Origin of the sequence: Nonomuraea recticatena (assembly GCF_039533245.1) — a bacterium.
GTDB lineage: Bacteria > Actinomycetota > Actinomycetes > Streptosporangiales > Streptosporangiaceae > Nonomuraea > Nonomuraea roseola.
The window spans coordinates 54,607-110,340 of sequence record NZ_BAAATE010000034.1; the positions used below are offsets into that span (position 1 = coordinate 54,607).

Here is a 55,734-nt window from a genome sequence, read left to right on the forward strand (position 1 = left end):
CCCGCCGACAAGCCCCGCCCCGCCCCCCAGGCCGCGCCCACCAGCGCGCGCCCGGCCACCAGGACCGGTATCCGCATCACCGAAAGGAGCACCACCATGAGCGGCAACCCGCTGGTCGTCGTGTCCGCCGAACTCATCCCCGCCGCCGCAAGCTGGGCGACCGAAGACATGATGGTCGTCGCCCACGGCCTGGACAGCCTCGGACAGTGGCCGTACTACAACGCCACCGCGCTCGGCACCCTCACCGGCCGCCTGGTCGAGGAGTACCCCATCGACGGCGTCGTGATCGAGGCGCTCCGCGAGCTCTACACCGAACAGTCGAAGCTGATCACCCGCGCCAACGAGATCGGCCCCCTGTTCCGCCGCGTCCACCGGGTCGACATCGATCGCCGCGAGAAGCCCCGCCGCGGCGAGCGCAAATGGAACCTCTGACCTCGCCCTACCAGCACGTACACAGCACAACCTGAAGGAGAGCAACATCGTGGCCGACACCCGCCAGCGCGCCCGCCGCACCGAGGCCGCGCCGAGCGACGTCGTCATCTTCGGCCCAACCGTCCGGACGACGCTGGCCGTGGCCGCCACCGCCGCGGCCGGCGACATGTTCGGTCTGCCCGCCTACTGGGCATCCGGCGCTGCCCTCGTCGGCGGCATCGGGACCGCCCTCGCTGACGTGCGCGAGGGCGCCAGCCCGGCCGCGCTGGTCTACCGCTTCAGTTGCTGGTGCGGGAGCGGAGCCTGGCTCACCTACGCCCTGCTCGACACTCCGTGGAAGCTCAACACGTGGGCTGCGCTCGGCGTCGGCGCGCTCACGGCGGCCGTCCTGTCCCGCATCCCCGCCCGCGACGGGGAGCGCATCCGCGCCGCCACCACCAGCAGCGCCCTGGTCCTCGGCTCCAACGCCCGCCTCGCCCAGGAGTGGGAGGCGCGCATCATGCGCGTCGTCCACATGCGGGTCCGCATCGAGGAGGTGCAGCGTTGGAGCAACGGCGCAGGCTACAGCCTCCTCGTCGACCTGCCCTCCGGTGGCGCGACCCGCGACCGGCTCGCCAGCGCCGAGAGCAACCTCGCCTCGGACGCGAAGCTGCGCAACGGCTGCGGCGTCGAGGTCACCAAGGGCCCCAACCGCGGGTCGGCGTGGATGCACGTCTCCACGATCAACCTGCTCGGCGAGATCCTCGACTACCCGGCCGAGTACGCGCCCCGCTCGATCCTGGAGCCCGTCTACCTGGGCGGCTACCGCAACGGCGCCCCGGCCAGCGTGCCGCTGCGCGAGTTGGCCGGCCTCATCACCGGCCAGCGCGGTTCTGGCAAGACGTCGCTGCTGCACGCCCTCACCGCTGGGGTCGGCCTGTGCACCGACACCGTGGTCCTGCACATCGACCTCAACGGCGGCGGCATGTCCCAGCCGTGGCTGGACGCCTGGTTAGAGGGCGAAGTTGACCGGCCGCCGCTCGGCTGGGCCGCCTCCAACATGGACGAGGCGCTGCTGCTGTCGGAGACGATGCTCGCGATCGTCAAGGACCGCAAGAGGTCCACCCGGCGCATCAAGAAGCAGGCCAACGCCTCCCTGCTGCCGGTCTCCGCCGCCCTGCCCTACTACCTGATCATGGTGGACGAGTCCGCCGAGGCGATGAGCCCGACCAGCAACGACCCCCGCGTCGCCAAGCTGCGCGCGAACCTGGAGGAGATCCAGCGCATCGGCCGCAACGAGGCCGTCAACGTGATCTTCTCCGGCCTGCGCGCCACCGCCGACGTCGTCTCCCCGAACGTCAAGAAGCAGTCCGGGTTCCGCGTCGGCATGTTCGTCCAGGACGAGGAGGAGCTGTCCTACCTGTTCGGCTGGAATAAGGGCATCAGCCTCGACGACCTCGACGGCGCCGGATGCGGATTCGTCCAGTTCGACAAGGACCGGCCCCGCCCGTTCAAGGCCGCCTTCCTCCAGCCGCTCCAGATCGGCGAGATCAGCACGACCATCTCTGCCCGCCGTACCGACTTCGACCCGCGGGCCATCGCCGTCGCCCGAGCGCTCACCGGCGACGCGTTCGACACCCGATTCGACCGGATGCGCGCCGACTTCGCCGACCCCGAGGACGACGACGACCTCGACCTGCTGCCGCTGCCTGCCCCGTCCGCGCCGGGGCAGCTGCCGCAGAGCCCGCTCGCCCAGGCCGGTGGATTCCCGCTGGCGTGGGAGAACCCGAACTCCATCGCCGCGCAGGCCACCGCCCCCAAGCAGGTCGCGCTGTCGGCGGGTGGCGGCGAGGTGCCCGAGGTCATCGCGGCGGCGCTGGCGGTCCTGGACGGCCTCGGCGACGACCGTATCCACTCGGCGGACCTGGCCATCGCCTTGGGCACCACGATGGACAAGCTCGCCGCCGCGCTGCGGCCCTTCGGGGTGACGACCCTGCCGAACAAGTTCGTCCGCAACGGCAAGGACCGGCGCGGCTACGACCGCGCCGACCTGACGGCGGCTGCGGAGCGTCACCGCAACCGGGGCGGCCAGGAGGCCGTCTTGGTCGGCGCCGCCTCCCCCACGACTCCCCCGAGCGACTCCCCCACCCCTCCCCTGGGGGAGTCCCCTACCCCTCCCACCTCCCCCGGGGGACCCTAAAACCAGCCATGACCTGCACATACGCGCCGTCGTGGGGGAGTTGGGGGAGCCGTCCGCAGCCCCTCCATCCCGCCCGGATCACCCCGCAGCCCCCCATCTGGCCGTACTCCCCCGGGGGAGTACGGCCCGGCCCTTCACCGAGATGGCCCGCCACCTCCTGAAAGTGACTGAAAGTGATAACTCCCGTGTTGGAAGAGACCCCCAAGCGCAAGCTGCACGAGGGCCACATCGCGGCCGTGCTGTTGGCCGTGGCCGCGGGCGGCTACCTGCTCTACAACAGCGTGTTGGCCTCCTACGAGGCGCTGATGCAGCTCGCCACCCGCATCGGGGTGCCCGAGCCGTGGCGTGTCGCGCTGACCGGCGAGATATCGCTGCTGGTCATCGTGGTGTGGGACATCGTCTTCACGTGGTGCCGGTGGGAGGCGCCCGTGCTGCGGTGGATCGCCCGCACGCTGACGGTCCTGTCCGTGGTGATCAACGCCGCCGCTGGCTGGCCTGACGTGCGCGCCATGCTGATCTTCCTGCCCGCGCCGCTGGTCATCTTGGGCATCGTCGAGTCGATCCGGCACGTGCTCCTGCGCAAGCACCGCACCCGTGAGCCGATTCCGTTCGCTCGCCGCTGGCATCACCGCGAGGAGTCGAAGGAGCTGCGCCGGTTCATGGTCAAGTGGGAGATCAACTCCTACCGTCAGGCGCTGGACATGCAGCAGCAGATCATGGCCGCCCGCAAGCGGCTGGAGGTCGCGCTCGGCGCTGACTGGCGCTGGAACGCTGACGCTGACTTGGTGTGGATGCTCGACGACGCCGCCCCGGCGACGCTGGACCTGGCGCTGACTCGGGTGGAGGAGATCTACGCCGAGCACCAGCGGGCGCGCGCTGAGTCCGCCGCTGACGCTGAGGCCGACGACATCATCGGCGCGCTCACTCGCGCTGACTCAACGTCCGACGCTGGCGCTGGCGCTGACCCGGCACCCGCCGCTGGCGCTGACAACGCCGCCGCGCCGAACCCGGCGCCGGGCTCCAGCCCCGATCCTGGCGCTGACACCAAGGAGCCGCCAGCGCCGACCCCGCCGCCGAGCAACCCCGACCCAGCACCGAAGCCCAACCGCAAGCCCAAACCGACGAACAGCGACAGCGCAGGCAAGGGCGGCAAGAAGGCCCTCGGCCGCGCACTGTGGGACGAGCGGATCGCCGCAGGAGGGCCACCCCCGGAGACCGCCGAACTCGTCGAGCACACCGGCGCCGGCGAGTCCACCGCCCGCGGTTGGCGCGCTGAGTGGATCGCCGAGCTGGAGGAGTCAGCGGTCGCCGCCGCCCGACCCAGCGCCAACCGTGCCAGCGCTGACACCGCCGCCAGCGCCGCTGAGTCGACGACTCCGACCGCCAGCGCCAGCGCTGAGAAGAAGCCGGGTGCGCTGACTCAGCGCCAGCCTGCCGCCGCTGAGATCACCGCTAAGGCCAGCGCCAGCGCTGACACCGTCCTGTCATTCAGCGCTGACCCCAGCGCTGGCATCGACGACTTCAGCGCCGAACTCGGCGCTGAATCCAGCGCTGAATCGAGCGCGCTGGACGACATGTTCGCCAGCGCCTCAGCGCGCTGACCGATCCAGTCTCAGACGGAACCCCAGCCACGCGAGAGGGGCGGCAACCGATACAGGTTGCCGCCCCTCTTCTTTGCCTGTGCTGGTGGTCAGGGGCCAGCGATCGAGACCGCCTGCCCGCCGAGCGCCGACTGCGCGAGGGGCGGCCAGTGATGCGAGGGGGGTGTCATGGGACAGGTTTATACCCATTCGATCCGGTCCGAGGCGGAGATGCCTGAACCGGCCAAACCCGCAGCCCGGCTCGTTCCAAAGCGTGCGCGTCCGGCCCGCCGAACACCTCAAGCGTCCGCCATCGCGCCGGTTCAGCGGGCGGCCACCGCCTTGACCGGCACCCCGGCCCGCTCCAACGCCTTCCGCACCCGCGAAAACGAGCAACCAAGCTCAGCCGCCACCGCCTTACCCGACCGGGTCCTGGCCAGCATCCGCACCAGCACCTGCGTCTTCGGCAGCCGCTTGATGCCCGCCGCCTTCAACGCATTGCGCACCCTCGACTGCGTGCAGCCCAACCGGACGGCCAGCACCCGCACCGACCCCGCCTCGTCGAACATCTCGGCCAACTCATCCGCGTCCGGCAGAGGCTTGCGGCCATACCCCATCTCGCGGAGCTGCCGCCGCACGTGCCCTTCACAGAAACCGGTCAAGATCGCGATAGACGGCACCGTCCACCCCTGATCAGCCAGCGCCGCCGCCTGCTCCCGGTCGAAGCGGCTCCGGCCCGCCAACGTCGCCCCGCCCAGCCGCAGGGAGCCACCCGCTTCCGACACCATGTTGCGAACCGACTGCGCCGCCACCCCGTACCGGGAACACAGCACGCTCATCCGCTCGCCCGCCGCATACTCCGCCACCACCGCCTCCCTCACCTCCGCAGGAATACGCCGAGGGCTGGAACCCGTAGGCCGCAGCGGGACGCCAGCAGCGACCAGCACGTCATAGATGGCCGTATGCGACCAGCCGAGCCGCCACGCCACCTCCCTCACCGACAACTCGTCCTCGAGGTACAGGCGCTTGGCGGCGTCGACGTCGTCGGCAGGCCGACGCTTGGGGGAGTTGCTCGTCATGCCGGGCACCATGTCGGATTCGGCCCCTAGTGTCCTGCGGCGACGCAACCGCCCGCCGCATGTACGGTCCCGGCCATGGCACGCGTACGCCTGACCAGCGGGTTGACCCAGAAGATCGCCGCCCTCGTGGCCAGCAGGGTCGACGAGGTCGCCGACGAAGTCGCCTCCAACGCGCGCGCCGGCGCGCCGGACGGGAAGGTGTGGCAGACCGACGCGGACGAGCAGGTCCGCCCCTCCCACGCCGAAGCGCACGGCCAGCTCATCCCCGACAACGTGCCGTTCCGGCTGCCCCGCATGCAGTACGTCAACAAGGGCCGCGGCCGCAACGCCAACCCGGCAGGCGGATGGACGAAGCTGCCCGGCTGGGACCTCGGCGATCGGCCGCGCGACGAACAACTGCCCTTCCACCAGGTCGTGAACTGCCGCTGCCGCAAGATCGACCTGCCCGGCGCGGTCGCCGCGACCGTCACCACCAGCCCGGCCAGGCCGTCAGGCCGGACGGTCGCCGCCAGCGTGTCCGTCGCCTTCCCCCGGGTGGCCGAGTCGGAGTACGCCGACCAGGACGGCGGCTGGTTCAACGCGGCCGCCCGACAGGCCGCCGCCGCACACCGGGCGAGGCGACGTTAGCCCTTCCACCCGCCAACATCAGCCCGACCAGGCCCAGCCCGACACCCTTGGAGATCGAATGTCCCAGCTCGTGAAGATCACCCTCACCAACCCTCTCGGCAGCAAAGACTCCGAGGAACTCGGTCTCGAGCGGCGCGTCCACGCGACCGGCGAGACGATCATCTTGAAGGAGCGGGAGGCGATGCGGCTCGTCGGCGTGGGCTACGTCCTCGGCGCCGAGCCGGGCAACCCGGCCACCATCAGGAAGGCGCTCACCCCGGTCAAGTCCAGGCCGGCCGCCGCGCAGGCCTCGAAGGGCGAGTAAGAGGGATGCGCTCGCTGGCTGACGCCGACCCGATCCCGGCCGCTCTCGCCCACCTGCAGGGCAGCACTCGGCTCGCGGCCGAGCTGGGCGGCATGGACAGGGTCGGCGCGGCCCACAAGCCGCCCTATCCCCGCCTCCGGGTACGGCCCGTCCCTGGAGGAGTCGACGACCTGCTCACCGGGGCCACCAAGACTCTCCTGAGGTTGGAGGCGCTCGACAGCGTCGAGGCGCCGGTGGGCGACGGGCAGCTACGCCGCATCCTGTACACCGCCCTGCAGGAGCTCGCCGCCCTCCCGGCGCTCCCTCGGGTGGAGGGCGAGGTGGTGATCACGGAGGTCGCTTCCCGCGTCGGCGGCGGCCCGGTGCCAGAGGCGGACGGGCGCGGCCGCTACATCGCCACCGCCGCCATCGACTGCCACCCCGGATAAGGCCCCTCACGACCTACTCAACTTGCTCAGTTGAGCTGGGAACGGCTAGGCACCGCGGCCTATCGTTCGTACGTGAGGGGTTTAGAGGAAACGAAAAGCGCGGCAGAGCAATTCAGCCGTACAGGCTGGCGGCTCATAGGTGTCGCCGTCGTACTGCTGAGCACCGCAGGAGTCTTCTGGCTCGGGCAACGAATCCCGTGGCTGTCTCTTGTCCTTGGCTTCCTTCTTCTCGGTGCTGTGCTCTTCGTGGTCGACCCAACCACGGACGATGAGCCTCCGCCCCCTCCTCCAGGGGACCGGGATCGGCGCTATATGCACAGGGATCGGAGCTATCGATCTTCAAGGGATCGGCACCGGGACATGTGGCGCGGCCGTTGGAGTGACGGCGACCCGTACGAGCCGATCAAGCAGGTGGGCGTCCCTCTGCGGCACATGTTGCTATTCGCGCTGCTCTGTGTCGCTGCTCTCGCCTGGATGATCCAGAGTTTTAGCGGCAGCAGCGCGCCCCCACACCCCACACCGCCTGTCGTCACGGTCACCGCAACGGTCACCGCCACCACTGCTGCTAAAACCTCCCAGCCCGCAGCAGCCGAACAATCGAGCTCCACCAAGCCAACCGACTGGATTGGGGCATTGGCAGCAGCGCTCGGAGCAGTTGGAGGCGTCGCGGGCGGCATCGGCGCGATCTTGGCCGCCCGAGGCTCGATGCTTTCCGCACGAGCAGCGCTTCTCACGGCGGAGGCTCAGAAGAAGCCTCCAACATCGTAGCTGTCGGACGAGCCGCAGCAAGCATCCCTACAGCAGGCCGAGCTGCTCGCCCATCCCGCCCGCCGTGGCCACATCCAGCGCGGCCGCCATCGCCCGCCGCAGTCGCCGGCACTCCCGGCACTCCCGATGCTCCGGCCGGTCAGCGCGGACGATCAGGTTGTCGCCGACGAGGGGGTGCCCGCGGATGCATTCGTCCTTGCGGGCGTTGACCGCCGTCACCGACCCGGAGCGGAGGTTGTTCTCCTCCTGGGGGACAGCCCGCCAGTGCCCGGGATTGCCGCACCTACGGTGCGGGCAACCGGCCTTCTTCTTGCAGTAGTCGGGGTGGTGGCACAGGTGGTCGACTTCCCACCCGGGCGGGATCGGGCCGTGCACGGTCGGGTAGACGACGAGATGCAGGAGCTTCGTCTTCCCGCCGACCGAGATGATCGGGTAGCCCTTGCTGTTCGTCGGCCCGTTCGTGGGCCAGCACGGGCCGAGTTCGGGCGCGTGCTGGGGAACCGTCCCGGCCATGTCCACCCGCTTGAGCCAGCGCGTGCCGACGACTGGAACGGCGAGAGTCGGTGTGGCGAGCGCGCTCATGCGTTCGATGGTGACCTACCAGGCCGACAGGATCCAAGCGTTCGAGGCTGATTTCCCGCCCGATTTGGGGTGTCGACATTACCGAGACGCGCGCGGACGGATAGCGTTTCGGGCGCCCGCCCCTTCGGTTCGACGGCCAAGGGGCGGGCGAAATGCATCCGTCCGAACGAGAGGCTACCCGTTATGCCTGTCACTACCTATGCCAACCACAAGGGCGGCGTGGGCAAGACCGACGAGGTGGAAGGACACGCAGCGGCGCTCGCCATGCAGGGCCGGCGCGTACTCGTCGTGGATCTCGACCCTCAGGGCAACCTGTCGCGGCGTATGGGCTACCAAGAGCATGAGCTCGAGTCGCGGCCCACGATCGCCGAAGCCATCCGCGACCACTCGCCTAAGGCATTGCGCGCGTCCTTCCTGCCTTGCCAGTGGGAACCGACGTGGGCAGACAACATCACGCTCGTGCCTTCCCGGATCGAGTTGGAGGAGCGCATCAGCGAGGCCGGTGTGCCGCTGTCGTGGCAGCGACTGCACAAGTGCCTGGCGCCGCTCGCGGCCGAGTTTGACGACGTGTTGATCGACACGCCGCCCACCATCGGCCATCTGCTACACCTCGCGCTGGTCGCCAGCGACCACGTGGTGGGTGTCACCACCCCCACCTACGACGCCGTGCGCGGCATCTACCGGCTCAAGAGCTTCATCGAGAATCCCGACCAGCGGCAGGGGCTGGGGTTGCGCTGCCAGATGATCGGCATCGTGATCAACATGAAGCGCTCGCAGGTGATCAACCACGAGCAGCGGACGGAGTCACTCATCGCCAAGTTCGGTGATCTGGTGTGGACGCCGCATCTGCCACTGCGTGCGTCGATCGAGGACGCAAGCGAGCGCGCTGAGCCTCCGCAGAACGCGGGGATTGAGGTGCGGCAGATCTTCGATTCGCGCGTCGGCAACTACCTGAAGGCGGTGGCGGCATGAGCGCGGCGGCACGTAGGCCTCTGCCGGACGTTGAGGACGACATCAACCTCGATCGCGGCGTCGGACCGACCGCGTCTAGAACGGCTTCTGAGCCGCCCCCTGAGACAGGCGGGGCCCAGGAGACGCAGGAGGCGGTTTCTGGCCGCGAGCGTGAGCCTGAGAGCCGCGCAGGCGACGACTGGATGTACGACGAGGAGCCGCCTCGCACACCCGAGCCGCCAAAACGGGACAAAGCGGACACCTCCCGCGCCGGGGGTCGAGGACGGTCGCGGCGTACGGCGGCCGCACCCGCCGCGGTGCAGCTGTCCAAGAGCCAGCGCGACGACTGGCGTTGGCGGCTGCGCTCCCTGTCGGGCAAGCTCCACGCCGACGAGGCGGCCTTGAACGAGACCGCGGACCGGTGGGACCGGCTGGTCGCGGAGGCGCGTAAGGAAGGCGTCCCCGACACCATGATGCTGGTGGCTCTCATGGACGCAGGGGTGGAGGACCCCCAGCGTTACCTGTGACCCACCCGATCATCTAAGGGCCCCCGATGCTCCCCCAGCAGTCGGGGGCCCTTCCATGTCACCACCACGGCGACAACCCCACTCCCCCACCTCTGAAGCGACCGCTTAGGGCAGCGACACGGTCCTCCACCAACCACGATGCCAATGGCGTGTCTCTCCCACGATTCCGGTACGAGATCCGTTACCCTCGCGCGCGGGTACGCGCGTACCCGCGCGCGTACCCGCGCCCGTACACAGCAGAGTCCCTCTTCGGGTCACCAGCCTGTTGGTGACTGGTGTCTACAGTCGCTCACGTGCCAGGTCGAATACGAGACCAGATATGTCAGTGCTGCCGCGCATAATCCGTCGTATGAGCACGCAATCGGCTAACCGGCAGGCCCCGGCCCCTCGCACGGGCTCACCTCTCCGACCTCCTCCGCCCTCTCGTGTGCCTACGCCTGTGGAGCCGTACATGCACCTGGTGGGGGAGCGGCTGATCCTGCTCACCCGCTCCGGATCATGGCGGCATGATCTGCGCGCCGCCTCCAACCCGCACGCCGACGATCGCGGCCGCCTGGTGATCCGGCTCATGCCGGAAGCGGAGTGGTATCTGCTGGCCTCGACGGGCCGCTTCTCAGACGGCACCCTGCACAGCAAGATCGAGACGCACCGCGCCGACCGGGTGTGGGTGGAAACCCTTCAACCCGCTACCGGGGACGCCTCGATCCTGATGTAGTCGATAGCTGGGTCGAAGTCGCTGGCCCGCAGCGCAGCGCGGACCACCGTCCACGCCCGCCCACGGCCGCCCTGCTCGACCACCTGGTCGGCGGCCGCCACCGGCCACCACGAAGGATCACACGCCAGCACCCACATGCCAGGACCCGTCTCCGGGTCGCCGTCGACGTCAGGCCGGGACACGATCCGGCCCGGCCGCACACCCTCCACCGCGCCGAGGACACCCGCGACCGGGGTGCCGTGCCCATCGACGCCCGCCGTACGGCGGCGCAACCCCATCGACACGTTGGCGCCGATCACAGCCATGCCACGCCCGTCTCGATCGGATGCGGGCCCCGGCCGGGCGCCTGATACACGGTGTGGCTCACCCACTCGTCGAGATCGGCAAGGGTCGGGGGAGCCCCCGCAACCCCCGACCCTGCCGTGACCTGACTGGACTCGTAGGTGACGCCCTGGCCCTCGACGTTGACCGCCGACTGGAGCCGAACGCCTTTCTCCTGCGCGATACGACGCACGATCGGGCTCGCGGCCGCCGACCACAGCACGAAGCGGGCCAGCACGCTGCCGTACCGGCGATCCGCGTCAGGATCCAGCCCGGCCCGGTAGACGATCGTGTACGCGCCGGTCAACGCGCCGTTGACTGGATGCGTCTCCGCGGTGGCCGACAGCACCTCAATCAGCGGCCCGTGGTTGAGGAGCCATCCGCCGCGCCCGTCCGGGACGACACCGCGCTGCGTGAACGTCTCCGGGGTGGGGGAGCGGTTCAGGTGGGCGGCAGCTTCAGCGAAGCCGTCCGCGATGGCCTCCTCAATCGCCGCCCGCATGCCGGCGTCCAGCAGCGTCGGCAGCCCGGCCCGTACCGCGACCTTCTCGGGCGTCACCAAATCCACCACGCACCCTCCTCTCCCGTGCTGGGTCGATGTCGGGTCTCTTGGGCTGGTCTCCTCAAATTGGCGAGAGCATCCCGGCCTGCGCGGGGCGGGCGAACATTCAGGTCCCCACCGTTGAACGTCGCCCGTCCCGCCAGCCCTGCCGGGCCCCGCGCCCCTCGTGGAGGGGAGGGAGCGCCAGCCCAAGAGCCCGTTTTCCGCGCGACCTCACCGAGCGCCCTGCGCGAGGTTGGTGTCACCCCCCAGAGACACCAATCCCGCCCTGCTCCCGGTGAGACCGCGCGAGCTTCTAGTCGGCCTGCTCGGCGGCGCGTACCGCCGCCAGGTCCTGCCGGATGTGGTTCGCGTGCCCGCGGTCGATGTGGACGCCCGCGTTCCTGAACAGCTGCTCACCGAGGATGCCGTTGGCGCCCGGCATGTGGAACAGGCGCACGATAGGCCGGGCGACGATCACGTATGAGAACTGGGCGCCCGGGTCGTGGAACAGCTCATCCGGGTCTGCCTTCTCCTTGGGCTGTCCGGCAGGGTTGTCGCCCCACACCAGGTCGACGAACTCACTGCCCGGCGTGGCCAGCATCCGGATCTGCGGCGTCGGCCCAGGATCGGGAGCGGGCGGCTCGGGCCGGGCGGGCGGGTCGAGCGGCGCGGCCTGCGTCGGCGCGGCAACAGGGCCCGCCTCGTCGACGGCCGGAGTCGGCGCGGCGGCGGGCTGCTCGGGCTGGCCGGACTCGACCGGGGCCTGCTCGGCGGGCGGAGCCTGCTCGCCGGCGCTGGACTTTCTACGGGTAGCCGTCACCGCTGCCGTCCTCTCTCAAAGGGGTCCTTCGTCGATGTCGCCGCTGACCTAAGCACAGCGTTGCCCTTACGTCGCTCCGGCCTCCGAGGCGGCTCCTCGACGTCTGCTGTAGCCCTTCAAGTGGGCGCCGTTGATGATCGTCCACACGTACTGCGCCGAGGTGCCTTGATCGTCGGCGATGGCCGCGAGCGTCCACCCCTGCCCGCGCAGCTCCCGCATACGGTCGTGGTCGTACTTGCGGTGCGAGCGGCGCGGCTCCAGGCCCGCCTTGGCCACCACCTTGTGGATCGTGGCCGACGACGTACGGCACTCGGCGATGATCTGACTGTTGGACTTGCCGCGCCGCCAGGCAGCCAAGATCCTGCGCCGCTTGTCCGCGCTGACCCTGCTGGCGCGCGGCGCCCTGCTGTCGCGCATCTGCACGCCCGCCTCGCGCAGAAGGACATGCACGCGGCTGCGTGAGTAGCCGCTCAGATCGGCGATGTCCTGCAGCGTCTTGCCCTGCGCATACAGGGCACACGCCTTCGCCAGGTTGAAAGGACTCCGAGGGTGCGCGGCGGGGGAAGGACGCGACAGGCTGCCGGGCCGGTGCGGTCGGCCTCGGTGCGAGGAGCCCGCGCGGACGCGGGCGCCAGGAGGGTTCGTCGTCATGGCCGCGGACGGTAGCAAGATCAGCGCCTAGCGTCCCTGCGCCTGCGGTACTCGCGCAGCCGTATCCCCCGCAGTGGTCGAACACACTCCGGTCGCCACTTGAACTAGGAGCAGGTACCGAGGTCGGAGGGCATCGCAGCACTTCAGCTGCCGCCGACCATCGCCGCGCACCATACTGAGACATGACCGGACAACGCCGCCCGCAACCCGCCTTACGTTCAAACTGGGCGCCGCGGCCCTCCGCCCGAGCCATCAGGCAAGCCGTGAGCCGACCACGCGCGCCGTCAAGGGTGCGGCTCCGGAACGTCCGCTGGAACGTCCAGTGGTGGGCCGCCATCGGCACCGTTCTAGCCGGGCTCATGTCCGTACCGGCGCTGGTCATCTCCACCAACGCGCTGAGGATTAGCGAACAGCAACGGATAGACGCCCTCACGCAACGCACGGAGGATCAGAAGGAGCGAACAAGAGCAAAAGTGGCGGAAGAAGAGGATAGGAAGGCCGCCTTCGCTATGCGGGTGGTCATGTGGAACAACCTCCCTGGTGACACGGTCCACAGCCTTAACGACCTACAGAACGTCACCATCCGGAACGGCAACGCACAACAGGCCATTGTGGTCATTCGCATGACGTCGGACACAACCTCTGAAGAGGGCCGATTCCTCATCCCAGTGCCACCCTGCTCGCAGGTGGCCTTGCGCGACCCAGCAAAGCCGGAAGGCGAGGACTCCGAGTACTTCGTCGTCAATACGCTCGACAAGGGGAAGCTCTGGCCCCGATTCGGCCACGACTCCGAAGCCCCGCGAGGGACGTTTGAAGACTTCATAGCGGCTGGCAGTTTTGGGCTCATCTCGCCTACGAACAGCATCAACGTGACTCCTTGCACCTGATCGTCAGCCCACGAGACCAGCACTCCACCCACTTGGTTGGTGGCCACCGGGTCCAGGGGCTGTGATCGCTGTTCTCCTCAGGGGGCGGTGGTGGCGTGGCCAGCCGCGACGAGAGCCTCGCCGAGACTCGCGCCGTCCGCTGACGTGATGGTCGCCAGGTAGCGGCCGTACCGCTCCTTGCGGTCCCGGAACGTCCGCACTGTCAGGACTGGCCCGTGCTCGGCCGCCCATGCTCGAGTGAACTCCGCGGCCTGCTCGCCCTTGCCTTCGGCTGCGCCGAGCTCGGGCGCGTACACGCCGACCAGGCGGGCGCGGATCTTGTGGCTGGTGCCGAACCCGAGATCGACCACCAGGTCGAGGGTGTCGCCGTCGACGACCTTGGCGACGGTGGCGGCGTACACGTACAGGTCCGGCCCCGGCGCTGCCTGCGCGCCCTTGGGCTTGATGCAGCGGCAGTTGGTGGGGTGCTTATGGGTGGCAGCGTCCGCCCCCGTCGCGGGGGCGGACGGCTGATCTACCTGCTCGCTCACGCAGCCACGTAAGGAGTGAAGGAGCCGTACACAAATGACTCGGGACGGTCGCAGGCAAGGCCAATCCGCTCAGAAGCCTTGATCGTTACGGTGCCCTCGATGAAGTTGTGACCATGCTCCGTCGAGGCCTGGACGACCACGGTCTCGCGGTCGAACAGCTTCGCGCCGTACCCCCACGCCCCGAGCAGGTACTTGCCCTGCACCATGGCCGGGGTGTCGATGACGTTCAGGCGCCACACCCTCTTCTCGGCGCCGATCGCGACCGACACGGCGACCCTGTAGCCGCCCTGCTTGTCCTCCTCCAGCTCGATGTCCTCGAAGTCGAGCGGGTGCATCACGACACCGGACGGGTCGTAATAGCTGAGGATGGCGCGAGTGAGGGCGCGGCGGACCTGGGCGGTCTTCTTGTCAGAGGCCAGACCGGTGTAGAGCTGGATGCCGGGCGTCTGGGTGATGCCGAGCAGGTTCTCGCCGACGCCGTCGCCGAAGAGGATCTGCTCGTCCTCCTTGAGCTTCACGCCGTCGATCAGGTCGCGCTCCAGGATGCCGCGCAGCCTGGACTCGTCGGCGAGGGTGTTCTTGTGGATCGTCTCGTAGTGGCCGATCTCCGAGATCGGGCGGGTGTACGGAGTGAACTCGATCTGCGAGCGCGGCGCCCTACCCCACGTGTCGGTCGCTGCGCCGGTGGGCGCGCTGATGCCATCGGCGGCACGCCGCTCGGGGATCATGCCCGCGTTGTTGACGAACCCGGTCTGCCGGACACCAGAGATGATGTTGGCTTCGGTCCGCTCGGCCGGGAACAGGTCCCGAACCCGGTTGGGGCGGCGCTGCCGCTCCGAGATGCCCATCTCCTGCGCGGTACCGAACGCGGGCGTGGTGTGCGTACCGCCAGACAGGGTGAACAGGTCCTTGGCCTCGAAGGAGTAGAGGCCCTGGTCGATGGTGACGACGCCGCGCGGCTCGCGGAAGTCGCGCGCCTTCATCTCCTGGTAGGCCTCGGACTCGATGAACGCCTGCGACAGGCTCTTACGCTCCATGCCATGGGCGCGCTGAGCGGCCAGAACCCCGGCAACCGGGGAGGCTTCCGGCTCGGCCAGGTAGGACAGGATGCCCGCGGCCTTCTCCTCGGTGACCAGTAGCGCCTGGAGCTGCTCGGCGCGGTCGACCGACTTCAGATAGTCGGAGTGCATCTCCTTCGACACGACGAAGTGGCCGCGGCCGGTTTCGTCCTTCATGGCGTTCTGGATGCGCTCGATCTTGGCGCCCTCCTCATTGAGGAGGCCCTTCAGTTCCTTGATCCGCGAGTTGGTGACGGTGGCAGTCATCTGCCTCTACCCCCCGGTAATGGCTGACATCGGTGTGCGTTCGTGTGCGATCCGCGCCCGGTCAGCACCGGGACCCCCGTGATCAAGGCGGCAAGCTAGGCGAAACCCGCGCTTACGTCGCAGGCCCGCCGTTAAGGTGATCAAGCTCGGGGGTTGGAACGTCCCAATGTGGAGGATTTAGTGCCGCGTCACCGTCTCGTCGCGCCCACCGTCGCCGCCCTCGTGGTGGCCGCAGGCATCCCAACCGCTCCCGCCACGGCCGCCGCCGTACAGCCCCCAGCCGCCTCGGCGAAACCGGCCGAACTCGCGGCCGCTCCGAAGGTGCTCAAGTTCGGCCAGGCCGCCAAGATCGCGGGGGAGAAGGGCAGCCCGCTGAAGGTGGCGCCGGTCGGGGTCTACTACCACAAGCCCAGCCAGGCTCATTTCGCGCAGCCCCGGGAGAAGTGGTTCGTCGCCATCGCCTTCCGTGTGACGGCCGGCTCGAAGCCGGACCGGGTGCCGCCGCCTATCTCGGGCAGCCAGTGGCGGATCAAGATCGGTAGCCGGGCGTTCACCACCTCTTCCGGCAAGGCGCTGGAGTCCCCGTGGGTGGGCCGCACGGACGGGCAGGAGATCACGATCCAGGCGGGCAGCAGCGAGGTCATCTACTACTCGTTCGACCTGCCGCGCACCGGGGGCACCCTGGAGTGGTCGACGCCGAACGGCGTGACCCGCTGGAAGATCCCCACCGCCACGTACGGCAAGGCCGACGTGCTCAAGCCCATCCGGGACGCGATCGCGGACTACGAAGGCGCCTGAGCCGACCCGGGAGCCTGCCACAAAGTACGGCCCACCTGCTCAACCTCGCCACCCGCGCGGGGCCGAGACGGACACGACCAGCCTCGTCGCGGCGGCCGTACCGCGACAGGCTCCCACCCGGCCGCCCTCAGCGAGGCGCCATCCTCGTCGGAACGCGTGTAGGTGATCATCCGCTCGTAGCCGAGCGCCCGGCCCGCCCTCCACGCCGCGCTGAGCAGGGTCGAGCACGCGTTGCGGGTGCCGTCCGTGGCCACCCTGGTCACCTCCAGCGCCCGGCCCGTGTCGTAGTGCCTGGCCACAGGGCGGCCAACGATGGCCACCCCGACCAGTCGCTCGCCTTGAGCGGCGCCGATGGAGAACTTGTGGCCTCGGGGCGCCCGATGATGGCGATGCTGCTCGTCCACGAACGCGCACGCCTGCGCGAACGTGACCGGCTCCAGGCGAAGCCCGCTCACGCGACCCTCAGCGACTCGAGGATCGCCTTCCCCGCCTCCATCTCTTCGGCGGTGAGCTGCTTGAGCTCGCTCGGCAGCGCGGACGGGGCGGTGGAGTCGGGCATGACGATCGGCTCGGGCGGCAACTCGGGAGCCTGCCGCCTGCCCGGATCGTGCTCGTCCTCCTCCCACACGCCGGCCTCCTTCATGATCTGGTGCAGGATGTCGGCGGCCTGCCGCAGCCGCTTCAGGTTCCGGTCGGACAGGACCCGGCCCGCCTTCGTCTCCCACCCGCTGCGGGCGTGCTTGACCGCCGCCGCGGCGTCCTCCACTGCGTCGGCGGCCGCCGCCAGGTCCGGGCTGCCCGAGCGGTAGACGGTGACGGGGACAGGCTCGTGGATGTCCACCCTGCCGTCGCCTGCGGGCTCGTAGGGCACCTGATACCAGCCTTCTGCGCCGTGCCCGTCGACCACGCGGGCGATCGCCGTGTCCGGGAAGGTGGCCTCGACCGTGACTGACTTGACCTCGCCGGACCCGTGCGCCCACTCGGTGACGGCCTCGCGGACCGCTGCCTTGGTCTCCTCGAACGACATCCCCGACTTGGCCTCCACCACGCCCGTCCCGGAACCGGGGGAGGGAGCGGCCGCGTCGGCGGTGAGCGGGAAGTCCTGGTGGTCGTCCTCCACGGCGAGCGTCAGCGCGCCGAACTCGACCGGCGTGACCTCGACGGGGGAGGGGAGCGGCTCACCCGGCTTCAGGTAGGTGAGCGTCATGTGCGGGGTGAAACCGTGATTGGCGGCGTACCAGATGCCCGCCTCGTCCAGCGCCTGCGTGACTCGCTGGCGCAGCTCGGCCAGGCCGGGCACGTCGACCGGCACCCACGCCGGGATTCCGTCCTCGTTCTCGGGAAAAGCACCGATGCCGCCGATGATGCCGGCCAGCGGCGCCGACTGGGCGGCGACCTGCTCGACCACGACGGCCGCCTCGGCAAGCTCGGCCTCATCCAGGCCCTCGCCGAGGTAGGCGAGCGTCACATGAAGCTCCTCGGACGGCAGCCCACCCTCGACGGCGACCTGGTCGGCGACGTCGGCCGGAATGGTGAGCGACACCATCGACCGCAGCTCTCCCACCGGGATCACCTCCACCCCGTCGACCAGGTCGTCGAAGGCGGGGTCGGCCTTCACCTCGCCGACGTGGGGCAGGCCTGACTTCACTGACAAGGTCATCGTCTGCGACGCGGCGCCGAACAGGACCGGCGAGAACTCGAACCAGTCGAGGTCATAGATCCTGCGCACCCCAGCCTTGGTGTCCTTGCGAGCGCCGCCCGGGGGCACCGAGTAACCGATCGACCATTCGCACTCGTTCGACTTGGAGTAGAAGCGGACCTTCTTGTACGCCTCGCGGCCGTCCTTGGTGTCCAGGTCATACAGGGCCCGCACGAAGACGGCGCCCGCCTCGCGCGGCCACGGCTTGCCGTCCTTGGTGAGCGTGGGCAGGCGCGGATCGCCGGGCAGCCACTCCTCATACACCTCAGCCCTGGCCGCCCACTTCTGCACGTCGTGGGCGAAGACGCCCTTCGGGCGTCGCTCACGGATCGTGCGGGCGAACGCGCCCGGCATGATGATGTCGCCGACGTTGTCCCTCACGCCCGTGATCGCGACCAGGCAGGCCACGGTCCCCTTGGGCGCGTCCGCCATGTCGGCGGTCGACGATAGCGCCACCGACTTGTGTTCGAGCTGTGTCGTCATCTGGCGTCCCCCCGCGTGATGTGATCGCGGGGAGGATGGCAGATCGGAATGCTTAGGTCGTTCCCGACAAACCCGGCTGCTACGGCTCAGGCGTAGGTGAAGGCGTTGGCCTTCGAGAAGGGGCCCGCGTCCGTGGTCACCTGGACCGCGACCGCCCCGGCAGCCTTGGCGGGCGTCCTGCACGTGATGGTCTTCTCATCGACGACCACGACGTTCGTGGCGGCCGTGCCGCCGAACGCCACCGTGCTGCCCGGCGTGAAGTTCGTCCCCCTGATGGTGACCGTCTCGCCGCCCGCGGCCGCCCCGGAGGCAGGGAAGACCGACCCGACCGCAGCGTCGGGGAAACAGGCGTCGAGCAGCGACTTGCGGACCAGGGCGTCCTTGGGGAAGCGCAGGTTGCGCTTGCCCTCGGGGAAGCTGGTGCCGTCCAGGCGGGTGCCCTCGTACAGGTTCTCGGTGATGCGGACGATCGGGTCAGTGACGGGCAACGTGGCCGTCTTGGCGGTGGCGGCCGTCTTGGTGAGCTGGCTGCCGTTGGCGGCATACAAGGTCATCTCTGCTCCCTGGTCGGTGGAGGGGACAGGTGGCGTGTCGGCCGGGACGAGTTCCGCGTGCGGCTGCCACCGAAGCAGCAGCACAAGCAGAAGCGTCGCGCCGATCACGACGCCGGCGAGGAAGCCGACACGCCACAAGATCCCCGAGTCCATGAGCCGGGAGGTTGCCCGAGCCGCCCGCTTACGTCATCTGGGACTGCTGAGAGCCTCGCTACGACCGGCAACTTGCAGAATCTACATAGGGCTATGTAGATTCTTCTACATGGAGATAGAAGTGAGGGTGACGCCGAAGAAGGCGCAGCTTCTCAAGATCTTCCTGGAAGCTCCGGACCAGCCACGGTACGGCTTCGAGCTCATGCAGCTCACGGGCCAGCCGAGCGGCACGGCCTACCCGATCCTCGCCGAGCTCGAAAGAGGCGGCTGGATCACTAGCAGCCAGGAAGACATCGACCCCTCCAAGGCAGGACGCCCACGCCGTCGCGTGTATGTCTTGACCTGTGAGGGCTATCTAGCGGCGCGCCAAGCTCTTGAAGATCTCAGCGAGACGTTCCGCCCCCCTGCCCCCGCGCAGCCACGAGGCCGCCGTTGAGTGCCCAAGTCAGTTCCTTCGTTCTTGGCGGCCTGTTCTACATCCTGGGCGCGCTGGTTCTGGTCGCGACCACGCTCGTGGGCGTGATCTGCACCACCTGTAGCGACCTCATCAAGCAGGAGGCAGCCACCCGTCTGGAACGGCTTCCTCTGTGGCTACTACGGCGTGCGGCCCGCGGCCTCCCTGAGGAATGTCGGGAAGAGATCCTCGCCACCGAGTGGGTGCCCGAACTGCTGCACATCAGCAGGGAATCCGAAGGGCTCCCGCTCACGAGGCTGGTACGAAGCGTTAAGTTCGCCACCAACCTCCTCGGAGGCCCCGCCGCCACCGTCGGCAAGCTGCTCAAGCCGATTCGGGCGAGCGAGCTCCCACGGCCGCGCGACAGCGACCAGGCTGACAAGCTCGACCTCATTCCCGTTCCCTGGGTGCGGCGACTGATCGCACGAGTCCTCCGTCGCAGTTCCCCTGCGGGCACAACGGAACGGGAAGGCGAGCGGATCCCCGCCCCGTGGATGCCCTTCGAGTTGCCTGGTGGTCTTCGGCACAAGTGCAGCATCAGGCTAAGCCCGCGTTACGAAGGGGACACCGCCATGTATGAGCTCAGGTTCCACCCGGTCGCTCTGGAATCGCAGTCCATAACCGGGGACAAGTCGGATCTCCGCTTCGACTTCGTGTTCCACGACTCGATCTTCCAGGTCAAGTACGCGCACGGGGAAGACCCTCCAGCACCGCAGGCAGACTCGTAGCGCCACACCGAAGGGCCGGCCAACCTACACTGGCCGGCCCTTCGGCTATAGGGGTTCCTTCACCGTCACGACCTGCGTCCATGCGCGCAGCGCGGCCAGGACGCTCACCGGGTCATGCACGTCCAGGGTGGTGGTCGGCTGGTGCGGGATGACGATGTCGGCGCCTTGCCGCCCCGAGAGGAGGTCCACCACCGTGCGTGTGCCGGACACGATGCCGGTGGTGGCGGCCGCCTCCGGTCGCGCGCGGCCGACCGTGACCGCGTACGCCACCCCGTCGACGTAGCCGTGAACCTCAAACACGCTGGCCGCCTTCCTCGTTGTCGCCGTAGTCGACGCTGCCCGGCTCGGCCGGGACGACAGACCTGTAACCGGCGATGAACGCCCGCGACAGAGGCCCGCCCGCCGCCCGCCACGGATTACGCTCGATCGGCCCGCCCTCGGCCGCCACCGACCGCCCGGCCAGGCGTGCGGCACGTAGCCGCACCGCCGACACCTGCTCCTGCTGCTCCATCGGTCTCCTATCGGGTGAAGCGACGGCTCTCACGAGATCGCCGCGCTGCTCGAACATCACGGTCACGTCCGAGCACGTCGGCCACGTACTCGGTGTAGTTCCGCCACCCGTTGGCGCGGAACCAGTTGTACAACTCGTCGGAGGCGTAGGCGTTGACCCGCCGCCAGTCGCCCGAGAACAAGCTCTTGGGGTCGACGCCGGCCGCTCGGCCGCGCTTGTTGACCATGTAGCCGTTCGTCGCCGCCTCCGCCTGCCCGTACTGGTGCTCCACCCACTCGTCGTACTGGCGGCGCACCCGCCGCTCTACCGACTCGCCGGGCAGACGCTCGTCGACGGAGGCGCGGCGCCGTTCGGCTTCCATCTGCTCGACGGTGAGGCCGTGCACGTGCGCCCACGCCTCCTCCTGGTCCATCTCGCCCGAGGCGACCAGCGCGTCGATCTGGGCGTTAAGGCGCCGCTCCGCTTCGTCCTCGGCGTGCCTACGGTCCAGCACCTCCGAGATGCGGGCGGCGCTGAAGTTGTCGCTCAGCGAGCCGAGCAAGTCGGCCAGATCCTCGGCTGACAACTCCTCCAAGTCGACGCCGTCGAGCGGATCGTCCTCGATGCGGCGGCCGCGAAGCTGCGCCATGATCCGCTCGTACGCGGGCGAGTTCCACTCGACTTGGCCGAGCAGCGCCTGCAACTGGTCGACGGACAGCTCGTCCAGGTCGACTCCGTCGAGCGGGTCCTTCGCGGGCCCGTCGTGGCTGGTGCCCAGTAGGGAGAGCACGCCGAGCAGCCACGAGCGCATGTCGTCGTCGAGATAGTCCGCCCCGGCCATCAGCGACTCCATGCCGGTGGTGAACACCTCGCCGCCGCCGTGCGCGTAGACGCGGCCGGTGTACGGGTGAGGGAACCCGCCGTCGTAGCCGACCTCGCCGGGCCCGACGCCTACCTCGAAGGGTTCGCCGCGCTCGCGGTGGCCGACGTCGCCGCTCGCGGTGCGTTCCCACAGGAACGCCCGCTCTGCCTCGCGCAGGCCGGGCAGCCGGTGCTGGAAAGCGTGCCCGAGCTCGTGCACGCCCTGACGGAACTGCTCCTGCGGCGTCGAGTCCGGCATGACGATCGTGTGCGCCTTGGGGCTGTAGCCGGCACGGCCGGGCCCGCCCATGATGTTCGGCTGGGCGATGGCCAGCCCCACGGGCCCCTCGTCGCCGAGCATCGCCACCCAGTCGGCCGGGTAGACGTCTTCCACCTTGCGCATCGCCTGGACGGGCTTGTGGCTCTCCTTGCGGGCCTGCCCGGTCTTGGTCTGGTAGGTCAGGCGGGCGCCGCCGAACGAGCGGACCTCGCGCAGAACCTCCAACACCGCCTCGCGTCGCAGCTCGGCGACGCGCAGCTTGGCCGCCTCGACCGCCCTGCGGGCCTTCCTCGCCTCCTTCTCCGCCTTGTCGAACGCCTTCTGGTGGGCGGGCGACGGCTCCGACAGGTTGTTGGCGAAGGCATGCTGGCTGGCCTCATGCTCGGCCTTGGCCAGGGCGCGCTCCGCGTCCCACATCGCCTTCTCGGCCGCCTCCGCCTCGGCCACAGCGCCCTGGTAGGCGGGCGTGGCCAGACGGCCGGTGAGGGCCTGGTCGACCTCGGCGCCCGCAGCCTTGATGACGGCCAGGTGCCTCATGGCGTGCTCGCCAGGCCCGTCGTCGGCGGCCACATCCGGGACGGTGGCGGTGATCTGCTCGGTTCCCGGGTCGTAGCCGTCCTCCAGGTCGGCCAGATTCAGCGGCCGGTACACGGTGCGGGTCACCTGCCGGTGTCCCAGGTCGGAGAGGTTGGCCGGGAGCGCCTGCCGGTAGGAGGTCAGTCGCTCGGCCAGGCCGCCCTCCACCGCAGGCAGGGCGGCCGGGCTGGGGGCGCCGCCCTCGAACAGCGCGGTCACGTCCAGGCGGCGGGCGAGCGCCATGTCGATCGTGGTGGGCGGGTCGGCCTGGAACTGCTCCAGCATCCGCGCCAGCGCCTGATCGTGCGTCTCGCCCGGCAGCGGATCCACCTGGAGGATCGACTCCACCAGGTTCGTCGCGGCTCGCTCCCGGATCTGGGAGACGAGCGGGGCGAGCCGGTCGGCCAGCACCGCGGCGTGCTGCTCGTCGCTGGCCAGTGCTCGGGCGGCCTGCAGGGCGGGAGCGCGGTCATCGAGCCGCTTCCACGCCTGCTCGACCAGGTCGGGGGAGCGCAGCCACGCACGATCCCCAGCCTCGGGCGGGTGGACGCGCCGCATGCCGACCTCGTCGGCGATCGCCGCGGCGGCGTCCCGGTACAGGTCCATCTCTGCTTCGCCGAGCGCCTGCCGTACGGCGCGCAGCCGCGCGGTCTGGACGCGGCGGGCCTGCTGGCGGGCGATGCGCAGCTCGGCGTTGTCGCCGCCCTTGGCCAGCCTCGTCACCTGCAGGCTGGTGTCGTCGTCGAGCATGGCGACCACGGCCTGCACGTCGGAGTAGGTGCGCACCACCGCGGTGACGCCAACCTGCTGCCCGTCCTCCCCGAGCAGCGGCACGATCTCCTCGACGGTGCCGGTGGCGCCGCCGTGCGTCGCATCCACGCTGATCCGATCGCCGACCCGCACGTCGCGTGCCGGGATGACGCCGTCGCCCGTGTCGTCGAGCAGCGCGTCCCACGGCTGGTCGGCCGACGATTCACCGCGTGCGACCCGCAGTACGGAGGGGAAGCCGCGCGAGGTGACGACGAGCTCGCCGCCGTCGCCGCCCTCGGCGAGCACCTCCCATTCCTCCACCGGGTCGAACTCGCCGCTCGTCTTCCACAAGGCGACGATCTTCCGGTCGACGTCGTTGACGCGGATGGTGTCGCCCGGCTCCAGCCGGTCAGGCCTGATGTGCTCCTCACGCCGCGCGGCCGCGGGCGCAACCTCGACGTCGTCGGGCAGGTCCGGCATCAGGTGCACATCCACGCCCGCAGCCAGGATGCGCTGCTCACGCCGCCCGTCCGCGTGCTCGACCGTCACGCTGACGAACGGCATCCGCGAGACCGGCTTCGCCTCGATGATCCGGACCGGCCGCACCTGGCCGCCCGCCTCGTCGGGGATGGCCACCACGTCGCCCGCGACGAGGTTTTCCGGGTAGGCCTTCTCGACCCGGTCGCGGTGCGGCTCGTGCGGCGGCGCCGGATACCCGGCCAGGCGCGCGTAGGAGGCGTCCACCCAGGAGGCAGCCCGCTCCAACGCCCGCTGCTGCACCGCAGGCAGACCCTCGGCGGCGAGCTGCCGCAGACGCTGGCCGAGAGCGCGCATCTGCTCGGCCGTGACGGGCTGACTGGCCCGCAGCCGCGCTGCCGCCTCCCGCGCCTGCGGGCTGGCGTCCTGGTCCGCGTCGATGGCCAGGGCCAGGACCCGCTTGCGGATGTCGGACCGCAGCCGTACTCGGGTGGCGGGGGTGCCGTCCGGCAGGCTGACGATGGTCGAGCGCGGCTTGCGCTCGCCGGGCGGCTTCGGCGCCCGCTTCCGCTTCTTGCGCAGCCCCCGACCGCGGGTGACCGTCTCGCCGGCGTCGGCCTCGACGAGTGACGGCTGCCCGTCCGGGTCGAGCACGTCGAAGACGATGCGGTCGCCGTCGCGTTCGACACCGACGACCTTCGAGGCGTTGCCGTCGTCGTCGATCAGCCATTCGCCGACCGCGACGTCTCCCGCCGTGGTCTGCCCGATCTCGGGCTGCTTGCGCGCCCTGGTGCGCTTGGTGACCTGCTCGCCGTCTGGGCGGGCGCGGATGGTGCGCCGGTCCTCGCTGTCGCGTTCGGTGGTGAAGGTGAGGTCACCGGCGCGGGTGACCTCTTCGACGGTGGCGGTCTGGCCGTCCGGGGTGTCGATGCGGTCGCCCGGCTCGATGTCGCCGACAGCCGCCTGTTCGGGGATGCCGTCGACGGCGGCGCGCTCGGCTTCCTCGCGGGCGCGCTCCCAGTCGGCGGCGCGGCGGCGGGCGGCCCGCGGGTCGCCTCCGGCCATGACCAGCCGGTCAGCGAGCGTCTCCCGCAGCGTCTTGAGCTGAGCCGCACGAATCCAGTCCAGATCCCCGTCTTGGGCGGCGGCGAGCGCGGCGTCCGCGCGCATCCACGCGTCCTCCAGATCGCTCACGGGCGCCTGGCCGTTCTCGGCGGCGTCGGCGATCTCGTCGAAGCTGGTAACCGCCTCGACGAGGGCGGGCCCGCCCGCCTCCTCCAGCATGGTGCGGCGCCGCTCCTGCGCCTCCGACTGGTTGGCGGCGCGTGCCTCCTCCCTGGAGGTGCGCAGCTGCTCGGCCTGCCCCTCGGATGCGGCGGCGTCGTCGGTGCCGAGCCGGTCGACCTGGTCGGGCAGGCGGATCATGTTCGTGTCGGGCAGGTAGCGGGCGGGTTGGTCGCCGACCGTTTCGACGACGTCCTGCAGGCGGACCGGCTGGCCGGGCTGGTATCCGGCCGGGATGGTCGCCTCCCAGGCGCGGGCCTCGCTCTGCGTCAGGTAGGTGCCGTTGCGGCCCTGCACCCGCCGTACCGCGTCGCTGGAGCGGACGAACCGGATCCGGTCTCCCGGCTGCAGCTCGGACGGGCTGACCGTGGCCGTGGGGCGGCCCGTCTCGGTGTCGGCTGGCTCGTCCAGGTCGACGAGGTCGGCCGTGGCAGGCGCGGCCGTACCGGCGTCGTCCCCGCCCGGCTCGCTGTCGCCGTCCGCCGCTGCCGCTTCGGGCGCGGCCGCGTCCTCCTGCGACCCGCGCACGTCGACGACCGCGAACCCGTCGCCGTCGTCGTGCACGGTCGGGGTCGGGTCGTCCAGGTCGACGACAAGGTCAGCGTCGGGCTCGGTGGCCGGGTCGGTGGCGCTGGCGGGCCGGAGCGTCTCCAGCTTCTCCTTCAGGAGGGCGAGGGTGTCCGCCGCCTCCTTGTAGGAGTCGTCGTTGGTGTTCTTGATCTCGTCCAGGTGCGACTGCGTTTTGATGATCTCGCCGAGCAGGCGGGAACGTTCGCGCACCTCGGCAAGCTGGGCGGCCTTCCCGAACGGCTTGCCGATCGCGCCCTGCATCTTGCCGGCCTGCTCGCGCAGGTGGGCGATGCGCTTCTCCGCGGCCTCGATCTGCGGCTCCAGACCGGCGAGGCGGTTCTCCAGGGCGCGCAGCATGCCGTTCCCGGACCCGTCCGTGAGCTGATGCCCCCGGTAGGAGGAGACGCCACCGGCGAAGTCGAAGCCGACGTCGATCACGCGGAATAGCTGGTCGCCGTAGTAGCGGCGCGTCTTGATGGCGTAGATGGGATGCCCGCCGAGCTCGCCGATCAGGATGGGCCGGTCCTCGGCGGCGGGCCCGTCGCGGACGTCGCGGACGGCGGCCAGGAGCGGCTCGTACACGTCGGCGCGCTTGTCGGTCTCCAGGTCGCCGACCTTGATGGCGAAGTTGTCGCCGCGTGTGTCCACCCGGGCGGCGATGGCTTCCTGCCACTCGCCGATGTCGGAGGTCAGCTCGCTGATCATCTGCTCGGCGCGGGTGATCTGCTGGGTCAGGTTGCCTTGGGTGCGCTGGTGGGCGCGGTCGAGCCGGTCGAGCCGGTTCAGCTCGGTGTCGGCCTTGGCCTTGTCCAGCAGGTACGGGTTGCCGGTGGCGAGCGCCTTCACCTCGGCGAAGGAGAGGGCGGCATCGCCGATGTCCTCGATCTCTCGGACGTCGAGGGTGCCGCGCTTCATCTGGGCGATGAACTTCTGCTTCCGCTCGACCGTCTGCCAGCTATATCCGTCAAATGTCCCTTCCGTGACATAGCGGATAATGCGGACGTCCTTGTCGTGCAGGTTCAGGTTGAAGTTGCCCTGCCGCTCCACGCGGCCCTCGCGCTGAGCGAGGTCGGCCGGACGCCACGGACAGTCCATGTGGTGCAGGGCGACAGCCCTCGACTGAACGTTGGTGCCGGTGCCCATCTTCTCGGTGGAGCCGAGCAGCACGGCGATTTTGCCGGTGCGGGCGTCCTCGAACAGCTTCGCCTTCTGCGCGTCCGTGTTCGCCTCGTGGATGAAGCGGATCTTGTCGGCAGGGACGCCACGGGCGACGAGCTGAGCCTTCATCTCGTCGTAGGCCGCCCACGTGGAAGCGTCGCCGTCCCCGGCCGGTGCGTCGACCGGCTCGTCAGGAACGCCGAGCTTCGGGTCGGGGACCGTGACGAGGGAGTCGCCGCGGGCGATGACGATCTGGTCGACGGCGCCGATGGCGGCGTCGAGGTCGATGACGAACGCCTGCCGCTCGTCATCCCATTCGACCTTGGTGATACGGGTCGGGGTGCCGCTGCGGTTCAGCCACTGGCCGGCCTTGAGCTTCTCAGCCTTGACCTTGGTCCCCTTGGGCTTGCCGGGCTTCTTCTTCGGGGTGCCCTGGTCCATGAACACGATCTGGAGGGCGCCCGGCGTGGGGTGGAGCTCGTCGGAGTCCTTGCGGATCGGGTACTGCCAGTCCTTGGAGTGCTCGTAGATCTCGGCGATCTTGGCGGCGGCGATATCGAGCTTGCCGCCGACCTGCGGCATGCTCGGGTCGATCAGCCGCATGTCGAGGGCGGCCCGCTTGCCGTCGCCGCTGATCTTGAGCATGTTGTCCTCGACGATGCGGTCCTCGTCGGGGTCCGGCTCACCCTCGTACTCGTCTTCGGGGATGCCGTTGATCCACTTGCGCGGGTTGCCGATGCGGACGGCCTCGGCGCGCTGGCCCAGGTCCTGGATGTAGTCGAGCTGCTCGATCGAGGCGGGGATGACGACGGTCTCCCCGCGGTTGCCGTTGGCGTCCTTCCGCACAGGCGGGGTGGGCAGGCCCAGGTCCTCGGCCGTCTTCACGTCCGCTGCGACCCGGTACATGCGCAGCAGCTCGGGCACGTTGCGGAACTTCGCGAAGCGCGCTTTCTGCCTGAATCCGTTGCCGTCCGGGTTCAGCTCGATGTCGGTGACAACGTCGCCGAACGTGGCCGCCCACGTGTCGAAGTCGTCGATGCCGACCTCTTCGAGCAGGTCGGGCCGCAGGTAGCGCTGCATGACGTTCGCTTCGGTCACCGAGTTGGCGATGTCGGTGCCGGTGGCGAAGGTGACGATGCGGCCAGATTCGGACTTGCCCCGCAGGTAGTGCAGCTTCATGTGCAGGTCGCTCGCGCGGCCGGACCCGTCGATGCCGGCGCCCTCGATCCGCGAGGGGGTGCGCAGGTTCTTGTACATGTGGGCTTCGTCCACCATCAGGTAGTCGATGCCGGTGTGCTCGAAGTAGACGTTGCCCTCGTCCTTCTTCGAGTCGAGCTTCGCCTTGATCTTCTCCTCGGCCTGCACGAGCTGGCGTTCCAGCCGCTTCAGCAGCCGCGAGTCCTCACCGAACTCCTTCGCCCGCTCGATCGCGGCGCGGAGCTTCTCCAGCTCGCTTTCGCGGTACTCCTTCTGCACGTCGGGGTGCATGTCGATCTTCTCGAACGCCTTCTGCGTCAAGATGACGGCGTCCCAGTCGCCGGTGGCGGCGCGGGCGACGAACTCGCGCCGCTTGGCCCCGGTCAGGTCGGAGCTGCTTGCGGCGAGGATCTTCGCGTTCGGGTACAGCTCCAGGAACTCGCGCGAGAATTGCTCGAGCATGTGGTTCGGCACCACGATGGCGGGCTTCTTGGCCATGCCGGTGCGGCGCAGCTCCATCGCGCCCATGACCATTTCGGCCGTTTTACCGGCGCCGACCTCGTGCGCGAGCAGCACGGCGGGCTCGTTGATGATGCGGGCGACGGCGGCCTTCTGGTGCGGGCGCGGGTCCCAGCCCTCGGCCAGGCCGGGCAGTGAGGGGTTGGCGCCGTCGTAGGAGCGCAGGACGATCGAGTTGAAGCGGTCGTTGTAGATCCGGGCGAGGCGTTCGGCGCGGTCGGGGTCCTCCCACACCCACTCCGAGAACCGCTCGGCCATCTCCTGCGCCTTCTGCTGCGCCTCGATGGTTCCGGCAGGGTCGGCGACGGATCCGCCGCCCGGCGTCGACTGGGTGACCTTGATCGTGGACTGGCGGAGCAGCGCCTCGGCGATCTCGATGGCCGACCACTGCTTGCGGTCGGTGCCGAACGTGTTGCGGGCCTCGTAGCCGTCCTTGTAGCCGTTGACCTCCCACAGGGAGCCGCCCGCGTGGTTCACCTTCACGGTCGGGTCGTTGAGGATGTCGCGCAGGAATTCCTGCACGGTCTCGGCGGAGATCCAGGCGGCGCCCATGCGGGCGTCGATCTCGCCGGGGGTGAGGTCGCGCGGCAGCACCTCCTCCAGCGCGGCCACGTTCAGCGCGAAACGCGGGTCGTGTTCGGCGGCCGCGCGCGCTTCGACGAGTTTGCGGCGCACGTTGCCCGACAGGTACTCGGCGGCCGGGACGAACGCGGCCTGCCCGGCCAGGAGGTACGGCTCGCCGCTCTGGGTGTAGGACGGCGGCTGATCGAAGACGCGGCTGCCCAGCCGCTGGCGGGCCTCCTCCTCGTCGACGCGCAGGAGCTTGGCGACCTCGTCCATGCGCAGCGACCCGAACCGGTCGACGACGACGGCGATGGCCTCGCCCGGATCGTCGGTCTCGGTGATGGCCTTCTTCGCGGCCACGACGCGGTGGTCGAAGATGTCGGCCTTGCGGGTGGTGTCGGTGTCGGCGTCGTAGTCGTCGAGGGCGAACACGATCGCCCCGGCGGGGTCGGACCTGAGCAGGCCGATCGCGGTCGACGCCTTCTCCGACTCCAGCGGCTTGCGGCCCGCGGCGTCGGCGGCTTCCTTGACTTCCTTCGGCGTGAAACGCCTGTTGGCCCGCTTGGAGGTAGCGCCCCACCTGGCGGTGTAGGCGTCGTAGCGGCGGTTCAGCTCCGCGCGCAGCTCGTCCATGCGCGGTGTGTCCGCCTCGGACGCGTTCTCCTCGGTCAGGAGGGCGCGGGCGACGTCACGCAGCCCGAGGAGCGCGGACAGCTGCTCAACCTGCGTGGGGTGGACGTCGACCTGCTCGGCGCTGCCGGACCGCACTTGGGTGAAGGTGCCGTCCTCGTTCTGCTGCAGCGCCCCATCGTGTCGGGAGTCACGGTCAGCGAGCTGGAGCGGCACCACCGGGGTTCCGGCCTCGCGCTGCTCGAACGTGGCACCCTGCTCCCGCGCGTCGGCGACGACACGGGCCAGAGCCTCCCGCATGGCCGGAGCGGCATCGCGGTCCCCGCGCACGATCAGGTCATGGTCGGTGAACTGGCCTCGGCCGGTCGTCTGCTCGCCGGCGATCTGCTCCGGGTGCTGCTGGAAGTAGGCGTTGACCGGGTGCTGTGAGCCGTTGACGTCCATCTTCGGGGCGTTGATCCACGACGTGTCACCCGCGGGCTCGTCCTCGCCTCGCTTACGGAAGATCAGCAGGTCTGTCACGACGTCGGTGCCTGCCGCCTTGCGGTGGGCGCCGGACGGCAGCCGCACCGCGCCGACCAGGTCGCCCATCTTGGCCATCTCGCGCCGCGCGCTGGAGTCCTCGGAGTCCATCGTGTAGCGGGAGGTGATGACCGCCACCAGGCCGCCAGGCCGGGTCAGGCCAAGGCTCTTGAGGATGAAGTGGTTGTGGATCGAGTGCTTCTTATCAGGGTTGTACTCGCGGTCGACGAGCCAGTAGTCGCCGAACGGCACGTTGCCGACCACGGCGTCGAAGGTGTTCGCCGGGGCGCGGGTGTCGGCGAACGACTCGTTGCGGATGGTGGCGTCCGGGTACAGCGCCTGGGAGATGCCCGCGGTCGTCGAGTCGAGCTCGATGCCGGTCATGTGCGCCCCCTCGGGCGCCATGCCGATGAAAGTGCCGGCCCCGCTGCCGGGTTCGAGGACGTTGCCGCCGTCGAAGCCGAGCTGACGGACGGCGTCCCAGATGCCTTCCACGAGGGAGGCGTCGGTGTAGTGGGCGTTCAGCGTGTTGCGGGACGCTTCGCGCCATTCGCTCTCGTCGAGCAGCGAGCGGAGCTCGGCCCGCTCGGGCGTGAACGACTCCCACCGCTTCAGACGCCGCTCGAACGTCACCGTGTCCGGCGACCCGTCCGGGTTCTTGAACTGGGCCTGCGTCGGGCGGGACTCGAAGACGATCGGCAGGCTGCCCCACCCGGACCAGCGGGCCAGGACGCGCTTCTCGTCGTCGGTCGCCAGCCGGTCGACCGACTCCAAGCGGCGCAACACCTTGACCGCCTCGATGTTGGCGCGGACCTTCGCCTTCTCCCCCGCGGGGGCGAGGTCCTCCTGCGAGGCGGGCCGGAACCGGCCCTCAGCCTCGGCTACATCTGCATCGGGGGAAGCTCCGCGTCCTCGAGACCCGGCTCGGCCGGCAGAAAGATCTCTTCCTGCATCACGATCTCCCGCGCCCGCGTCTCCGCGTTCCGCAGTCGGCCGATCCGCTGCTCGAACGTCTCCCCGGCTGGCGGCTTCTCGGCCAGCTCCTGGGCCAGGTCGTCGATCCGGTCCTCCACCCGGGCGGCGAGTTCCAGGAAGAACTCGTCCGGGTTCTCCAGCTCGGCCAGCGCTGTCGGCAGGTACGTCTCCCAGTGCCTGCGCGCGATCGCCGCGTAGTCCATCGTCGCCTTCTCCTTCGGCCGGGCTGTCGTCGGTCGGCGCTGGCCCGGTCTTGGGGGCGCCCATTGTAGAACTCACCGTAACACGATCATCACGGTTCGTGTCAATTTGTGTGGATGTGTCGCTCCGGCGGCGGCGGGCCTCATCGCCCAGCATCGTCAGGATCTGCTGACCGAAGCCGCTCCCCATCGGCGAGTTCCGCGCCCGCCACCCCAGCTCATCCAACTCAGCTTCACTGAGTTTGGTCATGTCGAGCGTGCGCGGGTCAGGCAGGTCGTTGTGCGACATCGTCCACTCGTGCCGGGCGACCCCAACCGCACGGTTCGTCTTCGTGATCTCGCCCTGCGCGATGTCCCGCCTCGGCATGTGGCGGGGCAACCCCTGGTAGGCGGCGTTCAGCTCCCGCTGGTAGTCCGAAGCGGCCTGGTCGACGGCGTGCCGGTCATCCCCGCCGAGAGCCTCGATCAGGCGCCCACGCGCCTTCGCGAGACGCTGCTCGACATCGCTGGGCAGCAGCCCCGGCCGGACGGACAGGTCCCGGTCCAGCCGCCGCGTCTCGTCCGGCTCGGCCGGCGCGCTGCCGTCGTCTTCGGACAGCGGCTCCCAGCCGCGGAGCACGGTCAAGCGCGCGTTCCACGATCGGGCCTCCGACCCGCGCCGCCCGTCCTGGTCGATGTAGGAGATACGGCCCCGGGCCCTGGGGCCCTTCCCGACCTTCTCCGGGACGCCGGTAATGATGACCTCGCGGCCGCGGCGCCCGCCCGCGTTCGGCAGGTACACCCGGTCGCCTCGGTCCAGGTCCTTGAGCAGCGGCGTGACCTCGTTCGTGTCCGGCAGTCCGCGGAGTTGCGTGCGCGCCCACGCGGCCAGGTCCTCGTCGCTGCCCTTGCGCCTCCAATGCGACTGGACGACCAGCCGGTTGCGCTCTATGCGGTCGCGGGTCGCCTGCGGCATGTCCGGCCACGCCTCGAGTGCCTGGTTGGTCAGCCGCATCGCGCGGCCGTAGTCGCGCGCCTCGAACGCCTCCTTGGCCTGCTTGGACAACGCCTTGACGCGCTCCTCGCCCATGGCGGGCGTGTCGCTGTCCGCCTCCGGCGCCGCCGCCCCTTCGACAGGCCCGGCGGGCTCAGGCTCGGGCGCCTGTGGTTCCTGGTTGCGCTCGTGCGCGGTGAACATGTCCTCGGTGCCCTGCGCCTCGCGCCCGACGTCGGAGAACAGTCCCGCCTGCGGCGCGCTGCGCGGCGCGCTCCCGCGCTCGGCCTGCGGCTGCTCCTGAGCACGGCCCGTCTTGTGGACCGCGTGATCCTCGTCCAGATCCCACGCCTGAGCGCCAGCCTCCAACGGCCCGCCGCCGCCCGCGCTCTGCCACTGCGCGCCGCGAGGGCGCAGCGCCACCCTCGACCCGCCGAACATGTCGGTCTCGACACCGTCGACGACACCCCGGACCGTCACCGTGTCGCCGGGCTTGGGCGGATTCTTCGCTAGAGGGCTGGCGAACCGCCCAGCGTTAGCGGCGGTTACGGGCACGTCGAACGTGATCCGATCGCCCGGCTTCAGATCTCCAGGGACGACGGTCTGCGGTGCAGTTGGGGCAACGGCCTGCGGTGCGCCCTGAGCCTTCGGGCCGGGAGACGTGGCCGCCATCTCGCGGCGGGCCGCCTCCTCACGCTGACGCTCCTCATCTGTGTCCAGCCGGATGTAGTGCTTGGGCTGATCGCCCACCATCAGCGCCGCCGCCCGGTCCTCGTCAAGCAACGCCTTCTGGTTGTCTTCCGGCACCATCACCACGTCGGGCTGCCGGTTCAGGGTCCGCAACGCCTCATCGACCTGCTCGCGGGGCAAATCTGCCAGCTGCTCGCGCAGCCTAGTCAGCGACACCCATCCGCCCGGCTCCCGCTGCAGCTTCCGTACGGCGGCGCGGACACGCTGCTCGGCGCCACCCCCCGCCGCGGCGTCTCGGCCACCCCGGTCTGCTTCGGCGTCGTCGTCGGCGGTCACCTTCGCCACCAGCGCCCGCGCCAGCTCGACCGCGTTCGGGTCATCGCGGCGGATGGCGTCGACCAGAGCCGCGAGCTCCTGCTCGGGCAGCAGACGGGCAACCCCGTCATCGTCCATACCGACGTCCACCGAGTCGACGAGGTCGTCGACGCCGCCGAGCCGTACCGTCCACCCGCCGCCCTCGGCCGGGCTCACCTTCTGGACGATGCCGGTCTGCTGCCGCACCTCCCCGTCCGGGCGGGTCCCGTACACCAGCACAGGCTGGCCAGGCTTCAACTCGCTGACCGGGATGCGCTCGTCCAGCGTCGACGGCGTGAACTCGGCGGCGTCGCTGCTGGGTTGCTCGACCGCCATTGCCTTCGGCGCGGCCTGAGCCTTGCCGGTGGGGGCAGTGCCGTCCGGCCGCTTCTCCACCGTGAGGTAGTTGCGGTGGATCGCCTGCACTGAGCCGTCTTGCAGGCGTACCTCGATCCGGCCGCCGCCGACGTTCTTCACGACGGTGCCGCGGCCTCCGCCCCACACCCGTACCGAAGCGCCGGTCTCGATGAAGCGGCCCTTACGGTCGCGCGGGTGCTGGTCGGCGTCGAACTTGGCCGCTCCGAGGCCTCGGCGCGCCTTGACATCCCAAACGTCGAACTCGGACAAGTCGGCCCCCGTCTGCCCCCGTGTGATGTGTGCGGGGTGCAGGGTGCCGACTTGCGGGCTTAACGTCGCCTCGGCCTACGCCGGAGGCAAACCTCGCAAGGTTTCCCGTGCGCGAAGGGCGCAGTCACTCAACCGGACCATGAACATGGTTCGGTCGCGGTGCACACCCTTCACGCGCTCGAGCAATTTCATGACCGCATGAGCGTCCGACCGGGATATCGTCGGCCTCTTGGCGAAGGCCTGAATGTATGACTCAGCCTCCTCGAACCAACTGTTGTAGCCCTCGCCGTACCAATCTCCTCTTCGGATGACGGCATCGACTGCCTCGGAGAGGAGGCCAAGCCTTTGATCCAGGGGCCATTCCAGGTCCAGTTGGAGAAAGCGCGGCCGAACTACATCTCTCAGGCGGTGCACCTCTCTCCCAACACGGCCTGCGAGCTCCCGGAACTGGGCTGGCGGTTGATCAAGTCTCCACTGGTTGATCGCCGTCCGTAGAATCTGCGCGACCTCACGGCCGTCGTCGTCGCCTTTGCCCATCTCCCGGACCTTCTCGTACGCCTCGACGAGGACGGACGTGGTCGTGATCGGGCGGTCACCAGTCGGCGAATGGCGCGAATGCTCTCCGGGCCACAGCGTGGCCGCGGCCTTCTCAAGCTGGTGCGTCGACTCCAGGAGGAGGTCTGTAGCGGCTCTACGCCCTGCCCGGTCTGCCATGCGGTGCGATGCTTCTTGGAGTACCAGCACGGCGAAGGGGACGGCGAAGAAGAAGGCCGTTGCGCTGGTGAGCAGGTTCGTGAGAAATGGCATGGACGACCACCAGGCCCTAAGCACGTCACCGACCACGCCGAACACGACGAACAGCAGGCCGACGCACCACATGATGACCGCGCCCCGCCGCACCGAGGCGTCGGCGGAACGCCATGACTGCCCGAGGAAACGAAGCAGCCTCGCGGCGTCGGCGAGGAGGCCAGTCTTGCCCTTGCTATCGGTCATGACGCTCCTGACGGAGACGGCCCACCTCTATCAGCGGTCATTGGTGCATATCGGTGCAAGGACAGGAGTTCGTTACTTCGCCATGGAGACGACCCACTTCAACCGGCACCGGCAGTAGGCGACCTCCTCGGCCGGGGCGTCGAAATCGCCTGGCCACCGCAGCAGCGCCCCGCCCACCTCGAACCGTTCGCCAGCGCGCCGCACCTGCCCGTCAGCCTCCAGATGGGAGGTGCGGACCTGCCCGTCCTGCCGGGACTGCCACGTCGCCGACACCATCCCTCCCGGCCCTGCCAGGTCGACGGCGACGACGTACTCGACCGCGTGATGCAGCCCTGTCGCCGTTTGTACGGCGGCGCGGCCCGCCCACTTCTCCAGGTTGGGCAGTTCGGCCCGCACCCGCGCCACCAGCGCGTCGATGTCGTCCCCGACCCTGTCGCCGTCCCCGACGAGTTCGCCCAGGCGGCGGGCAGCGCCCGCGATCAATTCCGCCAGCCAGTCACTTACCTCCGTGACGACCGCGTCCACGGCCACCCCGCCCGCCACGCCGGCCGCACCGAGCCCGCCGCCGAGTGGGCCGTCGACGAACGCCGCGGCGGAGGCGGCCGCCGCCGCGGCCAGGACGGGCGTCAGTGCGGCGGTGGCTTCCTCCCGCCACTGGCGTGTGTCCGCCACCTTCTCGATGTCGAGCGGCGCGTCTCCCACCCTGGTGTCTGTCTTGTACTCGGGCGCGAAATGCCTGGTCCCCTTGCGCAGCTTCGGGGATGCGACGCGGGCGGCGGTCCTCTGCACCAGCCGCCGCACGAGCTGCTCCAGGACGGCGCGCACGTCCTCCTCCGCCTGGTCCCGCGCGTCGAGGGCGTGGGAGGCGTCGAGGAGGGACTTCACCTCGGCGTCGTCGAGGAGACCCTGCATCATGGCGAACGCTTCGCCGGTGGCCGCGTCCCCGCCCTCCGCGCTCTGGGGCTCCTCCGCCTGCTCGCCTTGGCCGGGCAGCGGCTCGGCGCCGGGCGCAGGCTGGCCCTCCCCCTCGCCGGGCGGAGGAGCCTGGCCGGGGGAGGCGAGGCCGAGCGCGGCCGCGTCCTCGGGCCTGGTCGGGATCGGCGTCTTACCCATCGCGATGTAGAGGGCGCGGGTGTGTGGCAGGTCGAACGGTTCATGTTCGGCGATCTGCCGGTACTCGTCCAGCGTGAGGAGGCCTTCCTTCACCTCTTCGCGCGCTTCGCGGCGGCGTGCCTCCGCCGAGCGGCGCAGCACCTCGACGCTGCTCGTGTCGAACTCGCCGCGCACCCGATCGGGGGAGTCCTCGTTGAACCCGGTCGTCAGGATGCGCAGGTGAGGCGGCATCGTGATCGTCCAGAACGTGAACAACTCCTGCTCGGCGTTGTCCCACGTGCGGCCGCTGGAGTTGCCGAGCACGGTCTCGCCGACCCCGTAGGCGGCGAGCACCTCCTCCTTCGCCCGCGCGGCCATGTCGCCGTACGCCATGTCTCGCGGCGTGGCCGCCAGGTCGACGTAGGAGAGTTTCCCGCCGCCGATCACGGTCAGCTTGCCGGCCTCGGCCGGGCCGCGTCCGAACCGCTCCTCCAACCGGCGCGCGTCGGTGTCGTTCGTACGCCCCTCCACGCTCAGTACGCCGCCAGGGCGGCCGTCGTTGAGCATGAAGGAGCTGTTGTAGATCTTGGCGAGGAAGTCCTGATCGACCGCCAAACCGGCCGCCTGCAGCGGCGTGATGCCCATGTACGGGTCGGTCGGGTGCGGCTTCCTGAACCATCGAACCCGCTCGGGCGGGATGGGGATGCGGATGCCGTCCGGCGTGATCGTCTCGAAGTGAGACAGCAGGTCGCCGTTCTTGCCGGGCACCGGCCTGGTACGGCCGGGCGGCAGCAGGTCCAGCCGGATCGGCCGCCCTCGGCGATCCTGGGTGATCTCCACGAACGCGCCCCGCGGCGACAGCAGCACCTGCGCCGACAGGCGGTACCTGAGCTGACGGCCGGTCTCCAGCTTGTTCGCCCGGCCATCGTTGAGCAGGTCAAGGAGAGGGTCGTCCTCGATGAGCTCGCCGCTGTCCTGGTCGCGCAGCACGAAGTCGAGGTTGGACTGATTCTCGGCGGTCGCATCGACCGCCTTGAACACCCACACAGTCCGCTCGAACGCCTCAGCGACCGCGCGGTCGACAGACCAGGCTCGGCGCGCGGCCGCCGACAGATTCGCAGCCCAGTCCGAGACAGCCACCGTGCCGAGCCCGCTCACCGAGGAGGACAGCAGCTGCTTCAACTCGAGTTCCGGGCCCCCGTGGAGCGTCTTGTTCTCGCGGGGCAGGAGGCCAGGCAGGAAGGTTCGTCGCGCCACGGCGGCCTCAGCTTGTCCGGCCGGAAGCCAGGATGCCGCCCGCGGCTATCAGGTAGCCGCCCGTCAGGGCCAGACCCACGATCGGCTCCCACGCGAACGCGGCGACGACGGTGAACAGGGCGCCGATGAGGAGCAGCGTGACGCCGGCAATGTCGCGCTGTATCCGCTGTCGGCGTGCCGCCAGGTCGGGCTCTGGCTCGGCTACGCGCTCGTCCTGGTCGAAATACACGTGGGCCCCTCCGTGCTGGTGCCCGCCGCCGAGGGTGTGGGGCGGGCTCCGGGGCACGGTAGGGGCCCGAATCGTTTACGTCGCCTCAGGCGGGCTAGCGCAGCCCGTCCAGGCGGCTGGCCTGCATCAGCGCGACCGGCTCAAGGCTCTTGCGCTTCTTGCGCTGTTCACGCAGTTCCCTGGCGGCTTTCTCCCGCGCCTGCCGCAGGGCAACCTCCCTGGCGGTGGTTCCCGGCTCAGGATGAGAGCGGGCGGCGCGTTCGGTGGGGACGCCGCCCACCAGATGCCTGGTGTCACCGGCATCTGCCGCGCACGGCTCCCACACGACCACGTCGAACGGCAGCCAGCACTTGACGCACTTACGGTCGAGGGCTTCGTACACGAGGCCGTTCTCCTCGTAGTCCTCGAAGTGCGTCAGGTCATCGGGGAAGGTGACGAACGGCTTCTCCGTCAACCTCCACATGAGTTCAGGATCAACTGGCGACATCCAGAACGCGATACCCCAGACGTGGCCAGGCGGGTATGACATACGGCTATCTCTCCCAGCAAAGGCGCGCACTCCGCCTTCTCACCGGTGGCGCCACCCCGCGGCGAGAGCTGTCCCCGGGGCGGACCGGGCATAGGACAGGGCTCTCGGGGCAGGGGCGGCGGGCCAGGTGTCAGGCGTCACGCAAGACGGTTTCGGGAAGCTTTCGGGCCCCATTAGGGCCGCCACAAAAGTAACGATCATTGTCAGCGCGGGTAAAGGGGCGTCGGACACTGGGAGTGACACCAGCGGCGGAACATTGGACCGTAACAATCCCGCATCCGTGGCAACCAAAACCGCTCGGCGAACGTCCCCGCGCCCACATGAGTCATGTGCCGTGTCAGGTGATGATCCGCCAACCCTCCTCCACCGCAGGCTCGTACAACGCCATCAGCAGCGCCTCCCCACGGTCAGGTGAGCCGACACCGCGCTTCTTCATGTCCTTCTTCGACTCCACCACGCTGTGCCCGGTCGAGTTCGTGAACAGCTTCGGCCCCGACAACTGCGCGGACGCCAAGTCATCCACCCGCAGCCGCAGCCCCGTCACCCCGTGCTCATCCGGCCGCAGCATCGTCCGCCCGGCCAGCCACATCTCATCCCGCTTCCGCCACGGCCGCAGCGTCGCCTCATCCGGCTCCCGACCAGTCGACTCCGACACCATCACGCCGATGATCTCCGCCTGGTGCCGGCCTTCCTTGCCCCACTCCTGCAGCAGCGCCACCAGGCCCCAGCCGATACCGTTCTGGTCGATCTTCACCCGGACCGGGTTGGATGTCCCCAACCGGCGCCGCAACGCCTCCGCACGGTCGATGTGCTGCAGCAGGATCCCGGCAAGCTGGATGTAGTCGGCGTTCTCCGGTCCCGAGCTGGCGTGCTCGACCGTGGCCAGATCGCCGACGAGACGCGTGATGACGAACTCGTCGCCACCGTCGACCGCGACGTCGACGCCGAGCCTCACCCACGCGCCACGCCGGACCAGCCACTCGTCGTGCTCCTCGGGCAGGCCGAGCTGGTTGAGAGGTACGGCGTCAGCATCGCGCGGCTCCTCCATGTCGACGGCGGCCTGCACCCAGTCGTAGGGGATGACCACGTTGGTGAGCCCCTGCGGGAACTTCGCCTCGATCTTCGCCCGCACGTAGTTGGACTTGACGCCGTGCACGCGGATGGTCCGCTCGATCCACTTCAGGTCGACCATGTGCTTGGCCGGCGAGTGCCCGCCACCGGGGCAGGACTGGCACTCGCCGAACCACTCCCCAGTCAAGTTCGGGGTGTCGTACGCGGAGATGGGGATCGTCTCCACGTCCTGGTCGCGGCACAGCTTCTCGAACCATGTGTTCGGCTCGTCCGTGGGCGGGTTACCGATCGCGATCATTCTCGCGCCGTCACCCACCATGAGACCGGCCAGGTTGTCGCCGATGGTGTGCGCGATGCCGCCCGCCTCCTCCACGACCAGGAGAAGCTGGTTGGCGTGGATGCCCTGCACGGCGGCCTCGTTGTACGGCGCGGCCGCGATGCCGTACGCGACCACCGTGTCGAGGCCGTTGGCGTCGGGCAGCTTGTACTGCGCCATGTCGATGGTGCCGGGCAGTCCTGCCCGGGAGTGCGCGGAGCGGACTTCCCGCCACAGCTGCCGGACGACTTGCCGCCACAGCGGGGCCAGGCTCACCGTGACGGAAGTGCCGACCGGGTGGACGAGGCTGCTCCACAGCACGAGCTGCCCGCACGAGAACGTCTTCGAGGACCCGAAGCAGGACGGGACGGCGACCTGCTTGTGCATGGTCAACGCCGTCATGAACCGGCGCGGCACGCTCCACACCGCGCTCCCCAGCACCTGCTCGCAGAACCCCACCGGGTCGTCCACCCACAACGCGAACGAGGTGCCAGCCACCCGGTAGGCGGCCGCGTACACCTGGCGGGCTTCGGCGTCGGTCAGCTCCTCGAGCAGGAGTCTCCGCTCGTCGGGCGGCAACTCCATCAGCTCGGTGAACATGGTGGCGGCGAGCCGGGAGCGTGGGTCGCCGGGAGAAGCGACCGCGCTTGGGGTCACCAACGCCACGGCGACCCGCCCGAGGCGCGTGCTGCTCCGGCCGCTGACAACTCGGCGACACCTACATCCGAAGCGGGCATCTGGCGGCGGGCGAGGCCATACGAGCCGGAGCGGACGATCACGGCCAGACACGATGAAGCCTCATCCGCCTTACGTCCAACGAGGACGGCAGCGACTTGAGGAATGACCTTCGCGCAGAAACGTTCGCCGCTGTAGCCTCGAAAGCGGAGGGGAGTATCCCCTAAGAGCGGTCTCCGTCACTAAAGGTGCCTGCATCGCGCGATGATGCGAGTCACCCGGGGCCGTAGCCCGCAGCACGTTCTCGCGGGCGGGAGAGACCTCCAACACATCAGGCATGCCCTGGGTGTGTTGGAGAGTCAGATCCCCAGGGTTCTAACCCCAGCTCACCCTAGGCACGGGTTTGTTGGGAGAACCACGGTGACGATCACCGACCTGCTGGACGCCCTGAGTGACCTCTCCTCCGTACTCGCCTTCCTGATCGCCATCCCCACCGCGTGGGAGATCTTCCGACGCAACCGGCGGCAGCGGCGCAACGACGACCAGGTCGAGGGGTCGCGCCAGACGCCCCGCGATCAGGCCGGACATGACGAAGCACAACCCAGAGCTGACGACTCGCCGGAGTGACTACTGCCTACTGACGTGGGGCGTAACCGTACTGGGCGCCCCACTCATCTGCAGAGGCAGGCTCGTAGAAGATGCGCCGGCCGAAGTTCGCCGACTCAGGGTCCGTCCCCTTGGCCTTGGCGGTGCGCAGCCGCTCCTTGACCGCCTCGTACGGCACACCCCACCGCTCGGCCAGGTCCTTGGCCGCCAGCCAGTGGAAGCGGTTCTCCACCCACCAGGCCGGGAACGCCTCCTCGTCGACGAGCTGCACCCGGTTGGCCGCGAGGGACATGCGCGGCACCTCGATCCCGTTCTCTCGCGCGTACTCGATCCGGTCCAGCACGCGCTTCGTGCTCACCCCGAGCCGTTCGGCCATGACCGCCAGGGGGACCATGCCCGCGGACTCCGACGCGGTGCCGGCGTCGGGCTCAGTGAAGCCCCACTCCTTGGCGTGCTTGAGGTCCTTGCCGACCATCACCTTGCCCAGCTCGGTCAGTTCGCCGACTTCGACGTTGTTCAGCTTGTTGCCGTCGATGGTGGTCTGGGAGAGCTTGAGGACGCCGCGGACGCGGTTCTCTCGGGCCTGCTGCTCCTCGACGCCGATGGCTGCGATCTCGGAGACGGCTTCGGCGATGACCTTCTCGGCCTGCTCGGGCGACCACTTGGGCAGGGTGCTGGGGATGGACGCCTCGGGCAGGATCTCCTGCCACTGGGCGCGGCCGAGGGCGGCGAGTCTCATCGTCGGCAGCACCTTGCGGTCGTGCCGCATCACAAGGACGAGGGCGCCGAGGTTGCGCTTCTGTACGGCCTTCTCGTGTCTCTTGCGGGCGGCCTTCACTGTCTGGTGAGCGGCCTTGGTCCGGGCGACGGTTTCCTGGATCTCTCTGCTCAAGGTGACGTTCACGGCGGGTCCTTAATGGGTTCCTGGGGCTTGTATCCTCCCGCGCCAAATGATCGGGCGGTGCACGCACACCCGTGCGCACACCGCTGATTGTAGGGGATGTTTATTCGCTTGTGAACTCCCGAGCGGTCAGCCGCGCGGCCGCGCCTCGACTGGTCTCCTGGTGAGCCTGAAGCTTGGCCGCGGTCGAACGGGCGCGGGAGGCGGGACGTCGGTGAGGTCCTCGATGTACATGACGAGTCTGCCTTGGGGGTGGATGTCGCCGAGGCGCATGTCGGGGCCGTCGAGGTGCTCGGCGTTGTCGTCCGGAAGTACGCCGGCGTCCACGATGCCGTCGACCACCGCCTTCCACGAGGGATACAGGTTGGCGGGATCGCGTCGGCGCCGGTCGGGCGGCTCGTACACCGCGATGATCGACGCTCGCTTCATGCTCGGGATCTTCGCCGCTCGGGCCAGCCAGCATGCGGTCTGGCGCAGGTTCTTCTTCAAGGGGGCTTCCTTGCGCCAGTGCATCCGGTCGTTGGAGTTGAGCAGGGGCGTGCCCGCGGGCATCTCCAGCGTCCATGTGCGGCGCGCCGCCGCACTCGGTTCGGTCTCTGTCACAGGCGTCCTTCCTGGTCGGGTGGAGGGCTCGCGGGCGGCGGGATGTGGTTCCCGTCGCCGCCCGCGAGCCGGTCAGAAGCCCGCGAAGGAAGTTTCCATATGGGAAGCTCCTACGCGGGGATCAGTTCGAGGCCGAGTTGGCCGTCGATGATGGGGATGGGGTGGGTGCCGGGCTGGTGGAGGTGGGCGCAGCGGCAGCCGCAGCCGCCCGCGCAGTGCCGGCCGTCGCGTCCGCAGCGGCCGCACATGCCGGTGGCGGCGAACCAGTCGGCGTCGTCGCCGAACTCGACGTGGTCCGGGCATGGGGCGGCGTCGGCCGGGGCTCGGCAGATGTTGCACACCAGGCCGGTGGCGGGCCGCTCGTCGTCGGGGATGGGCTGGTACTTCACCACTGGGCGGCCGGGTCCGGCTGGCCGTCGCCGTCGAGGTCGGCGGGCTGGCTCTCGATGCCGGTCATGGTGCAGCCGTAGGTGTCGGCGTAGCCGATCGGCCACACGTCGATGGGGTACCAGCCGGGGAAGCCGTCGTAGTGGCGGTAGGCGCCCCGGTAGGTGGGCCGCTTCTGGGTGGGGTAGCTGCGGGCAGGGTCGCGCCGGTAGGGGACGGCTGACTGCGGGACGGCCGTCGCCTGGGTGGTGGGTCTGCTCTGGGGGAGTGCGGGCTTGGCCGGTGCGACGGGCGGCCGGGCGGGGGCGACGTTCGGCCTGGCCGGGGGGATGGGCGGCCGCGTCTGAACGGCGGCAGGCTGGACGACGCTGCTGGGCGCCTTCCCCGACAGCGCGTTGCCGCTGCCGGTGGGCAGCTTCGGCGGCGGGCCCGCGGCCAGGGTGGCGGCGCAGGCGGGCGCGTCGCTGCTCGCGCACGCGGCGAGGAGCGCGGCGGTCATCGTGAGGACGAGAGCGATCCGGGCCGGTGAGGGGGCGTGCATGAAGGGTCTCCTTGGTTGGCGAGGTCAGGCAGCGGCGCGCTTGCGGCTCTTGCTGGTCAGGTAGAGGTTGCGGCGGTAGCGCTGTTCGGCTTCGCGGCACTGCGGGCACAGTTGCTCGCCGTGGTCGCGGTGCCGCTTGGCCGTGGCCGGGGTGGCGGGGACGTGCCGGGTCTGGCACTGCGGGCCGATGGGGCGGCCGCGCTCGTCCCAGGTGATCCACTCCAGGAGCTCCGAGGCGGGGCGGTCGACGGGGACCAGGGCGGCGAGGATGTACGGCAGGGCGTCACGCTCGGCTTGAGGCAGGGACTGGACGAAGGCCTGGCAGGAGGCGGAGTCCTCGTCTCTGACCAGCAGGGCCAGGTTGAGCGCGGCTTGGAGGGTGCGCTCGCCGAGGCGCTGCCGCTGCCGTCTGCTGAGGGGGGTCGAGGCGGCGGGTTCCACGGTGGGGGCGTCCTTGGGTGGGTCAGGGGTGGGGGAGGGCGGTATGGCGCGCCGGTAGCGCTCCACCGTCCGTTTGGAGACGCCGAGCTGCTCGGCGAGGTCTCGGGCGAGGACGCCCGGCCGGTTCAGCTCTAAGAAGCGGGCATAGCGGTCGCCCGCCTCGGCGCGTTTCGGCGCCGAGGGTCTGGAGGGTCGGGCGTGGCCCACGTCGTGGCTGGGCGGACTACCTGTCGCGTCGCGGGCCACAGATGCTCTACCGGCCTACCGGGGCGGGCACGGTCAGCCGGAAGACGGCGTCACCGCACGCGCACACCAGGTCGGGGTGGCGGGAGTCCTGCGTCCATCCGCCGTGCTCGCCGTGCCCGAGCTGGTCGAGCAGTTCCCACACGATGTGCGGGGCGAGTTCGACCACGGTGGCGGGGCGGGCGATGGCGCGGGCCGCTTCGGCGATCTCGGCGGCCTGGTCGGGGGTGACGCTCAGGCGGATGGGCCCGATGTCGTCGGTCACCTTCTGCAGGGTCGAGTTGAAGGTGTGGAGCCGCTTGACGCGCGCGGCGGTCTCGTCCTCGTCGGCGACGTCGTAGTTGGTGGTGAGGTCGTAGGCGACGGCGATGCTGGCGAGGGCGAGTTCTGCGAGGTGGGCGTTCTCCGGGCTGGTGGGGATGCTGGCGGGGACGGCCCAGTCGGCGAGGCGGGGGATCTGCGCACCAGCAGGGATGGAGAGCAGGTGGAGCGTGTCGGAGTGGTCTTCGGGTGCGTCGACCATCGCGTGAGTCATTGGGGGGCCTTTCGTCCTGGGGCGAGCGGTGTGCGTGCGCCGTGATGGACCGCAGCCATCTCGATGCACACGTAAAAGTGTAGGGGATATTTATTAGCGACGCTAGTGGTCCATCTGCCCCGACTGCTCGACTGCTGCTCATCCACGCGGCGGAGACAAGCACAGTTGATCGCTAACGTCCCCGAGGGAAGGTCATGCACGCCTGACCTCGGCCTTGAGCCCTCGACGTCACTGGCAAATCAGATTAGACAGACATCGGCAAATCTGATTAGACAAACCGATGATCGCGGGGCTACAGTCCATCCATGACCTCTCGCCACGAACTGATCTTCGACCAGCCCGACATCTCCGAGGACCTCGACAGCACCGAGCCCGAGATCGTCGCGACCACCTACCTCGCCACCGCCACGCGCACCGGCAAGTACTGGACCGCGACCGTCCACGGCCTGCCGGACCGCCACAACCTTCAGGTCCAAGGCGCGACCTGGAAAGAGACCAAGAGCAACGTCCTCGACCGCACCGTCGATCTGCTCGGCTCCGACGCCGGCGTCGTGGGCGTTCTACTCGTCCCCGCCGACGCGGAGGAGGCGAGCGCCCTGGAGGCAGTCCGTGACGCACGCGCCGCGCGCCTCCTCGCGGAGCAAGCCGAGCGTGACGCCGTCCGGACGGCCGCCCAGACCCTTCTCGACCGCGGCTGGTCCACGCGTGATGCGGGCAGTGCGCTGGGGCTGTCTCACCAGCGCATCTCTCAGCTCGCCCCGCGCGTCACCGCGTAAGATCTGATCGTTCCCGATTTCTTACCTGGTTGGGACAAGCGCCGCCCCTTCGGACTGACTACCCGAGCACCGGGTCGGCGATGGGCTCCGCCGACCACGCGTCGGTGGGGCCCTTTGGCGTTGACTCCCACTCGGCTCGCACTGTTTTCGCAGGTCACCCCACCATTGCCAAGATAGTAAATATGCCCTACACTTTTAAGTGTAAGCAAGGCCGCGCCGGACTAGTCACCCAGCGGGGCGAAACAGGTAAGAAAGAAGGAAACGTGCCGAACAAGAAGACGAACAAGAGCGAGTGCCAGATCTGCGGCACCCAGTTCAACAAGCCGGTCGGGTCGAAGGTCCCGCACAACGACCCGAGCACGGGCAAGCGGTGCGCGGGTAGCAGCGTCAGCACCGGTCACGCCTTCTAGAAACAGCGAGGGTGCCCCCGCCCCCTCAAGGGGCGGGGGCACCCTCGCATAGCGGGCCTTCAAACGGTCACACTGCCGCACGCAGCGGCTTCTTCCGGGTATTCCACGCGACTGGTGGAAGGAAGCCGACCTGTCGCCCGACGCGCTCGGACTGCTGGTTCTACCGAGTGCCCGCCAAGTCCAACCAGGGCGCTGACATCGTCACCATCAAGCTCGATCCCGCACGCGAGCCTGGGGTTCGAGGACAAACCGGAGGTCTCCCGCTACGGCGCTGCGGGCGGACGGACCGGGTAGACCGCCTCGGGGGAGCCGAGCCCCAAGTCGTTGGCAGCCTTGTTGAGTAGCGGCCGCATCGGATCGCCGTCAATCATGGGGCTGATCGCGTGCCCTGCCTGGATCAGCATCACAGCCGTCCAGATCTCGTCCGCCCTGCCTTTCGCCGGCGCGGTCCGGGCGAGGCGGAACTTCCCAGTTTCCTTGTCGTAGATGGTGTAAGAGTCCGCCGAGCCGAGGTTGGCGTGCGAGTACCCCGACAGGTACTTGAACACCACGTACATGTCGGGCTGATCGAACGCCTTGGTCCTTTCCAGGAAGTTGTCGAACTCCCGGGCCATGCCCGAGATCTTCTTGTAGTCAGGGTCGGTTTTCGGCACCGGGGACGGCTGCTGATCGAGGCCCGAGGGAACCGCCCAGTTGGCCTCCTTGGCGTACTTGACCAGATTGTCGGCGGACCGGTACGTGGCCAGCCCCAGAGCCCTCAACCCGTCCTCGCCGACGTCGGCCAGCCACACCATGGCCAAGGTGTGGTCGAAGACGTTGCGAACGATGGGGGCGAGCTCGACGGTGTAGCCGCGGTCGATCCCGTCCCAGAAGCTAGCGACGCTGCGGTTCACCAGCCGCCACCAGCCGAACATGGTCGGGAACACCGGCCGGTGCTCATACAAGACAGGGACGCTTCCCACGTCCAGGAGCTCATCGGACGCCTTCATCAGCTCAGCGGCGAAGTACTGGGCGCGCTTCAGCGAAGCACGGCTATCGGAGAACTTATAGGTCAAGGGGGACCTCCAGATCGGGGCGGCCGCATGCAGCCGAGGGCACCGGGGGAGTGCCACAAAAGGGTACGCATGCGGGCGATCTTCAGCACCAATGCCGTTAACCAAATGCCGCCTAGCGGCTCACTCCGCGTCGAAGGTCCGGGCGCCGGGGAGCAGTTCCAGTCGCACGTCGTCCTCCTCGGTCAGGACGAAGGTCCGGCTCTCGCCGTTCCTCAACTGATCCTTGGTCACGACCGGCAGCAGGTAGTAGCGGTCGTCGCGGGTGAGCAGCAGGCGCAGCCCCGTGTAGAGGTAACGGTACTTGCCCGACGAGATCCGCCAGCTCGTCACCCCTGGTGCGTCGATCGCAAGGCTGTCCTTCGCGTAGATCGCCACCTGGGTCCGGTACGGCAGTGAGCCGACGAGCTCGTGGGCATCCCGCCTGCCGCGCTCCTGAGCGTAGACGGAAACAGCCCAGAGCAGGCAGAAGGTGGAGATGACTACGCTGGCGGCGAAGGCGAGCCTGCTGTTCCGCCCGTCGCGGGACGGCCACGTCAGCATGAGCGGGCCGACGATGGTCGGGGCGAGGACCAGGTAGGTGTCAATCCACCACCTGGTCAGCGCGGCAACGGCGAGGACCAGCCCCGCGAGCGTGACCACGGCGCCGGCGAACCTGACGTTCGTCACGACCCGCACGGGCTGCCAGCCCATCAGGCGGCGACCTGCGTCCCGTACCCGCGCCGGTAGCAGCCGCGTGAGCTCGGCGCGGTGGGTGGCGGCGGAGAGCAGGAGGGGGATGGCGGCCATCACCGGCAGGAAGGCGTTCGAGAAAAGATTGAGGCCGCGCAGCATGTACTCGTCGGCGCCAAATCCCATGTCGGTCGCCTTCACGTTGAAGGTCATCAGGTAGCCGTCCAGGAAGGCCCAGCCCATGTAGAGGAGCACGGCGGCGCTGACGGTGAGCAGCATGGTGATCAGCCCGATGACATCGAACGGGCGCGGCGGCGAGGAGCGGTTTCCCCTGCGGTACGTCATATGCGGCCGTCAGGGACCGGACGTGGTGGGTGGCGGTTCGGGATCCGGGTCTGACGGTGGCGGTTCGGGATCCGGGTCTGGCGGTGGCGGAGTGTCGGGTGTCGCGGGCGACGTGAGAGTGGGTCGCGGCTCCGTGATGGTCGGACTGACGGGCGGCGACGTGCGAACGGAGGGGCAAGGGATAGGCACGTCGTCACCTTCACCCGTGGGGCACGGCCGGTGCTTCGAGCGAGTGGGCTTGTGCGTGGGCCGGTTCTTGGGCTCGTCCTTGGGCTCGGGACCGTTCGGTGACGCCGTAACTGTCACCGTCGCGGGATCGTCCGCGTCCATGGTCCCGCATGCGCAGAGCGCTCCCGACAGCAGCGTGGCAGCGCCAATCCCGGCCAGCAGCAGTGAGCGGGTCATGCCGGACGCCCCCCTCTGTGCATTCGCCCTTCGAAGTGATATTACCCAATGTGTCTTATTGGCTACCGTCAGAGAACATCGCGGCGCAGACCTCACTAACGCCACTGACCGTTCCGTTGTCGATCACGCCCCGATCCACGGCGGGCCGTGCGGCTCGCTGACGAACCACACAGGCGGCCCCAGCACCGCCAGAACCTTCTCAGGGATCGAGTAATCCTCACTGTCGAACTCGGGCTCAAGCGCCTCGACGATCTTGAGGAACGCCTTGTACTCCTTCCGCTGCTTCCGGTACTTCTTCACGATCTCGGCGACGATCTCGGGGACGCCGAGCTGGTCGGCCACCAAGAGCGGGTCGACCGGACCGCGCACCCACCCCTGCGGGGTGCGCTCGGCCATGCCGAACTCCCCGAGGATCTTCAGCCCCTTGTCAGTCGTCGTGTCCGACAGGCCGCACAGGTAGGGCAGATCCACCGTGCGGATCGGCTCGGTCCCCAGCTGCTCGTAGACGAACGCGGCCGCAGGCCCCAGCGCCCGAAACACCGGGTGAATGCCGCCCAACCGGCCCGCCTGCCAGCGCCGCCAGGCGGCCGCCTCGGCATACGCGGCCGGGACGATCAACCGGTAGACGTCGGCCCGCTCGCCGCGGTGCTCAGCCACCCAGTCGATGAAGGGGTCGGCCTCCTGCCGCAGCAGCTTCAAGGTCTTGGCCACCGTCGACTCGTCCAGGCCGGCCAGCAGGGCTAGGTGTCGTACCCCGAACGCGATCGTGGTGCTCCTCGACAGTTGGGCGGCCTTCAGCATGGCTAGGAGGACCCGCCTGATGGTGCAGGCCTTCTTCCCCTTCCACCTGGCCAATCGGACCGCCACCACCAGCGCTGAGTACCAGGCGCGGGTTTTCTGCAACTCCCCGATACCCTCGTCGTCAGTGGTCGGAGGTCTCACTTCGACCGGCACCCCTTCAACCTGTAGATGCCTGACCCCCCTGTGTGTTCTCTCCCTTGTGTGGACCTCGCGGCCAGACTCCCGTTCAGCGATCCAGAGATGCGCGTTCTTCCAGTCCGCCCGTAGCGCCTTCAGTCGCTCGGCGTCGTCCTTGTACCGGTCGTAGAAGGCGACGAAGGAGGGCCAGTCCCCGGCGCGCATCCGCCCGGCGACGTCGGCCAGGCGCCAGCCGCACGCGAGCGCGCCGGCTACGACCGCTTGCCGGGCTTCGGAGGGGCTGCCGTACTGGCGGGCGTCGTACCGGCCCGTGCAGGCGATGAGCTCTAGGCGCGGAGACAGGCGGGGAAGCGGCCCGTCCGCGCGCGGGTGCCACACCTCGCCCTGCTCGTCTTTCGCCCACTCGGCGGCGTGCGGTCCGGGCTCCTTCGCCGACCGGGTGCGGTTGCCCTGGGTGGGCTTCCAGCCGGGCAGTTCAGCGGCCTCGAGTTCGGGCTGCAGCGCATCCACCAGGCCGGACCAGACCTCTGGCCCGTTGGGGTGGTCCACGACCCACAGGGCGGTGTCGAGATCGTCGGCGAGCTGCTGGTAGCCGCCGCGGCGGTGCCATGCGCCGGGTGGACGGATCAGGCCTTCGTGGCAGTTTTGGACCGGGCTGGGGTCGAAGGTGACGTATCGGCGGGCGAGCGCTTCGCCGAGGCGGCGCGTCTCCCCGTAGGACACCTTCTTCTGCCACAGGACGTAGACGTGGCGGCCGCCGTTCGGGGACACGTCGGAGAAGCACTCGCCGCCGAGGGAGCAGATGAGGGCGGCGAAGTCGGCGGCCTCCGCCTCGACCAGCGCGGCCGGGTCCGGGGCGCCGGCTGCGACCGCCTTGCCGGTGTCGAAGTCGGCGGGCAGCAGGTTCGTCATGCCGTGGTGGTAGACGAACACGGCGGCGACGTGCGCGGGTAGGCGCGTGGTCAGATCGCGCTCGTCGCGCCGCCAGTAGTTGCGGCCGTCCTTGGCCACCCGCACGCGGTCGCCAGCTCCGAGGCGGGGCGCGAACAGCGCCCACAGGCGGGCAGCGGTCAGCGTGCCCTGTCCGGAATGGCTCTCCCCGTGCCGGGGTAGGGGTATGAAGTTGTTCGTGGCGGCAATGCCGGTTTCACCCTCGTTCGACACGCCGAACGGGGGCATGACTGGCAGAGCCGGGGCCGCATCGATTACTGTGGCTCCTAGCTTCTGGGACCGGCTCCAGGCATGCGAAAGCCCGCCGGGAACCGGTTGCCTCTCCGAAGGTCCTCACGCACTCGCTTTGGCCGGTGAATAGCGCGAGGGCCTTCGTCGTTTCTGCAGATAGTCCGCCAGGTGTTACTCGGCGGAGAGTCTCCTCTCGACTTCCTTCATGAGCGTGATCAGTACGCGCTCATCAGGCGCTTATTAGGTCAAGGTCAAGCTGCTCCAACGGCTCCTGCTCGACATACGTCGAGGCCGCACGGTCAGCCTCCACGAGGATCTCCAGGTACCTCCAGATCGGCACCTGGCGGGCGCGGGCACCCTTCTTGGCAGCTGCACGCACCTCCGGCTTGACCCGGCCGGACAGCATGACCTCGTCGCCCTTCGGGACGCGGGCACGCCTAGGCGCCGGACCAGCCGGTGGCCGCTTGGTCAGCGGGTCAGCCTCGACCAGCTGCTCCAGGTAGAGCGAGATGGAGACGCCCTTTGCCGCCGCGCCTGCCCAGGCGAGTTCGTGAATCTCCGGGCTGACACGGCCCCCGAGCGAGCCGTAGACGCCGCCCGAGTCCGGGCGACGGGTACGTCCAGCGATAGCAGCCATGCGGAGCATCATGGCGTATCGATGTTTGCATACGCCACCACCAGCTTCCGGCGTGTCGCACTTCGTTGCCAAGTTGTTGATCAAGTCGCGCGTTTAGGGGACGGCTGTCCACGTCCACGGGCGCGCGCCTCGCTGCCCGCGCAGGCATGCCAGCCGGTGTTCGACCTCTGGGTGCCGGGCGGGGTTCTCGCCTGCTACCTGGGCGGCCATACAGGCCATGCGGAACTCGCGGATGTCGCGCAGGATTTCGTACCCGTCCCACTGGGTGACGTCGTGGCCGTAGGAGCCGACGAACTGCCGGTAGTCCTCCTCGGTAATCCCGGCCAGGGTGAACGCCTTGACCGCTGTGGAGACCAGGTCCCACTCGGGCGGGCCGACCGAGCAGCGTTCCAGGTCGAGCAGGACCACGCGGCCGTCGTCGGTGGCCACCACGTTCCCGATCCACGCGTCGCCGTGCACGACGCTTTCCGGGAGACCTCCGGGCAGAGTCGCCCAGCGCGCGCGCAGGCCCGCCAGGTGCTTCCGCATCCACGCGCGGTCCGGCTCCGTCAAGGTGGCCGCCCTGTCGATCCGCTCAGCCAACCGTACGAATGGGTCCAGGCGGCCGACGTCGAACGTGGTCGGCGGGGGGAGGTCGTGCAGGCGGCGGAGCGCGGCGGCGACTTCCAGCGCAGTGCCATGTCGGTGCGGGGGCAGCTCTCGCCACCATGTCACCGCGCGGCCGTCGATTTCGGCGGGCTGCTCAACGCCGGGGAGGGCCTGGACCGCGGGCACCTTGTGGGATTCGAGCCAGCGAGCGACGCGCACCTCGCGGGCCGCGGCCGCCACCTGCCCGGCCCTGGAGACACGGGCGATGATCCCTCCGGGGAGCCGGTAGAGGGCGTTCTCGCCGAATCTGATCAGCTCGGCGCCGCGCAAGTCGATGCCTGCCTGCTGGCAGGCGGCCCGCAGGATGGACTTGGTCGCGGTCTCTGCTTCGTGCGCGAGGGTCATGCCTGGATCGCCGTTCGGATCTGGTGACGGAGCTCGGCCACGGGGGTGCGCCTGTCGTGGGGTTGAGCAAGACGGTGCAACTCTCGCATGTCGTCTTGGGCGCGGCAGGAGCGGACCTTGCCCGCATCGCCGATGGCGCGCATACCGATGACCGCCGCCTCGTCCGGATCGCCCGTGGCCATGGTGAGGGAGGCGAGCTTAATGCCGCTGATCGCGCGCGATCGAACGTAGGGGGCGACGTGCCCCTCGACCGCCGTGCCGAGCCGCTGCGAGGTGGCGGCCGCGAACCGGTCGCTCTGCTTCAGCGCCAGATCGAACATGGCGTGCCCGGTGTCGCCGGCGTGCTGGGCGGCGTCGTAGTAACGCATCCACGGCCTTTCGTCGGCCGGGCGGATGCGCGTGAACTGCTCGTCGGCCTTGCCCACGGACTCGAGTGTGCCCTCGACCATGCCGAGTTTGGCCATCGCGCGGGCGCGGGCGGTGTACAGCATGGCGCGTTCGGCGGGGGTGAGCCGGTCGGCGCGCACCAGGGCGAGTTCGACCAGCGTCAGCCCGTCGTCGGCGTCGCCGCACCAGATTGCTTGGCGGGCCATGAGGGAGAGCACCTTGGCTCTCAGGTGCCAGTCGCCGGCTTCTTCGGCGCACGACAGGGCGAGCCGGAACATTCGGCGGGCGTCGTCGTGGGCGTAGGCGTCGAAGGCCATGGCGGCGGCTGAGTGGCCGAGCCAGCCCACCGCGACGTACAGCTCGTCGTGTAGCGCCCGCGGGCAGGTGGAGTGCTGCAGGAGGCTCACCGAGTAGCGCAGTTGGGCGTTGACCGCGTCGCGGACGAGGCCGCCGCCGTAGGTGTGGTCCCACGCCGAGAACACTCCAGCGATCGTGCGCAGCTCCAGGATGTCGGCTGCCTGTACGGCCTTGGGCACTTCGGCGGGCTGCGCGAACTGGGCCAGGTCCGCGAGTGTGATGGAAACGGCCGCCCCCAGAGCGGTGCGGAAGAATCCCTTGCGGTTCACGTCCCCCACCTCCTCCACCGCAAGCGCAGTACTCGATCTTCGTGCACGCCGGAACCCTAGGTCCGCGTCTGTTTCCGCGCCCAAGATCGCCCGAAGCGCCTCCCGGTAGTCCGCCTGGGGCCAGCGCACCAGACCACGCTCCAGCTTGCCGAGGTAGTTGGCCGTCAGGCAGGTCACCCGCTGGTGATGCGTGTAGATCCAGGCGTTGACCAGATCAGCGAGATCTTGCCGACTGGCGCTCTCGCCGGGCGTGGTGGGGGAGGTAAGGCGTTCTCGTGCGCGCCGTAGCGCATCGTTGCGATCAGGCACGGGGGCACTCCTCTCCGAGGGTGGCACGCACCGGAATCGTCGCATAGGGCAGACGGGAAGGCCCGCCAATCTGCCCCCGATCTGCCCCTTGACTACCCCGCCATGTGGCGTTCCTCACAGCCGCCTGGCGGCTCAAGGTGAAGGGCACGGCCGCAGCGAGCACAAGCCCAACGGCTCGGCCAGTCCCGTTCGACCCGCGGCTACCGGGAGGAGACCAGCACCATGGAGCCGGACGAAGATCGCGCGGCGCGAGCGCAAGCGATGCTCGTGCAGCAGCAGAGCGGCGGCTGCTGGCTGGTGCTCTGGGCGCCCTATCGGCGCCGCTTCTCCGGCTACTACCTGGGCTCCTCGGAGCGCGGCGTGATCGTCGAGGCTCGCACTGCGCAGGAGATGAGAACCCTCCTGGCACAGGCCCAGCTCGAACTCTGGCGGACCTCGTCCATCCCCACTCAGGCGCGGCTGCCCACCCCCTATGGCCCCGCCCGCGAGGTTCGCCAGACTCCGACCTCCGACTCTGGGAGCTGCACCCGGCTGCGCGACCACCAGGGGACGCCAGACCGGCACGCCTCCCAGGGTCGGGGGCACCACCGAAGGCAGACGCCATGAACTCGATCATGCTGTGGGCCCTGGGGCGCCCCAGGCCGCCCCGCTCTGAGCCCTTCCCCGCTTCCAGCGACACCTCAGCCCACCCGCCGAAGGAGGTGACGGCCGCTTCTCCCGCGCACGATCCAGCACCTGACCGTCATCCATGATGGGAGTGCACATGACCATCCCGACGACGGAGCAGCCCGCCCAGGCTGACGTCATCGACCCGACCGCCGCCATCTCCGCGCCGCTGTTCGAGCGGCTCGTGGCCCGTATCCTCGCCGACCATCCCGCCTTCGACGACGCCTACGCCCGCCGCGTCATGACGCAGGCGCTGGCGTTCCTGATGGCGTGCGGGGCCAACCCCGGCGCCCGCCTCGCCCCGTCCCCTCAGGTGGACGTGGGCTGGCACACCTTCATCCTCTTCACCCACGACTACACCCGCTTCTGCCACCAGGTCGCGGGACGGATGATCCACCACGCGCCCGACGACGCGCCCGCCACCGGCGCCGCCGCGGTGGACAGGATCGGCGCGACCATCGAGGCGATGCGCGCCGCCAACCTGCCCGTCGATCTGGAACTGTGGCTGCACGAGGCCAAGTGCAGCCAGTGTCATCAGGGCTGTTTCGACGACCCCGCCCCGGAGGCGTGACATGACCCGACTCGACTGGGAAGACCTGCCCGACCCCGTCCGCGCCGCGGTCCAGGACCGGTGCGGTGCCGTCGTCAAGGCCGAGACCGCGACCAGCGGCATCATGCCGGGCGTCGCCGCCCGCCTGCACACCGAACACGGCAGCGTGTTCCTCAAGGCCATCAACGCCGACAACACCGCCGCGTTCCTGCACATCCGCGAACAGTGGGCCTCCCGCGCCCTGCCCGCCGCCGTGGCCGCGCCGCGCCTGCTGTGGAGCGACCTCGTTGACTGCTGGCACGTGATGGGCTTCGAGTACCTCGAGCACGCCCGCGAGGCCGACCTGTCGCCCGGCTCCCCGGATCTACGTCCGGTGCTCGCCACGGTGGCCGACCTCGGCCGCACCCTCACCCCCGCGACCGCAGGCGCGCGCAGCGTCACCGAGAACATCGCGCCGTTGCAGGCCAAGGGCAAGCACCTGATGAACAAGAACGCCCTCGGTGACGACCACGGCCTGCACGAGGCCGCGCTCAACGGGCTCGACCTGGCCGCAGTGGAGGGGAACACGTTCCTGCACTACGACCTCAGCCCCAGCAACCTCCTCATCACCCCGTCCGGGGTGCGAGTGATCGACTGGTCATTCGCCGTGCGCGGCGCGGCCTGGGTAGAGCCGGTCATGCTCGCCCCCCGCCTCATCCAGGCCGGCCACACCCCGGCCCAGACCGAGGACCTACTGGAGGCGGTACCCGCCTGGCGTACGGCCCCGCCCGCCGCGGTGACCGGGCTCATCGCCCTGTGGACGCTGTTCCGGCTCTACAAGACCCAGTACGGGCCCGAGGACGGCCGCGCCTTCCGGGCCCGCGCCGCCGAGGCGGGCCGCGCCTGGCTCCGCTTCCGGCTCGGCGTCGTCTGACGCTTGCTGAGCCGCGAATCCGGGCGTGAGGCGGGCATCCGGGGACGCCGCCTCACGCCCTTCTGCTCGGTGCCGCTGAGCCCGGCCGGTCTCAGGCTGGTGCGCCACGGCGATCTCGCTTCTCCCGCCATGTCCGAGACGATCAACTCGGCATACACTCAAACCCCCTGAGAAGGGAAGCGCAATGCCGCCTACCTGCTCAAATGGTCATCCAGGTTTCCTCATCACGTTGGACGGCCCCAGCGGTGTCGGCAAGACGACCTGCAGCCGCCTCCTATGCGCGATCCTCACCGCATCGGGACTACCTGCGGTCCGCACCACCCAGCCGTCCGACTCCCCGATCGGGTCGCTGGCGCGCTCTGGCACCCACGACTTTCATGGCCTGGCATTGACGTGCCTGGTCGCCGCCGACCGCTACCACCACATCGCCACCGTGATCGAGCCCGAGCTGCAAGCCGGACGGGTCGTGGTGTGCGACCGGTACGTCCCCTCGGCGTTCGTTCTGGACCGGCTCGACGGCGCCGACCTCGAGTTCATCAGCCACCTTTACCGGCACGCCCTCCGCGCCGACCTGGCGGTGTTCCTGCTCGGCGACCCGGAAGTGTGCCTGCGCCGAGCCCAGGAACGCGGCACCTAC

At 69.4% G+C, this 55,734-nt stretch carries 51 protein-coding genes (1 of these 51 only partly in view); 20 read left to right on the forward strand and 31 right to left on the reverse strand.

The genetic code is table 11. The annotated features are described in order from the left end of the window. From ABFX50_RS41130 to ABFX50_RS41140, 3 genes are all read left to right on the forward strand, one after another. Nucleotides 1–432 carry the 3' end of a hypothetical protein gene (locus tag ABFX50_RS41130; RefSeq protein ID WP_346154496.1) on the forward strand. It extends 864 nt beyond the left edge of the window, so the window shows 432 of its 1,296 coding nt (coding positions 865–1,296); its start codon lies off the left edge, out of view; the stop codon is at nt 430–432. A 49-nt stretch (nt 433–481) separates the two neighbouring features. Beyond that, the gene (locus ABFX50_RS41135; protein ID WP_346154498.1) at nt 482–2,611 is read left to right on the forward strand and encodes a hypothetical protein; all 2,130 of its coding nucleotides are present in this window, start codon (nt 482–484) and stop codon (nt 2,609–2,611) included. 185 nt (nt 2,612–2,796) lie between these two features. Further along, on the forward strand, nt 2,797–4,212 hold the full coding sequence (locus ABFX50_RS41140) for a hypothetical protein (RefSeq protein ID WP_346154499.1): 1,416 nt from the start codon (nt 2,797–2,799) through the stop codon (nt 4,210–4,212). Nucleotides 4,213–4,514: 302 nt separating this feature from the next. On the opposite strand, the gene ABFX50_RS41145 is transcribed toward ABFX50_RS41140, so the two are convergent. Beyond that, nucleotides 4,515–5,270 (reverse strand): hypothetical protein, encoded by a 756-nt coding sequence (locus tag ABFX50_RS41145; protein ID WP_346154501.1) that lies wholly within the window; start codon nt 5,268–5,270, stop codon nt 4,515–4,517. 75 nt (nt 5,271–5,345) lie between these two features. On the opposite strand from ABFX50_RS41145, the gene ABFX50_RS41150 reads away from it, so the two are divergent. The 3 genes from ABFX50_RS41150 to ABFX50_RS41160 are packed head-to-tail and all read left to right on the forward strand — an operon-like array spanning nt 5,346 to nt 6,629. Beyond that, nucleotides 5,346–5,897, forward strand: a complete 552-nt coding sequence (locus ABFX50_RS41150; RefSeq protein WP_346154503.1) for a hypothetical protein — start codon at nt 5,346–5,348, stop codon at nt 5,895–5,897. Between the two features lie 58 nt (nt 5,898–5,955). Further along, complete coding sequence (locus tag ABFX50_RS41155) at nt 5,956–6,201, forward strand: hypothetical protein (RefSeq protein WP_346154505.1); 246 nt, start codon at nt 5,956–5,958, stop codon at nt 6,199–6,201. Nucleotides 6,202–6,206: 5 nt separating this feature from the next. After that, entirely contained in the window at nt 6,207–6,629 is a 423-nt protein-coding gene (locus tag ABFX50_RS41160) for a hypothetical protein (protein ID WP_346154507.1), read from the forward strand. A 795-nt stretch (nt 6,630–7,424) separates the two neighbouring features. Here ABFX50_RS41160 and ABFX50_RS41165 read toward each other — a convergent pair. Further along, nucleotides 7,425–7,979: an HNH endonuclease family protein gene (locus tag ABFX50_RS41165; protein ID WP_346154509.1), complete on the reverse strand. Its 555-nt coding sequence runs from the start codon at nt 7,977–7,979 to the stop codon at nt 7,425–7,427. Nucleotides 7,980–8,162: 183 nt separating this feature from the next. On the opposite strand from ABFX50_RS41165, the gene ABFX50_RS41170 reads away from it, so the two are divergent. The 3 genes from ABFX50_RS41170 (at nt 8,163) to ABFX50_RS41180 (ending at nt 10,172) form a co-directional block, all read left to right on the forward strand. Beyond that, the gene (locus ABFX50_RS41170; protein WP_346154511.1) at nt 8,163–8,951 is read left to right on the forward strand and encodes a ParA family protein; all 789 of its coding nucleotides are present in this window, start codon (nt 8,163–8,165) and stop codon (nt 8,949–8,951) included. Between the two features lie 296 nt (nt 8,952–9,247). After that, the gene (locus ABFX50_RS41175) at nt 9,248–9,457 is read left to right on the forward strand and encodes a hypothetical protein (RefSeq protein ID WP_346154513.1); all 210 of its coding nucleotides are present in this window, start codon (nt 9,248–9,250) and stop codon (nt 9,455–9,457) included. 451 nt (nt 9,458–9,908) lie between these two features. After that, nucleotides 9,909–10,172, forward strand: coding sequence for a hypothetical protein (locus ABFX50_RS41180; RefSeq protein WP_346154515.1), 264 nt, complete (start codon nt 9,909–9,911; stop codon nt 10,170–10,172). On the opposite strand, the gene ABFX50_RS41185 is transcribed toward ABFX50_RS41180, so the two are convergent. The 4 genes from ABFX50_RS41185 to ABFX50_RS41200 all read right to left on the reverse strand — a co-directional run bounded on the left by ABFX50_RS41185 (nt 10,136) and on the right by ABFX50_RS41200 (nt 12,508). Next, entirely contained in the window at nt 10,136–10,477 is a 342-nt protein-coding gene (locus ABFX50_RS41185) for a hypothetical protein (RefSeq protein WP_346154517.1), read from the reverse strand. The genes ABFX50_RS41180 and ABFX50_RS41185 overlap by 37 nt on opposite strands. Further along, nucleotides 10,468–11,064 carry a hypothetical protein gene (locus ABFX50_RS41190; protein ID WP_346154519.1) on the reverse strand — a complete coding sequence of 199 codons (597 nt, stop codon included), beginning with the start codon at nt 11,062–11,064 and terminating at the stop codon, nt 10,468–10,470. Before ABFX50_RS41190 ends, ABFX50_RS41185 begins: the two co-directional genes overlap by 10 nt. Nucleotides 11,065–11,350: 286 nt before the next feature. Next, nucleotides 11,351–11,857 carry a hypothetical protein gene (locus tag ABFX50_RS41195; protein WP_346154521.1) on the reverse strand — a complete coding sequence of 169 codons (507 nt, stop codon included), beginning with the start codon at nt 11,855–11,857 and terminating at the stop codon, nt 11,351–11,353. Nucleotides 11,858–11,923: 66 nt separating this feature from the next. Beyond that, nucleotides 11,924–12,508, reverse strand: coding sequence for a hypothetical protein (locus ABFX50_RS41200; protein ID WP_346154522.1), 585 nt, complete (start codon nt 12,506–12,508; stop codon nt 11,924–11,926). 263 nt (nt 12,509–12,771) lie between these two features. On the opposite strand from ABFX50_RS41200, the gene ABFX50_RS41205 reads away from it, so the two are divergent. Next, nucleotides 12,772–13,395: a hypothetical protein gene (locus ABFX50_RS41205; protein ID WP_346154524.1), complete on the forward strand. Its 624-nt coding sequence runs from the start codon at nt 12,772–12,774 to the stop codon at nt 13,393–13,395. Nucleotides 13,396–13,472: 77 nt separating this feature from the next. Here ABFX50_RS41205 and ABFX50_RS41210 read toward each other — a convergent pair whose 3' ends face one another. Both ABFX50_RS41210 and ABFX50_RS41215 read right to left on the reverse strand, forming a co-directional pair. Further along, entirely contained in the window at nt 13,473–13,925 is a 453-nt protein-coding gene (locus tag ABFX50_RS41210) for a thermonuclease family protein (RefSeq protein ID WP_346154526.1), read from the reverse strand. Beyond that, the gene (locus ABFX50_RS41215; RefSeq protein ID WP_346154528.1) at nt 13,922–15,250 is read right to left on the reverse strand and encodes a phage major capsid protein; all 1,329 of its coding nucleotides are present in this window, start codon (nt 15,248–15,250) and stop codon (nt 13,922–13,924) included. Before ABFX50_RS41215 ends, ABFX50_RS41210 begins: the two co-directional genes overlap by 4 nt. A gap of 180 nt (nt 15,251–15,430) precedes the next feature. On the opposite strand from ABFX50_RS41215, the gene ABFX50_RS41220 reads away from it, so the two are divergent. Next, complete coding sequence (locus ABFX50_RS41220; protein WP_346154529.1) at nt 15,431–16,048, forward strand: hypothetical protein; 618 nt, start codon at nt 15,431–15,433, stop codon at nt 16,046–16,048. Here the strand turns inward: ABFX50_RS41220 and ABFX50_RS41225 are convergent. The 3 genes from ABFX50_RS41225 to ABFX50_RS41235 all read right to left on the reverse strand — a co-directional run bounded on the left by ABFX50_RS41225 (nt 16,033) and on the right by ABFX50_RS41235 (nt 18,937). Further along, nucleotides 16,033–16,503, reverse strand: coding sequence for an XF1762 family protein (locus tag ABFX50_RS41225; RefSeq protein ID WP_346154531.1), 471 nt, complete (start codon nt 16,501–16,503; stop codon nt 16,033–16,035). The genes ABFX50_RS41220 and ABFX50_RS41225 overlap by 16 nt on opposite strands. Continuing rightward, complete coding sequence (locus ABFX50_RS41230; protein WP_346154533.1) at nt 16,500–18,230, reverse strand: 2'-5' RNA ligase family protein; 1,731 nt, start codon at nt 18,228–18,230, stop codon at nt 16,500–16,502. The genes ABFX50_RS41225 and ABFX50_RS41230 overlap by 4 nt, the downstream gene beginning before the upstream one ends. A gap of 86 nt (nt 18,231–18,316) precedes the next feature. Continuing rightward, nucleotides 18,317–18,937: an IPT/TIG domain-containing protein gene (locus ABFX50_RS41235; RefSeq protein ID WP_346154535.1), complete on the reverse strand. Its 621-nt coding sequence runs from the start codon at nt 18,935–18,937 to the stop codon at nt 18,317–18,319. Between the two features lie 109 nt (nt 18,938–19,046). On the opposite strand from ABFX50_RS41235, the gene ABFX50_RS41240 reads away from it, so the two are divergent. Beyond that, nucleotides 19,047–19,373 carry a PadR family transcriptional regulator gene (locus tag ABFX50_RS41240; protein WP_346154537.1) on the forward strand — a complete coding sequence of 109 codons (327 nt, stop codon included), beginning with the start codon at nt 19,047–19,049 and terminating at the stop codon, nt 19,371–19,373. After that, nucleotides 19,370–20,119: a hypothetical protein gene (locus ABFX50_RS41245; RefSeq protein ID WP_346154539.1), complete on the forward strand. Its 750-nt coding sequence runs from the start codon at nt 19,370–19,372 to the stop codon at nt 20,117–20,119. Before ABFX50_RS41240 ends, ABFX50_RS41245 begins: the two co-directional genes overlap by 4 nt. Before the next feature lie 45 nt (nt 20,120–20,164). On the opposite strand, the gene ABFX50_RS41250 is transcribed toward ABFX50_RS41245, so the two are convergent. The 8 genes from ABFX50_RS41250 to ABFX50_RS41285 form a co-directional block, all read right to left on the reverse strand. Continuing rightward, nucleotides 20,165–20,419 (reverse strand): hypothetical protein, encoded by a 255-nt coding sequence (locus ABFX50_RS41250; protein WP_346154541.1) that lies wholly within the window; start codon nt 20,417–20,419, stop codon nt 20,165–20,167. Beyond that, complete coding sequence (locus ABFX50_RS41255) at nt 20,412–20,630, reverse strand: hypothetical protein (RefSeq protein WP_346154543.1); 219 nt, start codon at nt 20,628–20,630, stop codon at nt 20,412–20,414. The genes ABFX50_RS41250 and ABFX50_RS41255 overlap by 8 nt, the downstream gene beginning before the upstream one ends. A gap of 7 nt (nt 20,631–20,637) precedes the next feature. After that, entirely contained in the window at nt 20,638–33,816 is a 13,179-nt protein-coding gene (locus tag ABFX50_RS41260) for a DEAD/DEAH box helicase family protein (protein WP_346154545.1), read from the reverse strand. A gap of 75 nt (nt 33,817–33,891) precedes the next feature. After that, nucleotides 33,892–34,809, reverse strand: a complete 918-nt coding sequence (locus ABFX50_RS41265) for a hypothetical protein (protein WP_346154547.1) — start codon at nt 34,807–34,809, stop codon at nt 33,892–33,894. Between the two features lie 72 nt (nt 34,810–34,881). After that, nucleotides 34,882–37,158 (reverse strand): phage portal protein, encoded by a 2,277-nt coding sequence (locus ABFX50_RS41270; protein ID WP_346154548.1) that lies wholly within the window; start codon nt 37,156–37,158, stop codon nt 34,882–34,884. A gap of 7 nt (nt 37,159–37,165) precedes the next feature. Next, nucleotides 37,166–37,387, reverse strand: coding sequence for a hypothetical protein (locus ABFX50_RS41275; protein WP_346154549.1), 222 nt, complete (start codon nt 37,385–37,387; stop codon nt 37,166–37,168). Between the two features lie 94 nt (nt 37,388–37,481). Then, complete coding sequence (locus ABFX50_RS41280; RefSeq protein WP_346154551.1) at nt 37,482–37,850, reverse strand: hypothetical protein; 369 nt, start codon at nt 37,848–37,850, stop codon at nt 37,482–37,484. Nucleotides 37,851–38,253: 403 nt separating this feature from the next. Continuing rightward, a complete protein-coding gene (locus ABFX50_RS41285; protein WP_346154553.1) occupies nt 38,254–39,960 on the reverse strand; it encodes a hypothetical protein in 1,707 nt (568 codons plus the stop codon). Nucleotides 39,961–40,398: 438 nt separating this feature from the next. On the opposite strand from ABFX50_RS41285, the gene ABFX50_RS41290 reads away from it, so the two are divergent. Next, nucleotides 40,399–40,605 carry a hypothetical protein gene (locus ABFX50_RS41290; RefSeq protein WP_346154555.1) on the forward strand — a complete coding sequence of 69 codons (207 nt, stop codon included), beginning with the start codon at nt 40,399–40,401 and terminating at the stop codon, nt 40,603–40,605. A 7-nt stretch (nt 40,606–40,612) separates the two neighbouring features. Here the strand turns inward: ABFX50_RS41290 and ABFX50_RS41295 are convergent, their stop codons facing one another. From ABFX50_RS41295 to ABFX50_RS41320, 6 genes are all read right to left on the reverse strand, one after another. Continuing rightward, on the reverse strand, nt 40,613–41,488 hold the full coding sequence (locus ABFX50_RS41295; protein WP_346154557.1) for a hypothetical protein: 876 nt from the start codon (nt 41,486–41,488) through the stop codon (nt 40,613–40,615). A 126-nt stretch (nt 41,489–41,614) separates the two neighbouring features. Beyond that, nucleotides 41,615–42,088 carry a RusA family crossover junction endodeoxyribonuclease gene (locus tag ABFX50_RS41300; protein ID WP_346154558.1) on the reverse strand — a complete coding sequence of 158 codons (474 nt, stop codon included), beginning with the start codon at nt 42,086–42,088 and terminating at the stop codon, nt 41,615–41,617. Nucleotides 42,089–42,198: 110 nt separating this feature from the next. Continuing rightward, nucleotides 42,199–42,477, reverse strand: a complete 279-nt coding sequence (locus ABFX50_RS41305) for a hypothetical protein (RefSeq protein WP_346154560.1) — start codon at nt 42,475–42,477, stop codon at nt 42,199–42,201. Continuing rightward, nucleotides 42,474–43,016: a hypothetical protein gene (locus tag ABFX50_RS41310; protein ID WP_346154562.1), complete on the reverse strand. Its 543-nt coding sequence runs from the start codon at nt 43,014–43,016 to the stop codon at nt 42,474–42,476. Before ABFX50_RS41310 ends, ABFX50_RS41305 begins: the two co-directional genes overlap by 4 nt. A 24-nt stretch (nt 43,017–43,040) precedes the next feature. Then, nucleotides 43,041–43,703: a hypothetical protein gene (locus ABFX50_RS41315; RefSeq protein WP_346154564.1), complete on the reverse strand. Its 663-nt coding sequence runs from the start codon at nt 43,701–43,703 to the stop codon at nt 43,041–43,043. Nucleotides 43,704–43,710: 7 nt separating this feature from the next. Next, a complete protein-coding gene (locus tag ABFX50_RS41320; RefSeq protein WP_346154566.1) occupies nt 43,711–44,223 on the reverse strand; it encodes a hypothetical protein in 513 nt (170 codons plus the stop codon). Nucleotides 44,224–44,540: 317 nt separating this feature from the next. On the opposite strand from ABFX50_RS41320, the gene ABFX50_RS41325 reads away from it, so the two are divergent. Further along, nucleotides 44,541–45,011, forward strand: coding sequence for a type II toxin-antitoxin system HicB family antitoxin (locus ABFX50_RS41325; RefSeq protein WP_346154567.1), 471 nt, complete (start codon nt 44,541–44,543; stop codon nt 45,009–45,011). 263 nt (nt 45,012–45,274) lie between these two features. Beyond that, nucleotides 45,275–45,421 carry a hypothetical protein gene (locus ABFX50_RS41330; protein WP_346154569.1) on the forward strand — a complete coding sequence of 49 codons (147 nt, stop codon included), beginning with the start codon at nt 45,275–45,277 and terminating at the stop codon, nt 45,419–45,421. Nucleotides 45,422–45,684: 263 nt separating this feature from the next. On the opposite strand, the gene ABFX50_RS41335 is transcribed toward ABFX50_RS41330, so the two are convergent. From ABFX50_RS41335 to ABFX50_RS41360, 6 genes are all read right to left on the reverse strand, one after another. Further along, a complete protein-coding gene (locus ABFX50_RS41335) occupies nt 45,685–46,476 on the reverse strand; it encodes a DUF5677 domain-containing protein (RefSeq protein WP_346154571.1) in 792 nt (263 codons plus the stop codon). Nucleotides 46,477–46,596: 120 nt separating this feature from the next. Next, entirely contained in the window at nt 46,597–47,490 is an 894-nt protein-coding gene (locus ABFX50_RS41340) for a hypothetical protein (RefSeq protein WP_346154573.1), read from the reverse strand. A 528-nt stretch (nt 47,491–48,018) separates the two neighbouring features. Beyond that, nucleotides 48,019–50,013, reverse strand: coding sequence for a hypothetical protein (locus ABFX50_RS41345; protein ID WP_346154574.1), 1,995 nt, complete (start codon nt 50,011–50,013; stop codon nt 48,019–48,021). A gap of 232 nt (nt 50,014–50,245) precedes the next feature. Beyond that, a complete protein-coding gene (locus ABFX50_RS41350) occupies nt 50,246–50,737 on the reverse strand; it encodes a hypothetical protein (RefSeq protein WP_192781621.1) in 492 nt (163 codons plus the stop codon). A gap of 9 nt (nt 50,738–50,746) precedes the next feature. Next, nucleotides 50,747–51,646: a phosphotransferase gene (locus ABFX50_RS41355; RefSeq protein WP_346154577.1), complete on the reverse strand. Its 900-nt coding sequence runs from the start codon at nt 51,644–51,646 to the stop codon at nt 50,747–50,749. Beyond that, entirely contained in the window at nt 51,643–52,968 is a 1,326-nt protein-coding gene (locus tag ABFX50_RS41360; RefSeq protein ID WP_346154579.1) for an NsdA family TPR-like regulatory protein, read from the reverse strand. The genes ABFX50_RS41355 and ABFX50_RS41360 overlap by 4 nt, the downstream gene beginning before the upstream one ends. A 222-nt stretch (nt 52,969–53,190) precedes the next feature. On the opposite strand from ABFX50_RS41360, the gene ABFX50_RS41365 reads away from it, so the two are divergent. The 4 genes from ABFX50_RS41365 to ABFX50_RS41380 form a co-directional block, all read left to right on the forward strand. Continuing rightward, nucleotides 53,191–53,574 carry a hypothetical protein gene (locus ABFX50_RS41365; protein ID WP_346154580.1) on the forward strand — a complete coding sequence of 128 codons (384 nt, stop codon included), beginning with the start codon at nt 53,191–53,193 and terminating at the stop codon, nt 53,572–53,574. Nucleotides 53,575–53,731: 157 nt separating this feature from the next. Then, complete coding sequence (locus tag ABFX50_RS41370; RefSeq protein ID WP_346154582.1) at nt 53,732–54,205, forward strand: glycine-rich domain-containing protein; 474 nt, start codon at nt 53,732–53,734, stop codon at nt 54,203–54,205. A 1-nt stretch (nt 54,206) separates the two neighbouring features. Next, nucleotides 54,207–55,097 carry a hypothetical protein gene (locus tag ABFX50_RS41375; RefSeq protein ID WP_346154584.1) on the forward strand — a complete coding sequence of 297 codons (891 nt, stop codon included), beginning with the start codon at nt 54,207–54,209 and terminating at the stop codon, nt 55,095–55,097. 229 nt (nt 55,098–55,326) lie between these two features. Further along, a partial coding sequence (locus tag ABFX50_RS41380) for a dTMP kinase (RefSeq protein ID WP_428834725.1) occupies nt 55,327–55,734 on the forward strand: 408 nt, incomplete at its 3' end.

What these genes read in the sequence shown, in the direction of transcription:
- ABFX50_RS41320 (WP_346154566.1), bottom strand. Translation starts at nt 44,223, where the DNA reads ATGGTCGACGCACCCGAAGACCACTCCGACACGCTCCACCTGCTCTCC.
- ABFX50_RS41355 (WP_346154577.1), bottom strand. Translation starts at nt 51,646, where the DNA reads ATGACCCTCGCGCACGAAGCAGAGACCGCGACCAAGTCCATCCTGCGG.
- ABFX50_RS41200 (WP_346154522.1), bottom strand. Translation starts at nt 12,508, where the DNA reads ATGACGACGAACCCTCCTGGCGCCCGCGTCCGCGCGGGCTCCTCGCAC.
- ABFX50_RS41170 (WP_346154511.1), top strand. Translation starts at nt 8,163, where the DNA reads ATGCCTGTCACTACCTATGCCAACCACAAGGGCGGCGTGGGCAAGACC.
- ABFX50_RS41265 (WP_346154547.1), bottom strand. Translation starts at nt 34,809, where the DNA reads ATGACCGATAGCAAGGGCAAGACTGGCCTCCTCGCCGACGCCGCGAGG.
- ABFX50_RS41230 (WP_346154533.1), bottom strand. Translation starts at nt 18,230, where the DNA reads ATGACGACACAGCTCGAACACAAGTCGGTGGCGCTATCGTCGACCGCC.
- ABFX50_RS41150 (WP_346154503.1), top strand. Translation starts at nt 5,346, where the DNA reads ATGGCACGCGTACGCCTGACCAGCGGGTTGACCCAGAAGATCGCCGCC.
- ABFX50_RS41235 (WP_346154535.1), bottom strand. Translation starts at nt 18,937, where the DNA reads ATGGACTCGGGGATCTTGTGGCGTGTCGGCTTCCTCGCCGGCGTCGTG.
- ABFX50_RS41365 (WP_346154580.1), top strand. Translation starts at nt 53,191, where the DNA reads ATGGAGCCGGACGAAGATCGCGCGGCGCGAGCGCAAGCGATGCTCGTG.
- ABFX50_RS41240 (WP_346154537.1), top strand. Translation starts at nt 19,047, where the DNA reads ATGGAGATAGAAGTGAGGGTGACGCCGAAGAAGGCGCAGCTTCTCAAG.
- ABFX50_RS41165 (WP_346154509.1), bottom strand. Translation starts at nt 7,979, where the DNA reads ATGAGCGCGCTCGCCACACCGACTCTCGCCGTTCCAGTCGTCGGCACG.
- ABFX50_RS41145 (WP_346154501.1), bottom strand. Translation starts at nt 5,270, where the DNA reads ATGACGAGCAACTCCCCCAAGCGTCGGCCTGCCGACGACGTCGACGCC.
- ABFX50_RS41345 (WP_346154574.1), bottom strand. Translation starts at nt 50,013, where the DNA reads ATGCCCCCGTTCGGCGTGTCGAACGAGGGTGAAACCGGCATTGCCGCC.
- ABFX50_RS41215 (WP_346154528.1), bottom strand. Translation starts at nt 15,250, where the DNA reads ATGACTGCCACCGTCACCAACTCGCGGATCAAGGAACTGAAGGGCCTC.
- ABFX50_RS41310 (WP_346154562.1), bottom strand. Translation starts at nt 43,016, where the DNA reads ATGCACGCCCCCTCACCGGCCCGGATCGCTCTCGTCCTCACGATGACC.
- ABFX50_RS41370 (WP_346154582.1), top strand. Translation starts at nt 53,732, where the DNA reads ATGACCATCCCGACGACGGAGCAGCCCGCCCAGGCTGACGTCATCGAC.
- ABFX50_RS41325 (WP_346154567.1), top strand. Translation starts at nt 44,541, where the DNA reads ATGACCTCTCGCCACGAACTGATCTTCGACCAGCCCGACATCTCCGAG.
- ABFX50_RS41280 (WP_346154551.1), bottom strand. Translation starts at nt 37,850, where the DNA reads ATGTGGAGGTTGACGGAGAAGCCGTTCGTCACCTTCCCCGATGACCTG.
- ABFX50_RS41340 (WP_346154573.1), bottom strand. Translation starts at nt 47,490, where the DNA reads ATGACGTACCGCAGGGGAAACCGCTCCTCGCCGCCGCGCCCGTTCGAT.
- ABFX50_RS41375 (WP_346154584.1), top strand. Translation starts at nt 54,207, where the DNA reads ATGACCCGACTCGACTGGGAAGACCTGCCCGACCCCGTCCGCGCCGCG.
- ABFX50_RS41255 (WP_346154543.1), bottom strand. Translation starts at nt 20,630, where the DNA reads ATGGAGCAGCAGGAGCAGGTGTCGGCGGTGCGGCTACGTGCCGCACGC.
- ABFX50_RS41185 (WP_346154517.1), bottom strand. Translation starts at nt 10,477, where the DNA reads ATGGCTGTGATCGGCGCCAACGTGTCGATGGGGTTGCGCCGCCGTACG.
- ABFX50_RS41160 (WP_346154507.1), top strand. Translation starts at nt 6,207, where the DNA reads ATGCGCTCGCTGGCTGACGCCGACCCGATCCCGGCCGCTCTCGCCCAC.
- ABFX50_RS41155 (WP_346154505.1), top strand. Translation starts at nt 5,956, where the DNA reads ATGTCCCAGCTCGTGAAGATCACCCTCACCAACCCTCTCGGCAGCAAA.
- ABFX50_RS41180 (WP_346154515.1), top strand. Translation starts at nt 9,909, where the DNA reads ATGCACCTGGTGGGGGAGCGGCTGATCCTGCTCACCCGCTCCGGATCA.